Genomic DNA, 55,748 nt, shown 5'->3' with positions numbered 1-55,748 from the left:
ATTGCCCGAGCGGAGCGCGCGCAGCCGATACCGGCCGGAAAGCACCCGCGGAAGGGATCCCCCGGCGGCGGCCCCGTGCCAGAGTGGTCGGCATGGATGACCCGTCCCCGGTCCCGGCCGTCGCCGAGGACGCTCTGCTCGGCCTCCTGCTGCCGTTCTGGCAGTTGGTGATCGGGGCCGTCGTGCTCGCCGTACTGGTGCTGTCGATCAGACGCCTGGCCCGGCGCGGCCCCTCCCGGATGACCACCGCCCTGCTGGTCACTGCGGCGGCGATCGCCGGAATCGCCGCCCTGGGCCTGCTGTTCGGAGGCTGACCGCGGTCAGAGCCGGCGGTTGGCCAGGCTGGGCAGCTCGGCGCGGATCGTCCGCAGCCGCTCCAGGTCGATCTCGGTGACAGCCAGTCCCGGACCGTCGGCGACCTGGCTCAGCACCGTCCCCCACGGGTCCACCACCATGCTCCGGCCGAAGCACGTCCGGCCCGGGTCGTGATCACCCGTCTGGCCCGCCGCCGCCACGAAGCACTGATTCTCGATCGCCCGGGCCCGCAGCAGCACCTCCCAGTGGTCCCGCCCGGTGTGCATCATGAACGCGGCCGGCACGACGAGCAGTTCGGCGCCGCCGCCGGTCGCGAGCTGCCGGTACAACTCGGGGAACCGCAGGTCGTAACAGATGGACAGGCCCACCCGCAGGCCCTCGACGTCGACCACCACCGGCTTCTCCCCGGGCGCGACGGTTGCCGACTCCCGGTAGGAGACGCGGCCGGGGATCTCCACGTCGTACAGATGGATCTTGCGGTAGGTGGCGGCGAGCGCGCCCTCGCGGTCGAAGACCAGCGAGGTGTTCCAGGTGTGCGCGGGGTCCGGCCCGGCCTCGTGGAACGAGCCGGCGATCACCCACATGCCGAGCCGCCGGGCGACCGCCGCGAAGAACCGCCCCACCTCGCCGTCGACCGGCTCCGCCGGGGGCATCTGGTCATCGGGGCCGAGGTAGTCGACGTACTCCGGAAGGAGGGCGAGGTCGGCGCCGGCCGCCGCGGCCCTGACCAGCAGGGCCTCGGCGGCGGCGAGGTTCGCCGCCCGGTCGTCGCGGGCGTTGAGCTGGCAGACGGCGACGCGCATGACCCGAGGGTACGGGCGCAGGCGGGCGCGCGACAGGGCTCAGACGCTGGACAGCACGAGCGCGGCGGCGGCGAAGCCGAGTCCGGCCAGTTGCACCGGACGGAGCCGTTCCCGGTCGACGGCGAGCGCGAGCAGGACGGTGCTCGCCGGGTAGAGCGAGGCGACGGCGGCCACCACGCTCAGGTGGCCGCGTCCGGCGGCGGCGAGGAAGAGCGCGTTCGCTGCCGAGTCGAGCAGGCCGGCGGCCGCGGCCCAGCCGAGCACCCGCCGCCCAAGGCGCAGGCGAGTGCCGGTACGCGCGGCGAGCGCGAGGCCGAACGCGACGGAGCTGACGCGTACCGCCAGAACCGGCCACATGCCCGCGCTCTCGTCGGCCTGGCCGAGCAGCGCGAAGAAGACGCCGAAGAGCAGTCCCGCGGCGAGTGCCATGGCCAGGACGCGGCCGGAGACGCGGCGTGCGGCGCCGCGCTCCCCCAGGCTGACCAGCCCGATGGCGACCACGGCGAGCCCGGCGCCGCCCAGCGCCACGGCGCCCGGGGAATGGGCGAGGACCAGGCCGGCGACGATCGGCACGATCGCCGCCGTGATCGCGGTGACCGGCGCGACGACGGCCATGACGCCGGTGGCCAGCGCGCGGTAGAGCAGCATGACGCCGCCCGCGCCCGCCACCCCGGCCAGCAGTCCCCAGCCCAGGTCGAGGGCGCTCGGGATGCCGGGCACGACGAGTACAAGCACGACCAGCAGCGGAAGGCTGAGCATCTGCGACACGACGGTGACAGCGATGGGGTCGGCCCATCGCGACGCCTTGCCGCCGGAGAAGTCGGCCGTGCCGAAGGCGAGCGCCGAGACGGCGGCGAGGACAATGGGGAGCACATCGCAGTCGTACCATAATAGTGACCGTGAAGGACAGTGTGATGACCGACGCAAGCGGACGGGTCGGCGCGGTGACCTCAGCGGTCGCCCGGCAGGTACATGAGTTGCGAGCCGCCCGCGGCTGGTCCTTCGAGGAACTGGCCGGCCGGTCCGGCGTCAGCAAGGGCATGCTCGTGCAGATCGAGGGTGCCCGCACCAACCCGAGCATCGGCACGCTCTGCCGGGTCGCCGACGCGTTCGGCGTCAGCATCGCCCGGCTGCTGGAGCCGGCCGAGGAGAGCACGGTACGGGTCAGCGCTGCCGATGACGCGCCGGTGCTGTGGCGCGGCCCGCACGGCGGCCTGGCACGTCTGCTCAGTGGGCTCGGCGAACCCGACCTGGTCGAGCTGTGGGACTGGCGGATGGAACCCGGAGAGACGTTGCGCTCCCCCGACCACGCCCACGGCACCCGGGAGATCCTGCACGTGCTCGACGGCGCCGCGACGGTCACCGTCGACGGCGTCGACCACGAGGTACGCGCCGGCGAGACGGTCGAGTTCCACGCCGACCGGGAGCACGGCTACCGGACGGCCGGCGACGAGCCGGTGCGCCTGATGATGGTGGTGGTCACCCCGTCGGGCGAGTGGGACCGGCGGACCCGTTCACGCGGACCGCGCCCGAGCTGACCCGGGCGCGGTCGCGACGGCGGTCAGGCCGACTTCTCCTCGCGGTCCCGCCGGCGCCGGCCGGTGAACTCGCGGGGCACGATCGTCGGGTTGACGTTCTCCAGCACGACCTCGCGGGTGATCAGCACCCGGGCCGCGTCGGGGTTGCTCGGCACCTCGTACATCACGGAGAGGAGCACCTCTTCCATGATCGCCCGCAGGCCGCGGGCGCCGGTGCCGCGGAGCATGGCCTGATCGGCGATGGCCTCCAGCGCGGGCTGCTCGAACTCCAGCTCGACGCCGTCCAGCTCGAACAGGCGCTGGTACTGCCGGACCAGCGCGTTGCGCGGCTCGGTCAGGATCCGCACCAGCGCGGTGCGGTCGAGGCTGCGCACGTTGGTGATCACCGGAAGCCGGCCGATGAACTCGGGGATCAGCCCGAACTTCAGCATGTCCTCCGGCATGACCTGGCTGAAGATGTCGTCGGTCGACCGCTCGGACACCGACCGGAGCCGGGCGCCGAAGCCGGTGCCGCCGGAGCCGGTGCGGGCCTCGATGATCTGGTCGAGCCCGGCGAACGCGCCACCGCAGATGAACAGCACGTTAGTGGTGTCGATCTGGATGAACTCCTGGTGCGGGTGCTTGCGCCCGCCCTGCGGCGGCACGTTGGCGACAGTGCCTTCGAGCATCTTCAGCAGCGCCTGCTGCACGCCCTCGCCGGAGACGTCACGGGTGATCGAGGGGTTCTCCGACTTGCGGGCGATCTTGTCGACCTCGTCGATGTAGATGATGCCCGTCTCGGCGCGCTTGATGTCGTAGTCGGCGGCCTGGATCAGCTTCAGCAGGATGTTCTCGACGTCCTCGCCGACGTAGCCCGCCTCGGTGAGCGCTGTGGCGTCCGCGATGGCGAACGGGACGTTGAGCATCCGGGCGAGCGTCTGCGCCAGGTGGGTCTTGCCGCAGCCGGTCGGGCCGAGCAGCAGGATGTTGGACTTGGCCAGCTCTACGCCGTCGGTGCCGGAGCCCGGGGCGCCGGCGGCCTCGGCCTGGATCCGCTTGTAGTGGTTGTAGACCGCGACGGCGAGCGCCTTCTTGGCCTGCTCCTGACCCACCACGTAGTTGTCGAGGAACTGGCAGATCTCCATCGGCTTGGGAAGCTCTTCCCACTTCACCTCGCCGGACTCGGCCAGCTCCTCTTCGATGATCTCGTTGCAGAGATCGATGCACTCGTCGCAGATGTAGACGCCAGGGCCCGCGATGAGCTTCTTGACCTGCTTCTGCGACTTGCCGCAGAACGAGCATTTCAGTAGGTCGCCGCCGTCACCGATCCGTGCCACCTACGTTCTCCCTGCACTCATCGGCCGGAACGCCGGCCCTGACCTGCGAGCGCCGGAGCGCCCGTCCGTCCTGTCGTTCCACCATGCTGTCGGCTCCACCGATCCGACCGGCGGAGCGGTACAGACCCGACGTTACCCGGTGGCCGGGTTTTCTCCGACCCCCAAAACCGGTGTGTCAGAGGTCGACCGGGAACGATACCCCGGCCGACCTCCGACCACACGTGGCTCAGCCCGCGGCGTGCGACGCCAGCAGACCCTTCTTGCGGCTGGTCAGGATCGTGTCGACCAGCCCGTACTCCTTGGACTCCTCGGCCGTCATGATCTTGTCACGGTCGATGTCCTTGCGAACCTGCTCGATCGGGCGGTTGCAGTGCCGGGACAGCATGTCCTCCAGCTGCGTCCGCATCCGCAGGATCTCCCGCGCCTGGATCTCGATGTCCGAGCCCTGGCCGTAGCCGCCCTCGGTGGCCGGCTGGTGGATGATGATCCGGGAGTTGGGCAGCGCCATCCGCTTACCCGGGGTGCCCGCGGAGAGCAGCACCGCCGCCGCGCTCGCCGCCTGCCCGAGGCAGACGGTCTGGATGTCCGGGCGGACGTACTGCATGGTGTCGTAGATCGCCGTCATGGCGGTGAAGGAGCCACCGGGCGAGTTGATGTACATGATGATGTCGCGGTCCGGGTCGGTGCCCTCCAGCGTCAGCAGCTGGGCCATCACGTCGTTGGCCGACGCGTCGTCCACCTGCACGCCGAGGAAGATGATCCGGTCCTCGAAGAGCTTGTTGTACGGGTTGGACTCCTTCATCCCGTACGACGTGCGCTCGACGAACGACGGCAGGACGTAGCGGTTGTGCACGGCCGCGAACTGGGGCGGCAGGCTCAGGTCGGTCATCGTCAGCTCCTCGGTCAGCTCAGGGTCCCGGCGCCATCCGGAACCTGCGCGGCCCCGATGATCACCTTGTCGATGAAGCCGTAGTCCATGGCCTCCTGGGCGGTGAACCAACGGTCACGGTCCGAGTCCGCCTCGATCTGCGCCTGGGACTGGCCGGTGTGGAACGCGACCCGCTCCTGGAACATCCGCTTGGTGTAGAGCATCTGCTCGGCCTGGATCGCGATGTCCGACGCGGTGCCGCCGAGGCCACCCGACGGCTGGTGCATCATGATCCGCGCGTGCGGCAGGGCGTAGCGCTTGCCCTTGGTGCCGGCGCAGAGCAGCAGCTGGCCCATCGAGGCCGCCATGCCCATCGCCACTGTCGAGACGTCGTTGTCGATGTACTGCATGGTGTCGTAGATCGCCATGCCGGAGTAGACCGAGCCACCCGGCGAGTTGATCCAGAGGAAGATGTCGCGGTCCGGGTCCTCCGCGGCGAGCAGCAGGAGCTGCGCGCAGATGCGGTTGGCCACCTGGTCGTTCACCTCGCTGCCCAGGAAGATGATCCGTTCCTTGAGCAACCGGTTGTAGACCGAGTCGTCGAGGTTGCCAATGGAGTCGCCACCGCGGGCCTCGTTCACCCGGAGCGACTTCTTGGGGATGTGCATGTCGGTCATGGCAGCCCTTCGCTCTCCGTACCGTCCTACCCGACACTAACCGCTCAGCCGGGAGGCGTACTCCCGGTCGGGGCACTGTTCGCTCTCAGCGCAGTCACCCGCACGGCGTACCCCGGAAAGGGTTTCGGCCGCCTCCCGGCGCACAGCGCGGGACGGCGGCCGACACCCCCGACGGTCAGTGCTGGTGGTCGTGCTCGGCCTCGTTCTGGGCCCGCAGCGCGTCGAGGGAGACCTCGTTGCCCGCCGAGTCCTTGATCTTGATCTTCTCCATCACCGCGGCGAGCGCCTTGCCCCGGCGGACGTCGCCGAAGACGGCCGCGGCGGCGCCGGAGCGGACCAGCTGGTCGTAGTACTGCTGCGGGGCCATGCCGGCGCGCTGCGCCCGGTGCACGATCTCGTGGCCGAACTCGTCGTCGGAGACCTGCACGTCCTCGGCGTCGGCCAGCGTGTCCAGCAGGAGCTGGATCTTGACGCCGTCGGTCGCCGCCTCGGTCAGCTCGGCGTCGATCTGCTCCTCGGTCTTCTCCTCCGCCGCGAGGTACTCCTCCAGGGAGGCGCCGATGCGCTCGAGCTGGTCGACCATCGCGGCCTTGCGGCTCTCGACCTCCTCCTTGACGACGCCCTCGGGCGCCGGCACCTCGGCGGCGGCCACCATCTGCTCCAGGGCCTTGTCGCGGGCGGCGTAGATCTGCTCGACCTGCTTGCCCCGGGTGATCCGCTCCCGCAGGTCGCCGCGCAGCTCGTCGATGGTGTCGAACTCGCTGGCCATCTGCGCGAAGTCGTCGTTGAGCTCGGGGAGCTCCTTCTCCTTGACCGTGCGGACGGTCACCGCCACGTCGGCGTCGCGGCCGGCGTAGTCGCCACCGACGAGCTGCGTGGTGAAGGTGGTGCTGTCGCCGGCGGCCAGGCCGACCAGCGCCTCGTCCAGACCCGGCAGGAGCTGCTTGCTGCCCACCTCGTGCGAGATGTTGCTCGCCGAACCGCCCGGGACCTCCTCGCCGTCAACAGTGGCGTTCAGGTCGATCTGCACGAAGTCGCCCTCCTGGGCGGCCCGCTCGACGGTCTTCAGCGTGGCGAAGCGCTCGCGCAGGCTGTTGATCTGCTCGTCGATCTCGCTGTCGGCGATCTCGATCTCGTCGACGGTCACCTCGATGGTGGCCGGGTCCGGCAGGGTGATCTCCGGCCGGACGTCCACCTCGGCGGTGAAGTTGAGCGAGTCGCCGTCGTTGAACTCCGTGATGTCGACCTCGGGACGGCCCAGCGTCTTCAGGTCGTGCTCCCGGACCGCGGCGAGGATGTTCTGCGGGATGGCCTCCTGGATCGCCTCGTTGAGGACGGTCCCCCGGCCCACCCGCTGGTCGATCACCGCGCTGGGAACCTTGCCCCGGCGGAAGCCGGGAACCTGGACCTGCTGGCCGATCTCCCGGTACGCCTTCTTGAGGCTCGGCTCGAGCTCGACGAACGGCACCTCGATGGCGAGCCGCACGCGCGTCGGGCTCAGAGTCTCGACGGTGCTCTTCACAGGCGTACTCCTTGACGGATCTGGGTGTTGATTCTGGGGCGTGATTGCGCGCATCGAGTGTAGGCGAGCCGGCCGACGGCATCGGCAGGGCCCGGGCACCGCGCGGAAAAAACCGGCGGTTCCCGGGGCGATCCGGTCGCGAACGACAGTCGGGGTGGCGGGATTTGAACCCACGGCCCCTCGCTCCCAAAGCGAGTGCGCTACCAAGCTGCGCCACACCCCGTGGCGACGAAGAGTGTATGCCGTCCGGTCCCCCGCGCGGGTGACCGGGGCGCGGCGCGGCGGTCGGCGGGCCGCCGCCGGCCCGCCGCCGCGCCGCCGCCGAGCCGCCAGTTCGGGGAAGTGGCTGGGTCCGAGGGCCCGGGAAGGCGCCACCTCGCCGAGGTGGTGTGGATCTTGACGGTCCGCGGCGAGCGCGGGGTATGCGCTTCGCGGCGCCAACCCGGATTGGGTACGCTGTCGGCGCGCCCTGCTGTGGTGGGGCGCTCGCGGGCGTAGCTCAATGGCAGAGCTTCAGTCTTCCAAACTGACGGTGCGGGTTCGATTCCCGTCGCCCGCTCCACCCACGAAGGCCCAGGCAGACCGCATGATTGCGGCACCTGGGCCTTTCGCTTCCGTGGGGCGGATCTTGCGACCATCCGCAGCCCCCGGTCGACAGCGACGGGTTCGTTACCGCGTCCGGTCAGCATTCCTGCGCACCCATCTCCGGACACCGGGCAGAGCGTCATGACCGCTACGCGCAGGAGGCCGCTGGGCGTACTCGAACTGTCAGCACTACCGAGCATCGGCGAGGAGCACTGGGTCCACCGGATGCGGCAGTCCGGGCTGGCGGACCTCATGCCGTCGCTGCGGGACACCGTCTGGGTGGGGCTGAGCGCCGTCGAGGTCGTCTCCGAGGGGCAGTGGAGGTGGTTCCCCGCGTGAGCACCCGCCCATGCCGCGATCAGCGCGCCGCGTACCCCAGGTCGGTCGCCGGCAGGCGGCGCCGCAGCCAGGTGACGACGAGTTCGTCGAAGCCCGGCGCCCGCTCGGCAGGGGTGTAGCGACCCTCCTTCACCTGCGCGGGTCCGTCGCCCGTGTAGACGCGGATGCTGTGGTCGGCGCCGGGGAAGACCACAGTCGTGTGGTCGGCGTGGCCCGCGTCGTCGAGGGCGCTGCTGATCGCGCGCACGCTCGCCTCCACCGGCACGAGCAGGTCGTCCGCGCCGAAGATCGCCAGCAGCGGGCAGCGCAGGGCCGCCAGTGCCGGGGCGGGGTCGTAGTCCGCGATGCCCGCGATGAACGCGATGGACTCGGGTGTCGTCCCGGCGAGCATCGGATACCAGGAAGCGCCGTGCCAGTGCGCCTGCGCGGCGTGCACGCGCGCCGGGTCGTCGCCCGACCGGACCCGCCGGATCTGGTCGCGTAGCAGGAGAAGCGCCTGCTGGATGTCCGTGTCGCTGAAGCCCTCCGCCGCGAGTTGGTGGCGGAGCCGGTACTCCTCCTGGACCCGTACGCTCACGCCCGGACCCGACACCGTCACCACCGCCGCGATCCCGTCGTCAGCGGCCGCCGCGAGGTGAGCCACCCAGCCGCCCTGGCTGCCGCCGATCAGCGCGACCGCGCCGGACAGCACGTCCGCGCGGCTCCGCACGGCCCGGACCGCTGCCACGGTCTCGTCGGCGCGGTCGGTCATGGTCTGACGGGTCCAGTCACCCGTTGACGCTCCGGAACCGGGCTTGTCGTAGGCCAGGCTCGCGAAGCCGGCTGCGGCCAGCCTCGTCTGCCACGACCCCTGGTCGCGGCCGCCGGGACCGGAACCCTCGACGAAGACCACCGCCGGGTACGGCCCCGGCCAGGGCGGCCGGACGAAGTCGCCGACCAGCTCGTTCCCGTCGTCGAGGAACGAGAACTCCGCGGTCACCGGCTCGAACAACACCCCGCCGACCGTACGGGGTGCCTGCCACCCGCCCGCGTCCTCAGGCGACGGTGACGGGCCAGCCGTACGGCCGGCGGGTCTCCCGCCATCTCGTGCCCGTTCCGAACGCCTGGCTGTGAAGCAGCTCAGTCGCGTCGACCTTGGTCAGCAGCGCCGGAGCGAGTCCCCGGTCAGATGGGCCACACCGGCTCGGCGAGCCGCCATCTCCACCCGATCGGCGCCGATGGCCTAGTAGTGGTCCTCGATCGGCCGGCGCGCCTCGTCGAACAGCGCCGGTCCGTCGTACCGCACCGGGCGCGGTGCCGGGGTGGCCGGTTTGACCTGCTCGAACTGCTCGGTGGACAGCGCGTACACGACCCGGCCGAGGCCTGATGCGTTGATCGCCACGGTGCACATCGGGCAGGGCTGGCAGCTGGTGTACATGGTGGTGGCGACCGCCGCGTCGGGGGCGAGCTGCCGGGCGGCCCAGCGGGCCAGCTTCAGCTCCGGGTGCGCGGTGACGTCCCGTTCGGAGACCACCGTGTTGTGGTCCTCGATCAGGACGGCACCGTCCGCGCCGACCAGCAGCGACGCGAACGGCCGCTCGCCGGACGCGCCGGCCCGGTCGGCGAGTTCCACGGCGCGGCGCAGGAACGCTTCGTCGTCGGGGGTCATCGGCTCTCCTGGTGGTCAGTCGGCGGCGATCTGCTCGACGGATCGGGCGGCGACGGCGCGCAGGACCGGGTCACCGCTGCGGGCGTACGCATCGCTCAGGGTGTCGATGAATTTGATCGCGTGCGCGTCCCCGGTGTCCAGCGCCCGCGCCATGGCCTCGCCGAGTTCCGGCCCGGCGGCCGGTGGGAGGGCACGAGCCTCGACCGGGGCGTAGGCGGCGGTGACGGCGGCGGTCGCCGCCCAGGCGGCGGCCAGGCTCGGCCGCCAGAGCGCCGGCGGCAGGGCCGGGAGCGTCCGCAGCACGGCGTTCGGCGCGGTCGCCGCGTGTACGAGCATGACGGGGGCGGCGTACCCGTGGGTGCCGTGCCGGAGCACGGCGGCGTCGACGACCGCCGCGAGCCGGGTGGGCGCGTCGTCGGCCGCGTCGCCGGGCACCGCCGCCGCCACCGCCGGCCACCGGGTCAGGTCGGCCAGTTGCGCCAGGCGGGACCGGATGCCGAACCGCTGGTCGGGTACGCGGGGCACCGCGTCGAGCGCGGACCGCGCGTCTGTCACCGGGTACGGTCCGGTGCCTGGCGGCGCGAGTGGCTGCCAGCGGGCGGCCCAGTAGGCGAGCCCGTGGCCGAGTTCGGTGACCCGCGGTCCGGTCTCGGCGTCGATCAGGGCTCGTACGGCGTGGCCGACGCGGATGACACCGTGGGTGGCGCCGGCGGCGATGCCCGGCAACAGGCGAGGCCACCAGCGGGCCAGCACGTCGCGCCACGGCTCGCCGGCCAGCTCGCGGTCGAAGAGGTCGAGCCAGTCGCCGGTACGCACCGGGTCGCCGAGCGGGTCGCGCCACTCGTCGGCGGCGATGCGCCGGATGCCGCGCGGGCGTTCCTCCAGCCGGTCGGCGTACGCGTCGATCCAGCGGTGCACCGCCCGCCCGTGGCCGTGGCGCACCAGCGCCTCCCCGGCCATCGGCACGTGGTTGGACAGCCACCCGTCGCGCTCGGGACCGGTGTGGCGTACGCGCTCGTACGCCTCGTCGAGTACGGAGTTCAGCACGTCGGCAAGCGTCCGACCTGAAGTCCGGTTGACGTCAAGCGGCGCGGAACCGGCGGGGATCGGACGACGTCGAAGCGGCCATGAGACTTCGTGCTCTGCTTGTCGTCGCCCTGGCAGCTCTCGGCCTCGTCGTCGTCATGTCACCCCCGAAACCCGCGTGGGCGTGCTCGTGCGTCGGGTCCACCACCGAACAGGACGCCAACGCCGACAGCACCGTCGTCGGCACCGTCTCGCAGGTGACCGACAGGGCGATCCGGCTCACCGTCGAGTCCGTCGAGAAGGGCGGCGCCCAGGTCGGGAACAGCCTCACGCTGCGCGTCTCGCCCGGCGAGGCCGCCTGCGGCTACGCCTTCCGCCTCGGCACCCGGTACCGGGTGAACTCGTATGGTGGCGCCACCGGCGTGTGCGCCGGAATCCGCGAGCTGTCGAGCCCGGCGGCGGCCACCACGCCGTCCGTCGCCACGGCTGAGCGGACGCGGGCCGCGGGACCGCCTGCCTGGTGGATCGTCGGCGGCGTGACGGTGGCGGCGCTCGCCGCCGCCGGGCTGGTGGTGGCGGCCAGGCGGCGGACCGGACGCGGACAGCCCTGACGGCCGGTCAGGACAGGCGGCGGCGGATCCGTGCCATGTCCTCCTCGGGCAGCGCGTCGGCCGCCAGCAGCCGGGGCAGCAGCTCCGTGTCCAGCGTCGTGGCCCGGAACACCAGCGCCACCGTCACGTCGTGGCCGGGCCGGTGCACGACCTCGACCGGGTCTCCGGCCCCGACGCTGCCCGGCGTGATCACCCGCAGGTACGCCCCGGGCCGTACCTCCTCGGTGAACCGCTTGATCCAGCCGCGTTCGCCCAGCCACCCCTGGAACGTCCCGCAGGGGATGCGCGGGCAGGTGACCTCCAGCACCAGGTCCGGGCCGATCCGCCACCGCTCGCCGATCAGCGCGCCGTTGACGTCCAGCCCGCTGGTGGTCAGGTTCTCGCCGAAGCTGCCGTCGGCGAGCGGCCGGTCCAGCTCGGCCTCCCAGTGGTCGAGGTCCTCCCGCGCGTACGCGTAGACCGCCTGGTCGGTGCCGCCGTGGTGGGCCACGTCGTAGACCCGGTCGCCGGCCAGCCCGACATCGCCGGTGCCCTTCGGTCCGGGCGCGGTGACGGCGACCCGGCCGTCCACGGGCCGCTTGTCGATGCCGGTGGCCCCGATGCCCTTCCACGGGTTCGGTTGCGGTCGGCCCACGTTGACGGAGATCACCCTCATGACGGCGACGGTATGCGGCGCAGGGCCGGACCGGCCAGTCCATTCCCCCGGGCCGGGTGAACGGCGAGGCGGCGTGGCCTGCGTACGATGCGGGCCGGACATCCTCGTCGGGTGGTGGAGGTAGCCGCGGATGGCAGGCCAGCAGGACGGTTTCGCCCTCGGCGTGGACCTCGGCACCTCGAACACCGTGGCGGTGCTGCGCTGGCCGGACGGGCGGACCCGGCCGGTGCTCGTCGACGGCCATCCGATCCTGCCGTCCGGCGTGTACGCCGACGCGGACGGTCACCTGCACGTCGGGCGGGACGCGCAGCGCCTGGCGCAGGCCGACCCGGCCGGCTACGAGCCGAACCCGAAGCGCCGGGTCGACGAGGAGACCGTCGAGCTGGGCGGGCGGGCGTACCGGCCGGCGGAGCTGCTGGCCGCGACGCTGCGCGCGGTCGCGGACGCGGCGGTGGCTGCGGTCGGGATGCTGCCCCCGGCGGTGGTCACCCACCCGGCGGCCTGGACGCCGGCCCGCCGTCAGGTGCTGCACGACGCGCTGGAGCTCGCCGGCTGGCCGGCTGCGGCCGAGCACACGCTGGCCGGGCCGATCGCGCCCGGCACCCGCCTGCTGCGCGAGCCGGTGGCCGCGGCCCGCTACTTCACGCAGGTGCTGCGCCGGCCGGTGCCGGTGGGCGGTTCGGTGGCGGTGTTCGACTTCGGCGGCGGCACGCTCGACGTGGCGGTGCTGCGCAACGAGGGCGCCGACCCGTGGGGCGACTCCGGCTTCCAGCTGGTCGCCACCGGCGGGATTCCCGACCTCGGCGGCCTGGACCTGGACGCGGCCCTGCTCGGGCGGCTCGGCGAGCTGGTCGGCCCGGCCCACCCGCGTGAGTGGGCCCGGCTGACCGAGGCGACGACGACCGCCGAGCGGAGGGACCGCCAGCAGCTCTGGGACAACGTGCGCGGCGCGAAGGAGATGCTGTCCCGGGCCATGGTGGCGCCGGTGGCCGTACCGGGGGTGGAGGCGGCGGTGCCGCTGCCCCGGGAGGACTTCGAACGCCTCGCCGCGCCGCTGCTGGCCCGGGCGGTGACGGAGACCCGGGAGGTGACCGCCGCCGCCGGGCTGCGACCGGAGCAGCTCAGCGGCCTGTTCCTGGTCGGCGGGTCGACCCGGGTGCCGCTGGTGGCCCGGCTGCTGCACGCCGAGCTGGGCATCGCGCCGACGGTGCTGGAGCAGCCGGAGATGCCGGTCGCCGAGGGCGCGCTCACCGACCTGCCGCTGCCCCGCCGGTCCGGCCGCCCGGCCGCGCCGGTCCAGCTGGCGTCCGCCCAGCCCGCGCCCACGCAGCCCGAACCGACAGGGCCCGCGCCGGGCGGGACCGACGCCGGCACGGCGAGCGCCGCCACGGTCCCCGCCGGTGCGACCAGGACGAACCCGACCGCGCCGCTCGGCGGTACGGACGCGGCCTCCGCCGGACCGCACGGCACGCTGGTCGCCGACGGGCCCGTCCCGCAGACCCCCGCCACCAGGTACGACGGCACGCCGCTCGCCGGAGGTCCGGTCCCGCACCCGAGGTACGACGGCACTCCGGGCGCCCCCGGTTTCGTGCCGCCGGGGGCAGCGCCCGCCGCGCACCACGCCGGACCCGGCGTCCCCGGGATGCCACCGCCCGGCGGTGGATGGCAGCCGGCGGGGCCCGGTCCCGGCGTACCCGGGGCACCTTTCTCCCCCGCTCCGGGCGGTGTCCGGCCCGGCGGCGGCCGGCCCCGGCGCGGCCGGTGGATCGCGCTCGGCGCGGGTCTCGTGGTCGTCGCCGTGGCGGCGTCGGTGCTGCTCTGGGTGTTCCGGGACCGGCACCCGGCGCTGGACTTCCACACCGCCGAGCTGGTGAGGACGGTGGCCGCCGGTGACACGCGGCCGGGCCAGATGTTCACCGCGACGCTCGGGGAGCGCGCCTACCTGGCCCGTTCGCTGCCCGACGACCACCTCCACGTGACGGCCGTCGAGGCGGCCACCGGCAGGACGGTCTGGGAGAAGCGGACCGACGCGGCCACGCAGCGCTGGGCGGGGATCCGGGCGCTGCCCGACGGGCTGCTCGTCCTCGGCGACGCCACCGGCAGCGGCACTCCGCGCGTGCTCGCGGTGCTCGATGGCGATTCCGGCGAGCAGCGCTGGCAGACGGACGTGGGCCGCGACGACGCGCTGTTCTTCGGGGCCGACACGGTGGTCCGGGTGGACCGGGCCGGCGAGCGCCTGGTCGGGCTGCGGTTGGACGACGGCCGGCAGCGGTGGGAGCGGCGCAACCCGCGCACCGAGTACGGCGACGCCCGTACGAAGGTGCTGCCGGTCGGCACCGGCGCGGCGCTGGACGGGCCCGGTGACGCCGAGGGCTCGCCGCTCGCCCCGTGGGCGGGGAAGGCGGACCGGCTGGTGCAGGTCGGCGCGGACCGCTCGGTCCGGGTCCTGGACCTGCGCAGCGGAAAGGTCCTCAAGGACCGGGGCAACGTGGCCGGCCTCGACGACCCGATGGCCGCCCGCGACGACCGGCTGTACGTGGCGGAGGACGACCGTGGCCTGCGGCTGCTCTCCTACGACCTGGGCAGCCTCGGCACGCCCGGCGTGCTGTACGAGGCGCCGGAGCAGGGCGGCCGGGTGAAGGATCTGGTCACCTGCGGGGAACGTCGCGTGTGCCTGCTGGAGACGCCCGCCGGCGGCGCTGACGCCACCCGGGTGGTGGCGGCGGCCGAGGGTGAGGGCAACCGGCAGTGGGCGGCGCCGCGCGCCGAGTCGCTGGTGCCGGTCGGTGAGCACGTGCTGGCCGTGCAGGGCTCGCCGGACGCGGTGACGCTGTTCGCGCCGGACGGCACGGCGAAGGTGCTGCGGGACCGGGACGGGTTCGCGGTCCGGCTGGACGCCGGCAACCTGCTGATCTTCTCCGAGGCGCCGAGCGCGTACGAGGACGACCGGGTCCTCGCCGGCACGGCGGTGGACGGCAAGCCGGTCGAGATGGGGCAGCTCAAGCAGATCCGCAGCGAGTCCTGCTCGTGGAACACCGAGATGCTTGTTTGCGGCGCGGAGAAGGAGTTCCGGTTGTACCGGTTCGCCGGCTGACCGGAAGTGAGCTTGACAGCGATCGATGCCTCGACTGGTGTGAACGGCAGAGAGATCGACGTTCGTCAGGAGGCCCCGTGTTCGTCCGACGACGGTGGACCGCACTCGCCACCACCAGCATCCTGATCGCCGCTGTCCTGTCCCATCCCGGCCCCGGCGCCGCCGCGCCGGCCGCCCCCGCGCTCACCCTCGCCCCCACCGAGACCGCGCTGGTCCGCGTGCAGCTCGCCGACCGGGCCCAGCTCGACCGCCTGGTCGCCGGCGGCGCGGACCTGGCCAACCGTCCCCGCTCGCGGGACGGCAAGCTGATCGCCGACCTGGTCCTCACCGGCCGGCAGCTCGCCGACCTCACCCGGCAGGGCGCCACCGCCCTGCAGGTCGTACAGCGGGCCGACGACGGCACCCGGCGGATCGCCGAGAGCCGCCGCGCCGCCCAGGAGCGCACCCGCACCGGGCTGCGCGCGAGCGGCGCCGCCGCTGTCGACACGCTCCAGTTCCTCCAGGCGTACTGGTGGACCACCGGCGGGCGGACGTTCGTCCAGGCGCAGGTCGCCACCACCGCCAGCGACGACCCCGACGTGGAGATCACCGTCACCTGGCGTACCGCCGACGGCGCCACCGGCTCGTTCCCGCTGTACCGCTTCGAGGACTCGGGCGAATACCAGTACCACTACGCGCTGCCGCAGCCGGCGCCCGGCCGGCCCGTGCAGTTCACCGCCACGTCCAGCCTGGGCGGAACGAGCCGGCCGGTCACGCCGTCGCTCTGGCCGAACGCCTCCCCGCCGCCGCAGCCGGCCGGCTACCAGAAGGACTTCATCGACGCGTACCTGACGCCGGTGGACATCAAGGCCCGCATCGCCCGGCTCGGCCGCCAGTACCGCGACCTGGTCGACGTGATCGACCTGCCGAACAAGACGCAGGGCTACCGGCGCAACGCCGCCGCCTACCTGGGTGACCCGGCGGCCGCCGCCGTGGTGGTGGAGTCGGTCCGCTTCGGCGACCAGGGCATGAACGGCGTGCAGGTACGCACCGTCGACCCGGGCCGGCCGAGCCGGCCGCTGAGCATGCGCTACCGGGACCGGGTGCTCACGATTTCGCTGGCCACCGACCGGGCGGGCAAGGTGACGAGCACCACCGACGACGTGGCCGCCCTGATCAACGCGCCGCGCGGCGCCCGCTTCCGGGCCACTGTGGAGGAGGGCTCGGCCGGGCTGCCGATGCCGGTCACCGGGCCGGTACGCCTCGACGACGGGCTGCTGGGCACCGAGGTGCCGGCCCGGCCGTGGACCGTGCAGGCACTGCGCATCGGCAAACACCGTGACGGCTCCCGGATCGGCGTGCTGGCGTACTCGCAGGAGCACGCCCGCGAGTGGGCCACCCCGCTCGTCACGCTGGAGTTCGCCGAGCGGCTGCTCGCCAACGCCCGCACCGACGCGGCGACCCGCAAGCTGCTGGAGCAGGTGGACGTGTTCGTCATCCCGACGGTCAACCCGGACGGCGCGAACTACTCGTTCCACGACTACAACTTCCAGCGCAAGAACCTGGTCAACCACTGCGCCGGTGAAGCGCGGGACCCGAAGTACCGGAACATGTGGGGCGTCGACGTCAACCGGAACTACACGGTCGGATCCCTGTTCGACGGGTACGTGGGCGCGAGCACGAACTGCCTGGCCGGCAACTACGCGGGCACGGCGGAGCTGTCCGAGCCGGAGAGCCGCAACGTGATCGACCTGGCCAAGGCGCACCCGAACATCAAGTTCGCGATGAACGTGCACTCGTACGGCGGTTACTTCATGTGGCCGCCCGGGGCGTACAAGGCCGACGGGCGGGTGACGCTGCCGCGCCCGTCGATCGACGAGTCGACGCTGTTCCTGGCCAGCGCCCGGCGCATCGTCGGGGCCATCGCGGCCGAGCGCGGCACCGTCACCTGGCCGTCGCAGACCGGCCCGGTCGCCGACGTGCTCTACTCGGCGGCCGGCAACTCGGCCGACCAGCTCTACTACGAGCTGGGCATCTTCGCCTGGGACTTCGAGGTCGGCAACGACAGGTGGAACGAGGCCACCGGCCAGTGGGAGGGCGTCGGTTTCCAGCCGCCGTTCGACGAGGCGCACGGCGAGGCGCAGGAGTACGCCGGCGGCCTGGTGGAGCTGGTCCGCGTCGCCCGCGACTACGCGGCGAGCAACCCGGTCCGGCGCTGAGGGCAGGCGGTCCCCGGCCGGTGGAAGTCCGGCCGGGGACCGCGTCAGCCCTGCCCGTCCCGGTCCGCGGCGCCGAGGTCGCGGAAGACGGTGAGCGCGCCCGGGTCGTCGATGGTCGCCGGGACCGGCTCGTCGCGCCCCTCGACCAGGCCCCGCATGGTGCGCCGCAGGATCTTCCCGGAGCGGGTCTTGGGCAGCGCCGGCACCACAGTCACCCGGCGGAACGCGGCCACCGGGCCGATCCGCTGCCGGACCAGCGCGACCAGTTCGGCGGCGAGCGCGTCCGGGTCCACGTCGGCGCCGGCCTTGAGCACCACGTACCCGCTGGGCACCTGCCCCTTCAGCGCGTCGGCCACGCCGATCACCGCGCACTCGGCCACCGCCGGGTGCGTCGCCAGGACCTCCTCCATCGCGCCGGTGGACAGGCGGTGCCCGGCCACGTTTATGACGTCGTCGGTGCGGCCCATCACGTACAGGTAGCCGTCCTCGTCGAACCGGCCGCCGTCGCCGGTCAGGTAGTGGCCGGGAAACGTCGACAGGTAGGAGCGGACGAACCGCTCGTCGTCACCCCAGAGCGTGGGCAGGCAGCCGGGCGGCAGCGGCAGCCGGATCACGATCGAGCCGTCCGTGCCGGGCGGCACGTCCCGGCCCGCGCCGTCGACCACGCGCACGTCGTAGCCGGGCACCGGCACCGTCGGCGACCCTGGCTTGATCGGCAGCGGCTCCAGGCCGCGCGGGTTGGCCGCCACCGGCCAGCCGGTCTCCGTCTGCCACCAGTTGTCGACCACGGGTACGCCGAGCCGCTGCCCCGCCCAGGCCCAGGTGTCCGGGTCCAGCCGCTCACCGGCGAGGAAGAGGGTACGCAGCGCGCTCAGGTCGTACCGGTCGATGTGCGCGCCGTCCGGGTCCTGGCGGCGGATCGCCCGGATCGCGGTGGGCGCGGTGAACAGGGCCGCCACCCGGTGCTCGGCGGCGACCCGCCAGAACGCCCCGGCGTCGGGGGTGCCGACCGGCTTGCCCTCGTAGAGCACGGTGGTCGCGCCGGTGAGCAGCGGCGCGTACACGATGTAGGAGTGGCCGACCACCCAGCCCACGTCGGAGGCGGCCCAGAAGACCTCGCCCGGCTCGATGCCGTAGACGTTGCGCATCGACCAGCGCAACGCCACCGCGTGCCCGCCGTTGTCCCGCACCACGCCCTTGGGCCGGCCGGTGGTGCCGGAGGTGTAGAGGACGTAGAGCGGGTCCGTGGCGGCCACCGGCTCGCACGGCGCCGGTTCCGCGTCCGCCATCACCTCGGCCCAGGTCAGGTCGCGGCCCGGCACCAGCGGCGCCGGTTCCTGCGGGCGCTGCACCACCACGCACCGCTCCGGCGCGTGCCCGGCCTCGTCCAGCGCGGCGGCCAGGATCGGGTGGTACGGCACCACCCGGTCGGCCTCGATGCCGCAGGAGGTCGCCACCACCACCTTCGGCCGCGCGTCGTCGATCCGGACGGCCAGCTCGTGCGCGGCGAAGCCGCCGAATACCACCGAGTGCACCGCGCCGATCCGGGCGCAGGCCAGCATGGCGATCACCGCCTCCGGGACCATCGCCAGGTAGAGCAGCACCCGGTCGCCCCGGCCGACGCCGAGCCGGCGCAGCGCACCGGCGAACCGGGCGGTCTCGGCGAGCAGTTCGGCGTAGGTGAGCGTGCGGACCGTGCCGGTCACCGGGCTGTCGTGGATCAACGCGGGCTGGTCGCCACGCCCGGCGGCGACGTGCCGGTCCAGCGCGTTGTGACAGGTGTTCAGCACCCCGTCGGGGAACCAGCGGTACAGCGGCGCCGCCTCCTCGTCGAGGATGTGCTCCGGCGGGATGACCCAGTCGATGTCGGCCGCCGCGTCCCGCCAGAAAACGGCCGGGTCGGCGATGCTCCGCTCGTACGCTGATCGATACGCGCCCATGCCGTCATGCTGCGCCGCGGCGCACCGCCGGCACGACGGCCGGACGGGTCCGGTGCGCCGGAAGCACGGCCCGGCTCGCTGAACGGCCGCTCACGGCGGTGGGCGGTGGCCGCTCAGCCCAACGGGCGACGGATGAAGCCCGTGGGGCGGGGTAACCCAGCACGGTCCTGGTGGAGAGACGACCGGTGTCGCGGCGTACCGCGGCCGGGCACGCGGGCGGGCGGCGCGAAAGCCGCCCGCCCGCGCATCCCGGGGCAAACCGAGTTTGATCGACGACGGCTGTCGACTAGCGTGCGCAGGCGTGAAAACCAATCGGATCTTGCCGATCCTCCTGACCTGTGCCGTGCTGGGGCTCGCCGCGTGCGGCGACGAGAAGCCCTCGACCACGGCCGGGCCGGCGGCCACCTCGGCCTCCGCCGCCCCCTCGTCGGCTGCCCCCTCGCCGTCGGCGGCCGCCGTGAGCGACAAGGAACTCTGCACCGCCGCAGAGAAGATCAACAAGGACATGCGGGCGAAGCTCATGACCGCCGTGCAGTCGGGCGGCGACCTGACGAAGCAGACCGGCGCGATCCTGACCGAGCTCGGTGACCGGGTGACCCAGCTCGCCGGGACCGCCGGCGACGGCAAGGCGGCCACCGCCCTGAAGGAGTTCGCCGCGGAGGCCGCCAAGGCGGGCTCAGCCGCCGACCCGGGCACCGCCGCCGACAACCCCGCCATGGAGAAGGCCAGCAAGGACATCAACGCCGCCTGCAAGACGGCCGGCGCACCGACCACCTTCTGACGCCGACGCCCCTGTCGTCCGTCCGGCGCGCGCCGGACGGACGACAGTCACCTAGACGCCGGTCACCCAGTTCCAGGCGGAGACCACCCACTCGGTCTGCTGCAGGTACGCCACCCCCACGCCGACCAGGAACAACGCGGTGACCAGGTGAGCACCCTTGGCACTGCGGCGCACCCGGCCGAACTGCCGTTCCAGGATCAGCCGGCCGAGCAGCCGGGCCAGCGCGAACAGGCCGACCGCGGTGAGCAGGCTGAGCACGAACGTGAGCAGCGGCGCGATCAGGTTGCCCCTCCCGGAGATCGCCCAGATGCCCCAGCAGACGAACGCGAACAGGGCCCCGGCGGCGCTCAGCTCCCCGCCCTTGCGGGCCTGGGCGAGATGCCAGCTCATCGGCCGGCGCGGCGCCGGCTCACCGGCCCAGTCGCCGTGCTGCTCGACGGTGGGGAACTGCTCGGTGCGGGGCGTACGCCGCGTGCGCGGCTGACCGACCGCCGCCACCCCGCGCTGGAACGCGTCCCGCTGCGGGGGCACCACCCCCGGCTGGGGCGGCACCTCCACGGTGCGCTCGGCCCACGGCTGTGTCTGGTCCGCCATCCTCGTCCTCCCCCTCGGCCGATCCCGGCCTCGCTTCCGAGGGTAGCCAGCCCGCAAATAGGGTGCCGACCCCCATCGCGGTGCGATACACACGTGCCGTGACTGACGTGCTGGTATCCCGGGCTGAGGACTTCGACGACATCGCGGCGCTGCTGGCGCTGGCCTTCCACGGCGATCTCGACCCCGACGTGCAGGCGCTCGAACGCCCGATCTTCGAGCCGGACCGGTCGTTACTGGTCCGCGACGGCGGGACGGTCGTGGCAAACGCCGCCGCGTTCAGCCGCGAGCTCGCGGTGCCCGGCGCGAACGTGCCGGCCGCGCACGTGACGATGGTCGCTGTCGCGCCGACGCACCGGCGGCGCGGCCTGCTCACCGCGCTGATGCACCGCCAACTGCGGGACGTCCGCGACGCCGGCCGGGAACCGATCGCGGTGCTCTGGGCCAGCGAGGGCCGCATCTATCCCCGCTTCGGCTACGGGTCGGCGGCACCGCGGTACATGCTGTCCGTGGACACCACGGGGCTGCGCCTGCCCGCCCCGGCGCCCGCCGAGGGCAGGCTGCGTCTGGACCGTCCGGAGGCGCGCCGGGACGAGCTGGCCCGGCTGTACGAGCAGGCGCGCGCCGACCGCCCCGGCTGGTCCCGCCGCGACGAGCGCTGGTGGTCGTACCTGCTGGCGGACCTGAAGGCGCACCGGGGCGGCGCCACCGAACGCCGGGTGCTGCTGCACGAGGGCCCCGGCGGGCTCGACGGATATGCGCTCTACCGGACGAAGGACAGCTCGACGGCCACCGGCCCGCAGGCCGAGACGCAGGTCGGCGAGGTGGTGGCGCTGACGCCGGAGGCGTACACGGCGTTGTGGCGGCTGCTGCTCTCGGTCGACCTGACCCGGCGGCTGTCGTTCCCGATCGCGGCCCTGGACGAGCCGCTGCTGCGGCTGGTGGACGAACCCCGCCAGCTCTCCCCGCATCTCGCCGACGCGCTCTGGGTGCGGGTGGTGGACGTGCCGGCCGCGCTCGCCGCCCGGCGCTACGCCGCTGACGTGGACGTGGTGATCGAGGTCACCGACGAGCTGCTGAAGGAGAACACCGGCCGCTGGCGGCTGGTCGGCGGCCCGGACGGGGCGGAGTGCACGCCCACCACCGCACCGGCCGGGCTGGCGTGTGACGTACGCGCGCTCGGTGAGCTGTACCTCGGCGGCGCGAACCCGTACGCGCTGGCCGCCGCCGGCCGCGTCCGGGAGTTGCTCCCGGACACGCTGACCGCGCTGACGCCCGCCTTCACCTGGTACCGCGCCCCCTCCCCCATGGAGGTCTTCTGACCGCCCGCCCCGCCCGTTTTCCCCGTCGATCATGAAGTTGGCGGCGCGAACCGTCCGTTTCGTCCCGGCCAACTTCATGATCGCGCGGGCGCGGGCGCGACCCCGGCCGCGGGTGGGTCGGGGGCGGTACGGTCGGGGGATGGGTGAGGCGGAGCGACGGCGACGACGGCTACGGCATCACGGCGAGGCCGGCGCCCCGGCCGACAGCGCCGACGGCACCACGGCCAGCACCGCCCCCGTACACGACGACGTGACGCCCCGGGCCCCGCGCGGCGGCCGGCCGGGCGAGCCGGAGCCCCGCGGACGCCGCGCCGCCCCGACCGCCGAGGAGGGCGAGCGCGGGCTGCGCGGGCTGGTCGGCTCCGGCTCGTCGCAGGTGAGCGTCACCGCCGCGCTGCGGGCACGGGACGCCGCCCGCCCCACCGACGACGATCTCGCCGCGGCGGAGGAGCGGGTGGTGCTGATCCGGCGCAACTGGGTGCCCCGCGAGGAGCTGCCCCGCAACGGGCGGTGAGCCCGGCGGCGTCCGGTCAGGCGGGCAGCTCGGGCAGCTTGCGGCTCTGCTCGTAGGCGGCCACCTGCTCGATGCGCCGGCTGTGCCGGGGGTTGCCGGAGAACGGCGTGGTCAGGAACGCCTCGACCAGCGCGGTCGCCTCGTCCAGCGTGTGCTGCCGGGCGCCGATCGCGACGACGTTGGCGTCGTTGTGCTCGCGGGCCAGCTGGGCGGTCTCCACGTTCCAGGCCAGCGCCGCCCGGACGCCGGCGACCTTGTTCGCGGCGATCTGCTCGCCGTTGCCGGAGCCGCCGATGACCACGCCGAGGCTGCCCGGGTCACCGACCACCCGGTCGCCGGTGTGCAGGCAGAACGCCGGGTAGTCGTCGTCCGGGTCGAAGGCGTGCGGACCCACGTCCACCACCTCGTAGCCCTGCTTGGCCAGGTGGTTGGCGAGGTGCACCTTCAACTCGAAACCGGCGTGGTCGGATCCCAGGTAGACGCGCATACCGCGCAGTCTGACAGGCCCGCCTCCGGGCCGGCGAACCGGCGGCGACCCGGAGGCGGTACGTCACACGGTCAGTGCGGCAGCTCGGCCACGACCAGGCCGGCCCGCGCCTTCGGGGTGAACCAGGTGCTCTTGCGGGGCATCTTCTCCCTGGCCAGGTTCACCGCGACGAAGTCGTCGACGGTCACCGGCGCGACGAGCACCGCCAGCTCGGCCCGGCCGGCGTCGACCTCACCGACGAGCCAGCTTGCCGGATAGTCGCCGCCCACGTACGTGATCCGCTTGTCGCCCGGGTCGAGGCCCAACGCGTCGCGCAGCAGCAGACGCTCGACGAGCGCGTGGTCGAGGTTCTCCAGCCGGCCCGCGCCGACGTGCGGCAGCGTCACCGCGTACCCCCGGCCGCCGAGGTAGAGGCGCACGACGCCGCCGGTGGCCGGCACGTCGACCGGCCCGTCCACCGGGGTGATCTCCGCGCCCGCCGCGCGCAGCCGGTCGAGCAGCTCCTCCGGCGTGGTGGTCAGCTCGCTGACCAGCCGGTTGTAGGGCTGGATCGCGACCGACGCGGGCGTGGTGACCACCGCGAGGAAGCGCGGGAACCCGCCGGTCTGCGCGGCCAGGCTGCGGTGGTTGCCGTCCGCGACCACTAGCTCCCCGCCGCCCGCGAGCGTGGTCAGCTCGTCCTGCGCCGGGCCCGGGCCGAGCAGCCAGATGGCGTGCGTGCGACCGGACTGGTCGACGTCGGTCGCGGCGGGGGCCCCGGCCGCCTCGGTCGCCGCCGCGAGCGCGGCGTGCAGCTCGTCGCCCCTACCGGTCTGGAGCAGGAGTACGGGCGAGAGCAGGTGACCGAGCGCCTCGGCCAGGGCGACGCGCTCGCGCACCTTGGCGATGAACACGTCCTCGTTGCGGATCACCAGGCCCGGCTCGTCGGCGCGGGTGGAGATCTGGTCGGTGTCGACCATGGCCCACAGCCCGTACGCGCTCTCCTCGCCCGGCGCGCTGATCCGGTAGAGCACCACCACCTGCTCGGCCGGCGTGTAGCTGCCGTCCGCCTTCGCCTCGGCCAGGCGCGCCACCGCGTCCGGCAGCGCGTCGAGGAAGGACTTCCCGAGGCTGCCCGGCGCCCGGTGGGGCATCTCGATGCCCAGCGCGCTGTGCGGATTCGCCTCGACGATGGAGGTGATCTCCGCGTCGTCGGCGAACTCGTCGTAGTTCTGCGCGCCGGTGCCGCCAGTGGTGATCCAGGCCCGGTTGATCGGATGCACGACCGTCATGTCCGCTGACGCTACCCGGGCCCCGATCGCCCCCGCCGCCGGACTCACCCCCTTACCACCAGGTGAAAGGAAGGGCCCCCTGTTAACGCCTCCGGTAGAGGAAGGGCCCCTTCTTAACACCGGGAGGGCGGCTCAGGCGGTGGGGTTACGGTGCCGGCCCGGAACCGGACGGCGAGCCGGGGCGGCGGGGCGGGAGCCGGCGTTGAGGCGTACCGTCGTCGCGCCCGCGGCGGCGCCGGTACGCGACGGCGCCCGCCCGGGCCGGACGGTCTCGGCCGGCGGCGTCATCCGCGACGTGGCCACCACCCGGGCCACGCCGACCACGATCGGCGGGGCCAGCAGGTCGGCCACCTCGGCCGGGCCGGCCGGCCAGGCGCTCTCGGTCACCGACCAGTACGTCGCACCGGAGTCCTCGGTCGCCGGCTGCGGCGCGTCGTCGGACATGCGGCGGTGCTTAGCCATGGGAACGCCTCCAGGAGCTGCCGTGGTGCGGCCCCGCGTGGGCCGTCGGCTGGGACATCCGGTGAAACGAGCCCCGCACCGGCCCGGTGACGGGCGGGTGCGGGGCTCGGGGCGCTGCGGGTGTTAACAAGGGGCCCTTCCGCTACCGGAGGCGTTAAGAAGGGGCCCTTCCTTACCCCTCAGTCGAAGATGGGGCCCTGCTCGCGGGTGCGCTTCAGCTCGTAGAACCCGGGGGTGGCGGAGACCAGCAGCACACCGTCCCAGAGCCGGCCGGCCGCCTCGCCCTTGGGCGCCGGGGTGATCACCGGGCCGAAGAAGGCGACCTGCCCGCCGTCCGGGCCCGGCGCGTGGATCACCGGCGTGCCCACCTCGGTGCCGACCGGCCGCATGCCCGCCTCGTGGCTGGCCCGCAGCGCGTCGTCGTACTGGGTGGACTCGGCGGCGTCGGCGAGCGCCGGGTCCAGACCGACGTCGGTGAGCGCGCCGACCAGCATGTCGCGGCCCAGTTCCTCCTTGCCGAGGTGGATCCGGGTGCCCATCGCGGTGTAGAGCTTCGCCAGCGTCTCGGCGCCGTGCGCCTGCTCGACGGCGATGCACACCCGCACCGGACCCCAGCCCTTGACCATCAGGTCCTGGTACTCCTCCGGCAGGTCCCGGCCCTCGTTGAGCACGGACAGGCTCATCACATGGAACCGGATGTCCACGTCCCGGACCTGCTCGACCTCGAGCAGCCAGCGGGAGGTGATCCAGGCCCACGGGCACAGCGGGTCGAACCACATGTCCGCGGTGACACGTTCGGTCACGGTGTCATCCCTTCACGACAACGTCGCGCCGGGGATCCGGCGCGGTCACTCCCGATCCTCCACCCACGGCCGTATCGACCGGTACCGGAATGAGAGCGTGACCTCGACCACCGGGAGCGGTCCGTGCATGGAAGACTCGGTTCTCAGCGGGCCGTCACGAGCGGGCCGGGAAAGACCGGTGCCGCGGGGCGCGGCGAGACGAGTGGGATGGAGACGAACAGTGCCGGGAGTGCGCAACCTGACCCAGGTCGAGGCGACCGAGCGGGCCCGCCTGCTCGAGGTGACCGGGTACGACATCAGCCTTGACCTGTCGACCGCGGTGCAGCCCACCGGTCGCACGTTCCGCTCGGTGACCGAGGTCCGGTTCCGCTGCGCCGAGCCGGGGGCCACCACCTTCATCGAGGCGGCCGCCGAGTCGGTGCGTTCCGCCACGCTCAACGGCGAGCCGGTCGACCTGTCCGGCTGGTCCGCCGAGAAGGGCCTCACGCTGACCGGCCTGGCCGCCGAGAACGTGCTCGTGGTCGACGCCGACTTCGGCTACTCGAACAGCGGGCAGGGCCTGCACCGCACCGTCGACCCGGTGGACGGCGAGACCTACCTGTACAGCCAGTTCGAGACCGCCGACGCGCAGAAGGTCTACGCCTGCTTCGACCAGCCCGACCTGAAGAGCGTCTACACCTGGCACGCCACGGTGCCGGACCACTGGCGGGTCGTGTCGAACATGCCGGTGGCCCGCGAGGAGGCGGCCGGTGAGGGGCTGAAGACCGTGCACTTCGCGCTCTCGGAGCGGATGAGCACCTACATCACCGCGCTCTGCGCCGGGCCGTACCACGAGGTGCGCCGCAGCCACGACGGCATCGACATGGGCTACTTCTGCCGGGCCAGCATGGCCCCGCACATGGACGCCGACGACCTGCACCTGATCACCACGCAGGGCTTCGACTTCTTCCAGGAGAAGTTCGGCGTGCGTTACCCGCTGCCCAAGTACGACCAGCTCTGGGTGCCGGACTTCAACGCCGGCGCGATGGAGAACTTCGGCTGCGTCACGCACGCCGAGTCGCACTACATCTTCCGCTCGCAGGTCACCGACTTCGAGTACGAGCAGCGCGCCAACACGATCCTGCACGAGCTGGCGCACATGTGGTTCGGTGACCTGGTCACCATGCGCTGGTGGAACGACCTGTGGCTGAACGAGTCGTTCGCCGAGTGGGCCAGCCACTGGTGCAACACGCACGCCACCCGGTTCACCGACGCCTGGACCACGTTCCTGTCGATCCGCAAGAACTGGGGTTACCGGCAGGACCAGCTCTCCTCCACCCACCCGGTCTACTGCGAGATGCCGGACCTGGAGGCGGTCGAGGTCAACTTCGACGGCATCACGTACGCCAAGGGCGCGAGCGTGCTCAAGCAGCTCGTCGCGTACGTGGGCGAGGAGCCGTTCCTGGCCGGCCTGCGCGCCTACTTCGGCAAGTACGCGTGGGGCAACGCCACCTTCGACGACCTGCTGTCCGAGCTGGAGACGGCCTCGGGCCGGGAGCTGCGCAAGTTCGCCGCCCAGTGGCTGGAGACCGCGCAGGTCAACACGTTGCGCCCGGAGGTGACCATCGGCGCCGACGGCACGTACGAGCGGGTGGTGGTCCGGCAGGAGGCGCCGTCGGGGTACCCGACGCTGCGTACGCACCGCATCGGCGTGGGCCTGTACGACCTGACCGACGGCCGGCTGGTGCGCCGGGAGCTGATCGAGACGGACGTGACCGGCGAGCTGACCGAGCTGTCCGAGCTGCACGGCAAGCCCGCCGCGGACGTGCTGCTGCTCAACGACGAGGACCTCACGTACGCCAAGCTGCGGCTGGACGAGCGGTCGATGGCCACCGTGGTGCAGCACATCGCCGGCTTCGACTCGTCGCTGGCCCGGGCGCTGTGCTGGACGGCCGCCTGGGACATGACCCGTGATGCCGAGCTGTCGGCCCGCGACTACGTGGCGCTGGTGCTGGCCGGGCTGACCGCCGAGACGGACATCAACCTGGTCACGGCCACGCTGCGGCAGGCGAACACCGCGCTCACCTTCTACGCCGACCCGGAGTGGGCGCCGACCGGCTGGGCGGACCTGGCCCGTACCGCCCGGACCGCGCTGGCCGCCGCCGAGCCGGGCAGCGGTTTCCAGCTCGCCTGGGCCCGCGCGTACGCCTCGTCGGCCCGTTCCGGGGAGGACCTGGCGACGCTGCGCGGCTGGCTGGACGGCAACGGGGTGCCGGAGGGGCTGACCGTCGACACCGAGCTGCGCTGGACCGTGCTGCAGTCGCTCGTGGCCAACGGCGCGGCCGGTGCCGCCGACGTGGACGCGGAACTGGCCGCCGACCGTACCGCCAGCGGCGAGCGGGAGGCCGCGTACGCGTACGCGCTGGTGCCGACCGAGGAGAACAAGGCGGCGGTGTGGGCGCTGCTCACCGGCCCGGACGCGCTGCCCAACTGGCGCAACCGGGCGCTGCTGCAGGGCTTCACCCACGCGGCGCAGGTCGAGCTGACCGCGCCGTACCGGGAGAGGTACTTCGCCACCGTGGACCAGGTGTGGGCGCAGCGTGACAGCGAGCCGGCGCAGGAGTTCGTCCAGCTCGCCTACCCGGCGCACCTGGTCGAGGAGGACACGGTCGCGGCCACCGACGAGTGGCTGGCCCAGGACGGGCGGCCGGCGTCGCTGCGGCGGCTGGTGGCGGAGGGTCGCGACGGTGTGGTCCGCGCGCTGAGGGCCCGCGAGCGGGACGCCCGCAGCGCCTGAAATCAGGGGCGCGGCGGCCGGGGGCCGGCGTGGGTGGGAGCCCGTGCCGACCCCCGGCCGTTATCGTGTGCGGAGGAGGTGGACGTGATGGCACAACCGACCCACGAGTGGCGCCCGCCGGAGCGGCCGTGGCAGGAGCAGGACCTGTCCGACCTCCCCGAGGACGGAAGCCGCTACGAGATCATCGACGGGAGCCTGCACGTGACCCCACCCCCCGGGTACGGGCACCAACTTCTGGCCGACGAGATCCGATCGGCGCTCCAGGCCACTGCGCCGACCGGTTGGTGGGTCATTCGGGAGGCCGGACTCCGGGCACCTGTCGCCAATCTCATTCCGGACATCTCCGTGCTGAGGCCGAGCGCTCCCCCGGACGGCTTGTGGACGCACCCCTCGGATGTCGCGCTCGTCGTCGAGATCGAGTCATCCAGCAGCCGCCGGTATGACCGGCTGATCAAGCCTCCGCTCTATGCCGAGGCCGGCATCCCGCACTACTGGCGGGTGGAGCGAGGCGACTTCGGCCCGGTGATCTACCGCTACCAACTGGTCAAGGGTGTCCACTACAACCTGATGGGTACGGTCGGGCCGGATGACGCCGCCCAGCTCGACGAGCCGTGGCCCATGCGCCTGGATCCTTCTGCCTGGCCCCGCTGAGACGACGAGAAAGCCCGGCCCGCGCGGTGCGCGGGCCGGGCTTCGTCGTGTGCGGGGCGGGTCAGCCCTTGCCGGCGTGGCTGGCGAGCTGGTCGAGGCCCTGGATGATGCCGCCGGCCAGGTCGCCGCCACCGAAGGCGGCCACCATGGAGAGCGCGGCCAGCTTCGCGTACGTGTCCGGGATGCGCTTGCGCGCGTACCGGCCGGTGACGACCTCCAGCTGCCGCTGGTTGGGCGACACCGCGATCAGCACCGAGCGGTCGGGCTCGGCGAGCTGGCGGTGCAGCCGCTCGGCGTGCTCCCGGATCGGCTCGTCCAGCCCGCCGACGTAGACCGAGAAGACCAGGCCGGTGCCCTGGTCGGCGAGGCGCAGCGCCTCGTCGATGCGGAGCAGCTGACGGGTCGAGAACGGTCCGTCCAGCACGTCGGGCGGAGTGTCCGTCCCCGTCGTGGGCCGCGCTTCACCAACGGTCACTTGCGCCTCCGGTTCCACCGGCCGGCGCCTCCCGGCCGGCCTGCTCCTGCTTGCGGCTGGTCAACGCCGGCGCCTGCGCTCCGGCGGACAGCGCCGTGCCGGCCGAGTCGGCCAGCTGCTCCGGACGGCTCAGGAACCAGACCGGAGTGAAGTCGAAGGGCCGGCCCGGCCGGTAGCGCTTGGCGCCGCCACCGTTGCCACGGCTGCCCCCGACGGCCGCCAGGCCGGCGATCAGCAGCACCGCGGCGGCCGGGATGCCGACGAAGACCACCAACGTCTCGGTAACAGACAATCCCAACGCCCCCAGGCGGAAAGAGAGACCAGGAATGATTCGGGTCGGGTGACCGGTCAGGACCGGCCGCGCCGCACCTCACTTGTGATGTTCACGTTAGCGGAGTCGGTGGCCAGCCAGATTGCGGGGTGCTGATCCCATCCGCCACTCGAGTGCTCAAGCTGCGCGGCAGTGGCGACCAATGTCGCGTCGTCGCCGTACCGGCCGCTGAGCAGCACCCCGACCGGCAGGCCGTCGGGGGTGCGTCCGACCGGCAGGGAAACGGACGGATCGCCGGTGACGTTGAAGACCGCGCAGTACGGCGAGAAGCGCCGCTGCCTGTCGAAATCCTCTGCCGGTTCGAGGGCGGCGAGCGCGCCGACCGGCATCCGCGGGGCCGCGAGCGTCGGGCAGAGCAGCAGGTCACAACCGGCGGTACGGCGTACGCCGAGGCGTACCTGCGCCTGCAGCTCGCCGAGCGCGGCCATCAGCGTGGGGACGCCGAGGGCCGCGCCGCGCTCCCGCAGGTACCGGGTCAGCGGCAGCAGCTCGCCTTCCCGGTCGGGCGGGACCGGTGTGACCGCCAGCGCATACCAGAGGGTCTCGAACAGCGGCCACGCCTCGGGGCCGAGCGGCGCGGGGACGTCGACCACCTCGTGCCCGGCGTCGGTGAGCAGCGCGGCGGCCCGGTCGACGGCGTCGACGCAGTCGGGGTGGACCGGCTCGTCGGCGAGCATCGGCGTGGTGAAGCGGCCGACGCGCAGCCGGCCGGGGCCGGTGGCGCGGGCGGAGCGGGCGACGCCGAGGTAGCCGCCGGCGGGCGCGGCCGGCGGCAGGTACGGCTCGCCGGGCACGGGTCGCGCCAGCACGTCGAGCAGCGCGGCCACGTCGGCGACGGTGCGGCCGATCGGCCCGTTCACCGGCAGCCCGAAGCCGCCGAAGCCGAGTGGCCCGCCGGAGACCATGCCCCGGCTGGGTTTGTAGCCGATCAGGCCGCAGAGCGCGGCCGGGATGCGCAGCGAGCCGCCGCCGTCGGAGCCCTGGGCCACCGGCACCAGTCCGGCGGCCACCGCTGCGGCCGCCCCGCCGCTGGACCCGCCGGCTGTGCCCGCGAGGTCCCACGGGTTGCGGGCCGGCGGCGCCACCAGCCCCTCGGAGTACAGCGAGCAGCCCAGCTCGGAGGTGGTGGTCTTGCCGACGCTGACCAGGCCGGCGTCGGTCATGAGGCGGACCACGTCGGCGTCGACCGGCGGGACGAAGTCGGCGAAGGCGGCCGAGCCGAAGGTGGTGCGTACCCCGGCGGTGAGGGTCAGGTCCTTGATCGCGGTCGGCACGCCGTGCAGGGGATGCCGGTCCGCCGCCGGGACCGCGTCGGCCGCCCGGGCCGCCGCCCGCGCGTGTTCGGCGGTGACGGTGACGAACGCGCCGACGGTGTCGCCGAGCGCCTCGACCCGGCGCAGGTGGTGCTCGACCAGTTCCAGGCTGGACAGCTCGCCCCGGCGGACCGCGGCGGCCTGTTCCAGCGCGGTCAGGTCGTGCGGCTCGGCCATGCCGTCCATCCTGCCGGTCCGGCGGCCGGGAGGCCGGGCGACACGTCCGGCGGGTCCTGCGCAGCGCCGGGTGCGTCCGTCGACTCTAGGGCGACGACGGACGCACCCGCGCCGGTCTCAGCGGCCGAGGAACCGCAGCGCGTTGCCGCCGAGCAGCGCGGCCCGCTGATCGTCGGTGAGGAAGTCCGCCCGGTGCACCACCTGGCCCACCGGCCGCTCCCCCAGCGGGTACGGGTAGTCGCTGCCGAGCAGCACCCGCTCGGCGCCCATGGTGTCCACGAGCAGCCGCAGCGCGGCCGGCTCGAAGACCACCGAGTCGACGTGGAACCGGTCCACGTACGAGCTGGGCGGCGCGCTCGACGCGCCGCGTACCAGGTCGCCGCGGCGGTGCCAGGCGTTGTCGGCGCGGCCCAGCCAGAACGGGAAGCTGCCGCCACCGTGCGCGAAGCAGATCCGCAGCGTCTCCGGCACCCGGTCGAACACGCCGCCGAGGATCAGCGCCAGCACCGACAGGTGCGTCTCGGCCGGCATCCCGGTCAGCCACCGGGCCATCCACCGGTCCAGGCGGGGGCCGCCGGGCATGTCCCACGGGTGCACGAAGACCGGCGCGCCGACCTCGGCGCAGTGGGTGAGGAACTGCACGATGCCCGCGTCGTCCAGGTCCCGGTCGCCGACGTGGTTGCCGATCTCCACCCCGGCGTGCCCGGCCGCCAGGCAGCGGTCCAGCTCGGCGCAGGCCGCGTCCGCGTCCTGCAACGGCACCTGGCAGAACGGCACCAGCCGGTCGCCGCCGGCCGCGGTGACCTCCAGCGTGAGGTCGTTGAAGATCCGGGCCACCTTGACCGCCTGGTCGGCCGGACGGTCGTAGCTGAAGAAGACCGGGGTGGGCGAGACGACCTGCACGTCCACGCCGTCGGCGGCCATGTCGGCGAGCCGGGTCGGCGCGTCCCAGCACTGCGCGCCGATCGGGCGGAACTCCGTCTCCCCCACCATGATCATGGCGGCGCGCTCGGAGTCCACCCGCAGCCAGGGCCAGCCGGACCCGCCGCACGCCGCGGCGAGGTCCGGCCACCCCTTCGGTACGACGTGCGTGTGCACGTCCACGACCGGCATCGACACCGGCGTCAGCCCTTGCCCGGGTGCAGCGCGCCGCAGTTGTCGCAGGTGCGGGCCTTCTCGTCGGCGTAGAACGCGGCGAAGACCGGGGGCAGGTCGGCGGCGATGTCGCGGACCTGCAACTCCACCTCGTGCACCTTGTGGTGGCACTCGGCGCAGTACCACTGGAACTTCTCCAGCGTGCCCTCCTCGCGGACCCGCTCGATCACCATGCCGATCGAGCCGGCCTCGGGACGCTGCGGCGAGTGCGGGGTGTTGCGCGGCAGCATCCACATCTGGCCCTCGCGCACGTGCACCGTACGCGGCCCCTCGGGCAGCATCAGGTTGACGTGCATGTTGCCCTTGACCTGGTAGAAGAACTCCTCGTACGGGTCGACGTGGAAGTCCGTGCGCTGGTTCGGGCCGCCCACCACCATGACGATGAAGTCGTCGCTGCCGGGCAGCATCTCCTTGTTGCCCACCGGGGGCTTGAGCAGGTGCTGGTTGTCGCCGATCCAGCCGGAGAAGCTGAACGGCTCGGCGATCTCACTCATGGGAACCTCCCGACGGAAGAAGGGCGACGGCCTGCATCTCGATCAGCAGATGCGGGTGCGGAAGCTGGTGCACGGCGACTGTGGTCCGGGTCGGGCCGGTGGCGTCGAAGAACTCGGCCCACACCTGGTTGTAGCCACCGAAGTCGTTCATGTTGACCAGGTAGCTGGTGACCTGCACCAGGTCGCCGAGGTCGGCGCCGACCGAGCGCAGCAGGTCCCGGATGTTCTCGATCACGGCCCGGGTCTGCTCCCGGATGTCCAGGTCGGTGGTGCCGAGATCGTCCACCGACACCCCGGCGAACGTGTTGTCCGGTCGGCGCGACGACGTACCGGACACGTAGACGAATCCGCCGGCCACCTTGACGTGCGGGAACGCGCCCCGCGGCACGGCCTTCCCGGCGACCACGCGGGCGGTCATGGGAGAGCCTTCAGGGAGGCGGAACCGAGCTTCTCCACAGTGGCGCGGACGTGCGCCCCGGGGCGCAGCGGCACCGCGGCGGTGGCCGCGCCGGCCAGGAACACCCAGCCCTTGCGCAGCCGGACGCCGTGCCGGCCGGCCAGCCGCAGGCCCTCGTCCAGCGCGCGGCGCGGGTCGCCGAGGATGGCCGCGGTCGAGCCGACCTGCGCCACCCGCCCGTCGATCTCCAGCAGCACGCCGAGGTTGTCCAGCCCGTCCGGCACCGGCGCCCACGGGCCGACCACGAACGCGGCGGCCGAGGTGTTGTCGGCGACCACGTCCGGCAGGGAGAAGGTGAAGTTCGCGTACCGGGAGTCGATCAGCTCGATCGCCGGGGCGACAGCGCGTACCGCCCGGGTGAACGAGCCGACCGGTTCGCCCGGGTCGGGCAGCCGGTCCAGCAGGAACGCCACCTCCGGCTCGACGCGCGGGTGGATGAAGTCACCGACGTCGACGGCGCCGCCGTCGGGCACCCGCATCACGTCGGTCAGCCGGCCCCAGATCACCTCGTCCACGCCGACCTGCGCCATCTTCGCCTTGCTGGTGAGGCCCATCTTCAGGCCAACCAGCCGCTCGCCCCGGTCGAGGCGGCGCTTCACCAGCGCGGTCTGCACCGCGTACGCGGCGTCGACGTCGAGGCCGGTCTCGGCGGCGAGCTGCGGGATCGCGGTGGCGGTGTCGGCCGCCGCGCCCAGCTTCTCCGCGACGCCGGCGATGTCCGGCCCGATCATGAGGTCTCCTTGCTCGCCAGGTCCAGTGCCACGTCCACGATCATGTCCTCCTGGCCGCCGACCATCCGGCGACGGCCCAGCTCGACCAGGATCGAGCGGACGTCCACGCCGTACTTGGCCGAGGCCCGCTCGGCGTGCCGCAGGAAGCTGGAGTAGACGCCCGCGTACCCCAGGGAGAGCGTCTCCCGGTCCACCTGGACCGGCCGGTCCTGCAACGGGCGGACGAGGTCGTCGGCGGCGTCCATCAGCGCGAACACGTCACAGCCGTGCTTCCAGCCGTGCAGCTCGGCGACCGCGACGAAGACCTCCAGCGGCGCGTTGCCCGCGCCCGCGCCCATGCCGGCCAGCGACGCGTCCACCCGGACGGTCCGCCCGGACGGCGAACCCAGCGGGCCGTCGCCGAGGATCCGGCCGTGCTCGACCGCCAGCACGCTGTTCGCCACACCCAGGGACAGGTTGTGGTGCGCGTGGATGCCGATCTGCGTCTCCGGCTCCAGCACCTGCCGGTACGCGTCGACGCGCTGCGCCACGTCCGACATCAGCAGCCGCCCGCCGGAGTCGGTGACATAGACGCAGTGCGCGCCGTACGACTCCATCAGCTTGGCCTGCGCGGCCAGCCCGGCCGGGTCGTTGAGGTGCGACATCATCAGGAACCCGGAGACGTCCATGTCGTTCTCGCGGGCCCAGGCGATGTGCTGGGCGGAGATGTCCGCCTCGGTGCAGTGCGTGGCGATCCGGACGCTCGTCACGCCGAGCGCCTTCGCCGCCTTCAGGTCGGCGATGGTGCCGATGCCCGGCAGCAGCAGCGTGGTCAGCCGCGCGGTGGTCAGCACCTCGGCCGCGGCGGCGATCCAGTCCGCGTCGGCGGCGGCGCCGTGCCCGTAGTTGACGCTGGAGCCGGCCAGGCCGTCGCCGTGCGCCACCTCGACAGCGGCCACACCGGCCGCGTCGAGCGCGGCCGCGATGGTACGCACCTGGTCGACCGTGTAGCGGTGCCCGATGGCGTGCATGCCGTCGCGCAGCGTCACGTCCTGGATGTAGAGGTCGGTCATCGGGGTGCCCCCTCCGGGGAACGCAGCGCCACCAGCCGCTCCGCGGTGCGCAGCGCGGCCGACGTCATGATGTCGAGGTTCCCGGCGTACGCGGGCAGGTAGTGCCCGGCGCCGGAGACCTCCAGGAACACCGACACCTGCAGGCCGGTGAAGTGCCGGCCGAGCACCGGCGCGTACGTGTCGACGGCGTCGAACTGCACGTCCTGCTTGAGCCGGTAGCCGGGCACGTACTCCTGCACGGCGGCCACCATGTCGGCCACCGAGGCGGCGATCTTCACCCGGTCGGCGTCGGCGTCCGGGCACAGGCAGTAGACCGTGTCGCGCATCAGCAGCGGCGGGTCGGCCGGGTTCAGCACGATGATGGCCTTGCCGCGCTCGGCGCCGCCGACCACCTCGATCGCCCGGGCGGTGGTCTCGGTGAACTCGTCGATGTTGGCCCGGGTGCCCGGACCGGCCGACTTCGAGGCGATCGAGGCGACGATCTCGCCGTACGCGACCGGGGTGACCCGGCCGACCGCGTGCACGATCGGCACCGTCGCCTGCCCGCCGCAGGTCACCATGTTGACGTTGGGCTCGGCCAGGTGCTCGTCGAGGTTCACCGGCGGCACCACGTACGGGCCGATCGCGGCCGGGGTCAGGTCGACGACCGTGCGCCCGTGTGCCCGCAGCACCTCGTCGTGCCGCTTGTGCGCGCCGGCCGAGGTGGCGTCGAAGACGAGCTGGACGTCGGCGAACTCGGGCAGCGCGACCAGGCCGTCGACGCCCTCGGCGGTGGTGGTCACGCCGAGCCGGCGGGCCCGGGCCAGACCGTCCGAGGCCGGGTCGATGCCGGCCATCGCCACCATGCGCAGGCTCTCACTGAGCCGCAGCACCTTGATCATCAGGTCGGTGCCGATGTTGCCCGACCCGAGCACCGCCACTCCGACAGTCATGACGTTCCCTCCGTCGAGAAACAGGTACGCACCGAACCGAGCCCGGAGATGCGCGCCTCGTACGCGGCGCCGGGCGTGACCGGCACCATCGGGCCGAGTGCGCCGGAGAGCACCACGTCACCGGCCTTGAGCGGGTCGCCCGCCCGGGCCATGGTCGCGGCCAGCCACTGCAGCGCGTGCAGCGGGTTGCCGAGGCAGGCCGCGCCCGCGCCGACCGAGACCGGCTCACCGGCGTGCTCCAGCACCATGCCGCACAACCGCAGGTCCACGTCGGCGAGCCGCCGGGGCGCGGTGCCGAGCACGAACAGCCCGCTGGAGGCGTTGTCCGCCACCGTGTCCACGATGGAGATGTCCCAGTCGGCGACCCGCGAGTCGACGATCTCGATGGCCGGCAGCACGTGGTCCACCGCCCGGATCAGGTCGACAGTGGTGACCCGCTCGTCCGGCAGGTCCGCGCCGAGCACGAAGGCGATCTCCGCCTCCACCCGCGGCTGGAGCAGCCGGTCGATCGGCACCTCGACGCCGTCGCCGACGGCCATGTCGTCGAAGAGCACCCCGAAGTCGGGCTGGAAGACGCCGAAGCTCTCCTGCACGGTCCGCGACGTCAGGCCGATCTTCGCGCCGACGCGGCGGTGCCCCTTGCCCAGCCGTTGCCGGGTGTAGACCTGCTGCACCTGGTACGCGGCCTCGACGTCGCCCTCGGGCAGCAGCCGGCCGCGCAGCGGCGGGCAGGGTTTGCCCTCCTGCCGGGCCACCGCGAGTTCCCGGTTGGCGGCCTCGATGTCCACGGTCATGGCGGTTCCTCGCTTACGTCGCTGGGGATTCCGGCCATTCTGCCCACCACGCGCGCTCATGACAGATCCACACAGACGTTTGTCAGTTCGGAATAGAAGTCGAGCGAGTGCACGCCGCCCTCGCGGCCGACACCCGACGCCTTCACCCCGCCGAACGGGGTGCGCAGGTCGCGCAGGAACCAGGTGTTCACCCAGACGATGCCGGCGTCGAGCCGGGCGCCGGCCCGGTGCGCCCGGCCCACGTCCCGCGTCCACACCGTCGCGGCCAGGCCGTAGTCGGTACCGTTGGCCAGCGCGAACGCCTCGTCCTCGTCGTCGAACGGCGCGACGTGCACCACCGGGCCGAAGATCTCCTCCTGGTTGGTGCGGGCGTCCGCGCCGAGGCCGGTGAGCACTGTCGGCTGCACGTACGCCCCGCCGTCGCGGCCGTCGCCGAAGCGCGGCGTGCCGCCGCCCGCGCGGACCTCGGCGCCCTCGGTGCGCGCCAGCGCGTAGTGGCCGAGCACCTTGTCCCGGTGCCCGTGCGAGATCAGCGGCATGTTCGCCGTCGCCTCGTCGTCCGGCCAGCCGTACGCCAGCCCGTCGGCACGCTTGGCCAGCCGCGCGGTGAACTCCTCGAACACCGGCCGCTGCACGTAGATGCGCTCGGTACACAGGCACACCTGGCCGCCGTTTGTGAAACTGGACCGCACCGAGCCGGCCACCGCCGCGTCCAGGTCGGCGTCGGCGAACACCAGGCCGGCGTTCTTGCCGCCAAGCTCGAAGCTGACCGCCTTCACCCCGTCGGCGGCGGCGCGCATGATCGCGCTGCCGGTGGCCGACTCGCCGGTGAACGTGATCGCGTCCACACCCGGGTGGCGGGTCAGGTGCTCGCCGGCCGAGCCCGGGCCGAAGCCGTGCACCAGGTTGAACACGCCGTCCGGCACGCCCGCCGCGGCCATCACCTCGGCCAGCAGCGTGGCCGAGGCCGGGGTCTCCTCGCTGGGCTTGACCACCACGGCGTTGCCGCAGGCCAGGGCCGGCGCGACCTTCCAGGTGAGCAGCAGCAGCGGCAGGTTCCACGGCACGATCACCGCGACCACGCCGACCGGCTTGCGGACCGCGTAGTTCAGCGCCCGGCCACCGGTCGGGGTGACAGTGGTGAACGACTCGGTGGGCGCGGTCGCGACGATCTCGGCGAACGCGCGGAAGTTGGCCGCGCCGCGCGGGATGTCGAGCGTCCGGGCCTGCGAGATGGCCTTGCCGGTGTCCGCCACCTCGGCGGCAACCAGGTCGTCGAAGCGCCGCTCCAGCTCGTCGGCGACCCGGCGCAGCACCTCGGCGCGTTCCCGCTCCCCCATCCGGCCCCACGGGCCGCGCAGCGCCGCCCGGGCGGCGGCCACCGCGTCGTCCACCGTGGACTGGGACGCCTCGACCACCTCGAACACCGGCTCGCCGGTGACCGGGCTGCGCTTGGTGAACCGGGCGCCGACGTCGACGAACTCGCCGCCGACGAAGTTGCGCAGCAGGCCGGGGCCGTCCGGCGCGTGCCCGGCCATCAGCCGGGGATCCCAGAGCGTCATCGCCGCCGCCCCAGCGCCGCGCGGACCCCACCGGCCAGCAGCGCCACCGCGCCGGCCGCCACCGCGCCGACCACCGCGTACTGCGCGCGCACCCGGCGGCGCACCTGCGCGTACGGGGTGGTGGAGAACGAGACCAGCTCGTACTGGGAGACGTAGCGGCCGGGCAGCGCGCGCTCCAGCGCGTGCTCGACCTGCTTGCGGGTCCGGAACACCGGCGAGGCGACCTTGTCCCGCATCTCCACGAAGTTCGCCAGCGCCATCCGGGCGATCGCCTCCGCGTTGTCCTGGCGGCGGTGCTGGAACAGCGGCAGCGCGGCGGCCCACTCGTCGTCGCACTCGTCGAGGCAGCGGTCCAGCTCGACCACGTCCTCGAACGCGCAGTTCGCGCCCTGGCCGTAGAACGGCACGATGGCGTGCGCGGCGTCGCCGATCAGGCCGACCTTCCCGGCCACCTGCCACGGCGTGCAGCGCACCGTGCCGAGCAGGCCGATCGGGTTGTGCTGGTAGTCGTCGACCAGGTTCGGGGCCAGCGGGACCAGGTCCGGGTAGTGGGTGGCGAAGAACCGCTCGATCGCGGCCGGGCTGCTCAGCGACGCGAAGCTGCGCGTGCCGTGGGTCGGCCAGAAGAGCGTGCAGGTGAAGGAGCGGTCCGGGTTCGGCAGCGCGATCATCATCGAGGTGCCGCGCGGCCAGATGTGCAGCGCGCCCGGGTCGAGCGCGAACTCCCCGCCCAGCGGCGGGATGGTCAGCTCCTTGTAGCCGTAGTCGAGGAAGTCGAGGCTCTCGGTCAGGCCCCCGTACGCGAGCAGTTGCCCGCGCACCGCGGAGCCGGCGCCGTCGGCGCCGAGGATGACCGAGGCGGTGGCGGTGACCTTGCCCTGCGGGGTCTCGAACGTCATCTCGCCGCCGAGCGGGTCGAGGCCGACCAGCCGGTGGTCGAACGCGACGCGCACGTTCGGCAGCGCGGCGGCGGCGTCCAGCAGCGCGTTGTTCAGCGCGCCCCGGCTGATCGAGTTGATCGCCAGGTCGCCGGTGCCGCTGTAGGACTGGAACTCCGGCTCACCCTCGACCGGGTGGATCATGCGGCCGCGCATCGGCAGCGCGTCCGCCATCACCTCGTCCTCCAGGCCGATGCGGCGCAGCGCGTCCAGGCCGCGCTCGGACAGCGCCAGGTTGATCGAGCGGCCCCGCTCGACGGTGCCGGTACGCGGGTCGGGCCGCCGCTCGTAGAGGGCCACCGGGTAGCCGCGCCGGGCCAGGTAGCAGGCCAGCAGGCAGCCGGCCAGCCCGGCGCCGACGACAGCGATCTCGTCGCGCTCCGTCATGACCCCTCCTTCTCAACAGTTGCCGCCAGGGCCTCGGCGACCCGCCAGCAGTCGTGGTACGTCGAGTAGAGCGGCACCGGGGCGAACCGGACGATGTCCGGCTCCCGGGCGTCGGCGACGACGCCGTGCTCGTGCCGCAGCCGCTTGGTCAGCTCGTTCGCGCTGCCCACCCCGATCCGCACCGAGAGCTGGCAGCCGCGCCGGGCCGGGTCGCGCGGGGTGACCACGCTCAGCGGGCGGCCCGGCGTGACCTCGTCGAGCAGCTGCTCCAGGAAGGCGGTGAGCCGCAGGCTGCGCTCGCGCAGCGCCGGCATGCCGACGGAGTCGAACAGCTCCAGCGAGGTACGCACCGGGCCCATCGCGAAGATCGGCGGGTTGGAGATCTGCCACGCCTCGACGGTGGCCGGCGGCCGGGACACCGGGGTCATCTCGAACCGGGTGGCCGCCTCGGTGCTCCACCAGCCCTCGAAGCGCTGGATCGACGGGTCGCCGAGGTGCCGCTCGTGGACGAAGACGCCGCCCAGCGCGCCCGGGCCGGAGTTGAGGTACTTGTAGGAGCACCAGGCCGCGAAGTCGACGTCCCAGTCGTGCAGCGCCAGTGGCACGTTGCCGGCGGCGTGCGCCAGGTCCCAGCCGACCACCGCGCCCGCGGCCCGCCCGGCGGCGGTGATGGCGGGGATGTCCATCAGCTCGCCGGTCAGGTAGTTCACGCCGCCGAGCATCAGCAGCGCCACCGTGTGGCCCTCGCGGGCCAGGAAGTCCAGCACGTCCTCGGTGCCCAGCGTGTCGGAGCCGGGGCGCGGCTTGAGGCGTACGACAGTGGTGTCCGGGTCCAGGCCGTGGAAGCGGGCCTGGCTGCGCACCGCGTAGCTGTCCGACGGGAACGCGCTGTCCTCGATCACGATGCGGGTGCGCTCGCCGGCCGGCCGGTAGAAGCTCACCATCAGCAGGTGCAGGTTGACGGTGAGGGAGTTCATCACCACCGTCTCCGCGGGCAGCGCGCCGACCAGGCGGGCGGCCGGCGCGGTCAGCAGCTCGTGGTACGGCAGCCAGGGCCGCTCCGACTCCAGGTGCCCCTCCACGCCCAGGCGCTGCCAGGCGTCCAGGTCGGCGAGGAGCTCGTCCCGGGTGGCGCGGGGCTGCAGGCCGAGCGAGTTACCGGCCAGGTACGCGGTGTCCGGGTAGCGACCGCCGTCAGCCGGCGGGATGTGGAACAGGTGCCGGTGACCGGGGTCGTCGGCGTCGCGGCGGAGGGCTTCGTTCTCGGGGGTGTGCATGCTGTTCTCTCTCGTCACATCGCGGTGCGGGCCGACCACAGCTCCGGGAAGACCACCCGGGCCATGCTGCGCTGCAACCATGCCAGTCCGGCGGAACCGCCGCTGCCGACCTTGGCGCCCATGGTGCGCTGCACGGCCTTGACGTGGTTCCAGCGCCAGTCGCCGAACTCCTCGGCGATCTCGGTCAGCGCGTCGCCGAGCAGGCGCAGGTGGTTGTCCGGGCCGCTGTCGCCGTAGATCCGGACCCAGGCCGCCTCGATCGCCGGGTGCGCCTCGTGCTCGGTGTTGACGTCCCGGGACAGCAGCTCGGCCGGCACGTCGAAGCCCTTGCGGGCCAGCAGCGCCACCACCTCGTCCCAGAGGCTCGGCGTGGCCAGCGCGGCGGTCAGCTCGTCGTACACGTCGGTCTGCCGGCGGAACGGGCGGATCAGCGCCCGGTCGCGCAGGCCGAGCAGGAACTCCAGCTGCCGGTACATCGCGGACTGGAAGCCGGAGCCCTCGCCGAGCCGGTCGCGGAAGCGGTTGAAGTCGGCCGGGCTCATCCAGCGCAGGCCGTGCCAGGCCGCGTTGAGGCCCTCCAGGTGCAGGGCGGCCCGGCGCAGCGGGGCCAGCGCCTCCCAGATCCGGTCCTCGCGCAGCTCACGCTTGGCGTGCCGCAGCTCGTGGCAGGTCAGCCCGAAGTACAGCTCCATGATCTGGCTGACCATCAGGAAGGACATCTCGCCCGGGTCGTCGCTGAGCGGCTCCTGGAGCCGGTGCAGGGTGCTGGCCCGTACGTAGGCGTCGTACGGCACGCGCTCGGCGAATTCCAGCGTCGGCTCGCCGCCGTTGCGTGCCGCCCGAGCCGCCCGTTCCTGGGGGGTTACCGGGCGCACCGCCGTCGTCTGTTCCACAGTCGTTCTCCGTCCGTGCGCGGGGTAGACGTCATGATCCCGCTGGTGGGCGGCCGAATGGAATGCCTGTTCAACGGCGGTATGGTGGTCTCACCTCGCGAACCGAAACCATCTCGCGTCGCTCCCTTTACGGAAGGAAGGTCCCCGCGTGGACGACATGGACTGGGCGTTGCTGCGTGAGCTCCAGGCCGACGCCCGGCTCTCGTACAGCGAGTTGTCCCGCCGGGTCCACCTGTCCCCGCCCGCGGTGGCCGAACGGGTGCGGCGGCTGGAGGAGTCCGGCGTGATCACCGGCTACCACGCCCATGTCGACCTCACCCGGGCCGGACGCACGGTGCTCGCCCTGATCCGGATGTCCTGCTACGGCGCGCGCTGCATCCTCAACGACCCCGAGGTGGCCGGCTGGCCGGAGATCATGGAGATCCACCGGATCACCGGGGACGCCTGCAGCATGCTCAAGGTCGCCGCCACCAACATGGGCGAGTTCGAGGAGGTCATCGACCGGCTCGCCCCGTACGGCCAGCCGTCCAGCACGATGGTGCTCTCCACGCCGCTGGCCTGGCATCCCGTGGTGAAGGCGCCTCGTTAGCTTCCCCCGCCCGCCGGGAAAGCAGCCGCCGCTGCCCGTCAGTGGGTCCGGCGCACCGTCGCGCCGGGAGGGGGGAACCATGCGAGGGCTCCTGTCACACCGCGTGCTGTCGTCCGTACTGGGCCTGTTCGGCCTGGTCGCGACGTTCGTCCTGGCGACCGCGCCACCGGCGCGGGCCGGCGAGAGCGTGTTCATCGAGGTGACGCCGAACAGCGTCCAGGCCGGTTCCCGGGTGAGCCTGCGGGCCGGCTGCGACAACAGCAACAACCGTCAGGCCCAGGTCACCTCGGACGCCTTCGGGCGGGTGACGCTGCGACCCGACAACGGCTTCCTCACCGGCTCGGTCACCGTGCCCGGCAACAAGGCGCCCGGCGACTACCCGGTGAACCTGGACTGCTCCAACGGCAACACCGCCTCGACCATGCTCACCGTGCTGAACATGGCGCAGCCGAGCAAGGGACCGGCGACCGGCGGTGGGGGCGCCGCGGGCGGCCGGGGCACCGGCTCGCTGCTGCTGGTCGGCGGGCTGGTGGCGGTGGCAGTGGTGGCCGGTGTGAGCGCCCGCCGCAAGACCGGTAACCGCGTCTGACGAGGCGCCGACATGGCCCGCAAATCGCGCCGCCGGGACCGCGCCGGCCCGGCGGCGGACCGCACCCGCCGTCGCGCCGCCGGCCGCCGGCCGCCGGAGCGCGCGAAACGGCTCCGGGCCGCGCTGCGGCTGACGTCCCGGGCCGCGCGCCGGTTCGCCCATGTCGCCGGGCACGCCTTCACGGCCAGCGTCACCACCGCCGACCCGCGGCCGGTCCCGGCCCGCGCCGCACCGGCCACCACCCGCCGGTACGCCCCGAGCCGCAACCCCGGCGTCCCGGTGCTCGTGGTGGCGAGCGTGATGGCGCTGATCGTGGCCATGCTCGGGCTGGAACGGGTGACCGGGGTCAGCGTGCTGCCGGACCGGATCGTCGCCGGCCTGCGCCCGCCGCCGAAGAAGTTCCCGGTGCTGCCGGCCAGCCCGCCGACCGACCTGAGCATCGGCAAGCTCGACCTGCGCGCGCCGGTGCACCGCGTCGGAATCGCGCCGGACGGCAGCATCGACGTGCCGGACGTGGACCGGGCCGGCGAGGTCGGCTGGTACGACCAGGGCCCCACCCCCGGCCAGTACGGCCCGGCGGTGCTCGTCGGGCACGTCGACACCACCACCGGGCCGGCCGTCTTCCACGGGCTGAAGAACCTCGACGACGGCGACCGGATCGAGGTGACCCGCGAGGACCGCTCGGTGGCGGTGTTCGAGGTGACCTCGATCGAGCGGTACGGCAAGGAGAAACTGCCGGTGGAGGACGTCTACGGCGACTTCAGCCGGCCCAACCTGCGGCTGATCACCTGCGGTGGGCGCTGGGTGGGCGGCGAGACCGGGTACGCGGACAACCTGGTCGTCTACGCCTCGCTGGTCAAGGCGCGCTGAGCGCTCCGGTCAGGCCGCCTCGGACTCGGGCTCGCGCAGGTCGAGCCAGTCCGCCCAGCGCGGGTCAGGCGCGCGGTGCCCGAGAACCCGCCAGGCCGCCCCTTTCGGGGCGGCCGGCAGGTGGTGCAGCCGCCAGCCCAGCTCGGCCGGCGTCTTGTCGCCTTTGGTGTGGTTGCACCGCGCGCACGCGGCGACCACGTTCTCCCAGGCGTGCCGGCCACCCCGGCTGCGCGGGAACACGTGGTCGATGGTCTCCGCCGGCCCCCGGCAGTACGCGCACCGCCACCCGTCGCGGGCGAACACGGCCCGCCGGGACAGCCCGACGTGGGTGCGGTAGGGCACCCGGACGTAGCGGGTCAGGCGTACCACTGAGGGCACCGGTAACGCGTTGCGCGCGCTGTGCAGGATGCCCTCACCGTCGGCGACGCAGATCGCCTTGGCGGAGAGCACGAGGATCGCGGCACGACGCACCGACACGACGCACAGGGGTTCGTAGGTGGCGTTGAGAACGAGCGCACCGGAGCCCGCCGTGGGTCGTATGTCAGGCATCGCGCTCACCCTCCCGGTCCAGCCGCTCCCGCCGTCTGCGCGCCGGAACCGCCCGCGAACAGCGCGGAACGAATTCCGACGCCGGCCGGATCACCGACGTCCGTTGCGCCAATAGTCCCTGATCGCGCCCTCGATTGCACGCACGAATCTGCAAGCGGCCCGCCGGATCACCCGCACCGGGGCGGTCCGGCGCGCTCGCGCTACGCCGTGCCGACGCTACGCAGGGTGCCCAGCCGGACCCACTGGCCCTCGTGCGGGCCGGCGGCCAGGCGGTAGTGCTGGACGCCGTCGATGGCGGCGCGCAGATCCACTGTCACGGTGTCACCGACGGCGAGGCCGGCGGTCACCGCCGTCACCTTCCCGGCGTCGTCCAGGGAGTACGCCCTGCCGGGCGCGGCGACGACCACCGCCGAGCGCGGGATGCGGTAGCCGATCGGCGCCGCTCTCCCGATCTGGTACGACCGGCCGGGGATCTCCTGGACCAGGTAGCCGCTCAGGCTCCCCTCGCTGATGTCGTACCAGATGCCGGTCTGCCGCATCACCTTGTGCCGTTCCGTGGAGGCCGCCTCGGTCGGCCTGGTCAGGGAGATCCGCTTGCGGTCCAGGACCGTGCCGGACGCGTCGAACTTGTAGCCGACGTGGTCCCCGGGGGCGAGCCGGATCGTTCCGGACACCCCGTAGGTGGGGTGGTCGGAGTAGAACAGGTCCATGATCCCGGCGAAGGTCGGGTCGCCGGTGATCGCGTGCAGCACGGCGTGCTGGATGATGTGCGTCGAGTGGTACATGCCCGCGTCCTTGCGGTGGGTGAGGCAGTACCGGCTCCGCCACTGGCGGGTGCGGACGAGGTGGTGGGCGTCCCGGGCGGTGGTGATCGCGCCCTGGAGCATCTGGCGGGCCCGGGCGTCGCGGCTCAGGCTCCAGTAGTCCCAGAGCCCGAAGGCCGAGAAGACGTGCCCGTTGTAGGTCTGGTCGCCGCGCACCCGCGTCGGGTGGGCGTACTCCTCAAGCCAGAGCAGCCCGTCCTTGACGTACACCCCCCACGGCAGGCCGCCCACCGGCGGGAGCAGGTAGGACGCGAAAGTCGAGTCGGCCGCCTGCCGCCAGTGGGTGCGCTCGCCGACGATCTGCGCCAGCCGGACGAAGAGGCTCATCGCCTGTCCCTGGGCCATCATCGAGTACCACGGCGTCTCGTAGACGTCGGTGCCGCGGTGCATGGCGTGCCGGAACCGGTACGGGTAGAACCAGGCGTCCCGCCGCACGACCCGCCTGTCGATCAGGCGCTGCGCCTGCGCCATCGCCCGATTGAGGTACACCTGATCGCCGGTGACCCGGTAACTCTCCAGCAGGTTGATGCCGTACTGGGCCTGGGCCACCGGATGGTCGTAGAGCTTCCCGGTGAGCAGCGCCATGCGTACGCCGTGCTCGTCGTGCGTGCCCGTGTCGACGAGCGGCAGCCGCACCCCGCTGTAGTAGGGCCGCTGCCCCTGCGGCAGATCGCGGATCTCGAACGGGTCGCTGCGGAACTTGACAGGCGATTCGGCAGACAGTTTCGCTGCCCCGGTCGCCACCAGCGGCGCGGCACCGGCCGCCGCCGCCACCACCGTCAGCACCTGACGACGGGACCAGGATCGGCGCGCGCCTAAGAGTTCCTCCGTCATGTCGCTTTTCCCCTTGCTCCGCCCAGCTGCGCGCTGGACGGCCAGTCGCGGGGCCCCCGTGCGGGCCGGGGCGTTTTTGCCGCCCCCCGGTACAACGGAGCAGGAAGCAGGGCGGGTTGCCCGGCCGGCGGTGGGTCCGCGCCGGACGGGCGACGCGGGTGCGGTACGAAAGCACTGTGAATCTCTCCGACCTGATCTCCGCCCTGCTGTCCGCCGTCTCCGACCGGCGGCCGGACTGCCAGGGCAGCAGCTCCTGCGAGTGGGTGTACCGGGTCACCGACTCCGCCTGGTTCGCCGAGAGCAGCTACTGGATCCTGTTCAAGCCGCTGCGGGTGGCGCTGATCCTGCTGCTCGCGGTGGCCGCCCGCTGGGCGCTGCACCGGACCATCAACCGGCTGGTGCGGACCACCACCGACGGCGCGGTGCCGACCATGCTCCGCCCGCTGCGGGAGCGGATTCCCAGCGCCACGCCCGACCCGGACCAGTTCGTGCCGGAGCGGCGGCGGCAGCGGGCCGAGGCGATCGGGTCGGTGCTGCGCAGCATGGTCACCGCGTTCGTGTTCGGCATCGCGTTGCTGATGGTGCTCAAGGAGTTCAGCTTCGACCTGGCCCCGCTGCTGGCCAGCGCGGGCATCGCCGGCGTGGCGCTCGGTTTCGGCGCGCAGAGCCTGGTCAAGGACCTGATCGCCGGCCTGTTCATGTTGATCGAGGACCAGTACGGCGTCGGTGACACGGTCGACCTCGGCGAGGCGACGGGCGTGGTGGAGGCGGTGGGCCTGCGGGTGACCACGGTCCGTGACGGCCGCGGGGTGCTCTGGTACATCCGCAACGGGGAGATCGTCCGCGTCGGCAACAAGAGTCAGGGTTGGGCCCTGGTCGTGGTCGACCTGCCGATCGGCTTCGCCGGCACCGAGGAGGCCACGGCGGTGCTGCGTACCGCGGCGGCGTCGGTGGCGCTGGACCCGGAGCTGGCGCCGAAGATCGTCGAGGCGCCGGAGGTCCTCGGCGTCGAGCAGATCACCGTGGACGGCACGGTGATCCGTACCGTCGTCAAGACCACCGCGGACGGGCAGTTCGCGGTGGGCCGGGAGCTGCGCCGCCGCCTCGCCGAGGCGCTGGAGAACTCCGGGATCACGGCGCAGATCGCGGCGGCCCGGCTCTTCCCCGGGCTGCCGCCCCAGACGCCGGCGACGCCCACGGCCGAGGGCACGGGGACCAGCGGACCCACCTGAGTCGCCGGACAAGCCGGACTATTTTCCGGGGGTCGCGCTCCGCGCGGCCCCTCGGGTATCGTCCGTTCGGTTCAGTCGGAGATGCGACGATCAATCCGTTCACCCTAGCCAGTTGTCAGACGATCGGGCAGAATCCGGTGAACACGCTCCACCGGGGAGCGTGCTCGTGTCCTCGCTGATCGGTTGATCTGACGACGGTTCCCGGTCGGGCCATCACAAGTGGTCGACCAGGAACGATGGAGGCGACGGTGTCCGACGAGCGACCCGCCCAGGAGGGCCCGGCCACCTTCCGCGACGTGTTCGGTCAGCCGGAGTTCCGGGCGCTCTTCGCCGCCAACATCCTCTCCTGGGTCGGCGACTATCTCGCCAAGGCCGCGGTCACCGTGCTCGTGCTGCGCGAGACCGAATCGGTCGCGCTCTCCGCCGCCGCGTTCGCGGTCAGCTATCTGCCCTGGCTGCTCGGTGGCCCGTTGCTCTCCGCGCTCGCCGAGCGGCACCGCTACCGCCGGGTCATGGTGATCTGCGACCTGATCCGGATGGCGCTGATGGTGCTCGTCGCCATGCCGTTCATGCCGGCCTGGTCGGTCCTCGCGCTGATCTTCCTGGCCACGCTCGCGAATCCGCCGAGCCAGGCGGCGCGCTCGGCGGTGATGCCGCAGATCCTCACCGGCGACCGGCTGGTGGTGGGCCTGTCCGCGTTCACCAGCGCGTCCCAGGCCGCCCAGGTCGTCGGCTACCTGATCGGCGCGACCATCGCCGCGCTGAACCCGAACGCCGCGCTGCTCGTCAACGCGGCGACCTTCGCCCTGTCGGCCCTGCTGGTCCGCGTCGGCGTACACGACCGGCCGTCGACGATGACCGCGAAGCACCGCAGCCACCTGCTGCGGGAGACCGGCCAGGGCTTCCGCATCGTCTTCGAACGGCCGGTGCTGCGGGCCATCGCGATGCTGGTGTTCAGCGCGATGCTGTTCTCGATCGTCCCCGAAGGGCTGGCCGCCGGCTGGGCCGCCGAGCGCACCGACGGCACGATGGACGCCGGCACCGCCCAGGCGGTCATCATGGCCGCCGGTCCGGTCGGATACGTCCTCGGCGGGGTGATCATCGGGCGGCTGATCGCCCCGGCGCGCCGGTTGGCGCTGATGCGGCCGCTGATGGTGATCGCGCCGGCGGTGCTCGTGCCCGCGCTCCTCGACCCGGCCCCGTCCGTGGTGGCGTTGCTCGCCGCGGCGTGCGGCTTCGCCGTCGCCGGGCTGGTGCCGGTCGCCAACGGGCTGTTCGTGCAGGCCCTGCCGGACGGCTACCGGGCCCGGGCGTTCGGGGTGATGGCCACCGGCACCCAGGTCATCCAGGGCGCCGCGGTGCTCGCCACCGGCGCCCTCGCCGAGCGGTTCTCCGTCCCGTCGGTGGTCGGCGCGTGGAGTGCGGCGGGCGTGCTGCTGATGCTCGTCGCGGCGTTCGCCTGGCCTCGGCCGCGCACCATCGACGCGGCGATCGCGGCCGCCCGCGCCGAGTCGGCCCCGGACGCCGCCGCACCCACGCACGCCGCGCGTGGCCCGGCGGCGGGCGACCGGGGCCGGGAGCACGGCCGGCGCCGGCACGCGGTGACGTGATCCGCGCCGCCCCGCGGGCGGGCGCGACCGCGGGGGCGCACCTGGCAGGATGGAAGCGTGACTTCCCCAGGCGAGTCGATGACCCTCTTCGAGGCGATCGGCGGTGAACCGGCCTTCCGCAAGCTGGTGGACGAGTTCTACGCCGGCGTCGCCGAGGACCCGCTGCTGCGGCCGATGTATCCGGAGGAGGATCTGGGCCCGGCGGCGGACCGGCTGACCCTCTTCCTCATCCAGTACTGGGGTGGGCCGCACACCTACTCCGAGCAGCGCGGGCACCCCCGGCTGCGGATGCGGCACGCCCCGTTCCGGATCGGCGCCGCGGAGCGCGACGCCTGGTTGCTGCACATGCGCCGGGCGGTGGACGCGCTGGACCTGCCGCCGCAGCTCGCCGGCGCGCTCTGGGACTACCTGGAGCGGGCCGCCTACTTCATGGTGAACGTGATGGAGGACCCGGCGGCCGGCTGAGCCGCCCGGCTCTCAGAGCAGCGCGCCCTCGTCGTGCAGCCAGTCGACGAACGTGGTGGCGACCGCGGCGCCGCAGTCGAGCATCTCGACGAGCAGCGCGTCGTGGGCCCCGGCGCCGAGCGGGACCTGGAGTTCGGCGTAGATCGGGAGCTGGCCGCGCTCGGTCGGGTCGCCGATGTACGCCTTGCAGAAGCGGCGGGTGTGGTTCCACTCGTTGACCACCCGGTACGCCCGGTCGGCCCAGTCCGGCGGGACGGTGGCGTGCGGGCGGGCCCGCATCACCAGGATCTCGTCCTCCGGGCCCTCCAGCGCGACGAGCACGGCGTGCCGCTCCCACATGGCCAGCAGGTTGCCGCCGCCGTCGGCCAGGTAGCGCACGTCCAGCAGGTCGAGCGCGTCGCAGACCCGGCTCAGGGTGACCGGGGCGACAGTGGCCGGCATGTCCGCCAGGGCCGGGCGCTCGGGTGCCGGCGCGTCGTCTTCCGGCTGGCGCGGGGTAGGTGGCCCCACCCGGATGGTGTCATCCACTGTGACTCCGCTTCGAGTCTCCGGTTCGCCGCCAGCGGCGGGACCAGGGCGCCATGACCACCACGGCATCGCTCGCGCACCTCACTCCCCAGCGGATCCAATCGCCTACGGTGCGTTGGATCCGAGGAAGGACGGTACCCGGACAGGCGGCATGAGGCATCCCCCCAACGGCCGCCCCAAACCGGAAGGCCGATGATGGGTCATACTTTCGGCTGACCCGGCATCGGCCTGAGTGCAAGATCGGCGACGGTACGCGACCACACCGCCCCGAACGGACCGACGAGCCCGACCCACCGGCCGGCGACCCGCACCTGAACGTCGTCCTCGCCGCTACCGGCGAAGCCCATCCGGACCAGACCCTGCACCAGCCGCTGCGACACCTCCACCGGCATGCGCGGGTCCTCGTCCGGCGTCACCACCACGGCGACGTGGTCCAGCAGCGCGTCCCGCAGCACCCGCTGACCCACCGCGCGGCCGGCCACCCCGTGCGTGGCCGCCTCGCGCAGCGTCCCGGCCGCCGCCTCCGCGATCCGGCGCAACTCCGCGCCGGGCAGCGTCTCCACCACGCGGCTGGCAGCCGGTGGGAGCTGCCAGCGCCAGCCGTCGTCCCGCCGTACCGGCAGCGCCGCGCCCCCGGCGGAGAGTTCGGCCAGCAGCTCCCCCGCGGCCACAGTGACGTCACCGGGGGCGGCGCCGGGCACGGTACGGACCACGAGCACCCCCCAGGGCAGCCGCGCCCAGAGCGCCGTACGCCCGGCGCCGGGCACCGGCCGCAGGCGGACCACCGTGGCCGGGTCGAACCGGACCAGCCGGGCCAGGAAGGCCCCCGCGTCGGCCACCCCGGTCAGCCCGTGCCCGGTCTTCATCCGCTCAGCCCCGGCGCGTAGCGGAGCAGGAACGCGCGCTCGTCCGGCGAGATCCGGCGTGGCCGCTGGGCGGCGAGGTCGAACGGCACCAGCACCGACCGGGCGGTGCTGGCCAGCGTGTCGCCGTCGTACAGCTCGTAGGCGACCGAGAACGAGGCGTTGCGGATCTGGTCCACCCACAGCTCGATCCGCACGGTCGGGGCCGCCTCCGCGCTGGCCCGGCCGAGCGCGTAGTCGACCGGGCGCAGATAGTCGACCTCGTGCCGGCGGATGACCACCCCGTCGGCGAACGAGCCCACTCCCCACGCCCGGCCACCGGCGAACATCATCGCCACCCGGGCCTCCTCGTAGAGCGTGAGGAAGCGGGCGTTGTTGACGTGGCCGTACGCGTCCAGGTCGGACCAGCGCAACGCGCAGTGGTAGACGAAGCGGTCAGTCACGGGTGAGCTTGCGGTAGGTCACCCGGTGCGGCCGGGCCGCCTCGGCGCCGAGCCGGTCGATCTTGTTCTTCTCGTACGCCTCGAAGTTGCCCTCGAACCAGAACCACTTCGCCGGGTTCTGGTCGTCGCCCTCCCAGGCCAGGATGTGCGTGGCGACCCGGTCCAGGAACATCCGGTCGTGGGAGATGACCACGGCGCAGCCGGGGAACTCCAGCAGCGCGTTCTCCAGGCTGGACAGCGTCTCCACGTCCAGGTCGTTCGTCGGCTCGTCGAGCAGGATCACGTTGCCGCCGATCTTCAGCGTCAGCGCCAGGTTGAGCCGGTTGCGCTCGCCGCCGGAGAGCACCTTCGTCGGCTTCTGCTGGTCCGGCCCCTTGAAGCCGAACGCCGCGATGTACGCCCGGGACGGCATCTCGACCTTGCCCACCATGAGGTGGTCCAGCCCGTCGGAGACGACCTCCCAGACCGTCTTGTCGCCGTCCAGGCCCTGCCGGTTCTGGTCGACGTACGACAGCGAGACCGTCTCGCCGACCCGGACCGAGCCGCTGGTCGGCTGCTCCAGCCCGACGATGGTCTTGAACAGCGTGGTCTTGCCGACGCCGTTCGGGCCGATGATGCCGACGATGCCGTTGCGGGGCAGCGAGAACGACAGGTCGTCGATCAGCACCCGGTCGCCGAACGCCTTCGTCAGGTTCTGCGCCTCGATGACCGTGTTGCCCAGTCGCGGGCCCGGCGGGATCTGGATCTCCTCGAAGTCCAGCTTCCGGGTCTTCTCCGCCTCGGCGGCCATCTCGTCGTAGCGGTCCAGGCGGGCCTTGGACTTGGTCTGCCGAGCCTTGGCGTTCGAGCGGACCCACTCCAGTTCCTCGGACAGCCGCTTCTTCATCTTGGCGTCGCGGCGTCCCTCGACGGAGAGCCGGGCGGCCTTCTTCTCCAGGTAGGTGGAGTAGTTGCCCTCGTACGGGTAGGCCCGGCCGCGGTCCAGCTCCAGGATCCAGTTGGCCACGTTGTCCAGGAAGTACCGGTCGTGGGTGATCGCCAGGACGGTGCCGGCGTACTTGGCCAGGTGCTGCTCCAGCCACTGCACGCTCTCCGCGTCCAGGTGGTTGGTGGGCTCGTCGAGCAGCAGCAGGTCCGGCGCCTCCAGCAGCAGCTTGCACAGCGCGACCCGGCGGCGCTCTCCACCGGAGAGCTTGGTGACGTCGGCGTCCGGCGGCGGGCAGCGCAGCGCGTCCATCGCGAGTTCGAGCTTGGAGTCGATGTCCCACGCGTCGGCGGCGTCCAGCTCCTCCTGGAGCTTGCCCATCTCCTCCATCAGCTCGTCGGAGTAGTCGGTGGCCATCTGCTCGGCGATGGCGTTGAACCGCTCCAACTTGGCCTTGGTCTCGGCGACCGCCTCCTCGACGTTGCCGAGGACCGTCTTCTCCTCGTTGAGCGGCGGCTCCTGCGCGAGCATGCCGACGGAGTAGCCGGGCATGAGCCGGGCCTCGCCGTTGCTCGGCCGGTCCAGCCCTGCCATGATTTTGAGGAGGCTGGACTTACCGGCGCCGTTCGGACCGACCACCCCGATCTTGACACCCGGCAGGAAGTTCAGCGTCACGTTGTCGAGCACGACCTTGTCGCCGTGCGCCTTGCGCGCCTTGTCCAGGACGTAGATGAACTGGGCCACGGTGCGGGCTACCTCCGTCGGTTGCGTTCGCGGGCTTGTCGGGTGCGGGGCGCGGGCGTCGATCTCCGCCCGCCGCCGCCGGCCGGGAGCCGGCCGCACGCACGCCGCCGTCAATCCTGACAGGTACGGACCGCCACGCCCACATCACCCCACCCCAGGGGTACGGTGGCGCGCCTCCTTGCCGGCGCGGGTATGACTGAATAGCCTTGGCGTATGACCAAGAAGATCGCCGTGAGCCTGCCGGACGACGTCGCGGAGCGGCTGGCCAAGGAGCCGAACGTGTCCGCCTTCGTAGCGCGCGCCGTGCGTCGGCAGATGGCCGGCGAGCAGACGCGGGTGCTGCTCGCTCGCGCCGGTGTCACGATCACCGACGAGGACGTGGCCCGGGCCCACGCGGAGATGCAGCAGCTCACCGCGAGTATCACGCCCGAGCTTCGTGAGCGGGCCAGCCGGCTCCAGTCGGAGGTCCTTGCGGCCAGGGCGAAGGCGCGGCGGTGACGCAGTTCGGCCTGGCGCTCGACACGGCCGCGCTGCTGGCCTATGCCTCGGGCGCCAAGGACGTCGGTGCGAGGATCGCCGAGGCCGCCGACTACGCGCGTGACGTGCTGGTGCCCGCCCTCTGCCTGGCGCATGCCCATCAGCAGGCCACGGCTCCGCAGTGGGAGCTTCTGGAACTGCTGGCCGCCCTGCCGCAGGTGCAGATCACCCCCGTGGAACCTGACATGTGCGCCTACCTCGGAGGCTGGTCGCGGCGGATGACCGGGCGGATGGATCTCGCGCAGCTGGCCATGGAGGCCGCCGCCAATCCGCTCGTGCCGATCGTGACGGACCGGCGGGAGCTGCTCGGGGAGGTGCTGCCGAAGGAGTGGCCGATCATCGACCTCTGAGCCACCGGTGTCGACAAGATCACGCGGTGGGTTCGGCGGTTCTGGGACGGGTAGGTAACTCCGGCACGGGGGAACAGAGGCCGCAGCTACGCTCAGTACGCTCATCGCGGTGGACCCGTCAGTACCCGGAGGTGGCCGATCGTGACCGTCCGTAGCTCCTTTGTCGTAGTGGCCAACCGCCTGCCGGTCGACGAGGTGAGCACACCCGAGGGGCGGCAGTGGCGGCGCAGCCCGGGCGGGCTGGTGACCGCGCTGCACCCGGTGCTCGCCGAGCACCAGGGCACCTGGGTGGGGTGGGCCGGCGGCACCGGCGCCGCGCCCGAGCCGTTCGACCTGGAGGGCATCCGCCTGCACCCGGTGCCGTTGAGCGCCGAGGAGCTGGAGCGCTACTACGAGGGCCAGTCGAACGCGACGATCTGGCCGCTCTACCACGACGCCGTGGAGACACCCGCATACAAGCGGCGCTGGCGCGAGGCGTACCGGTTGGTGAACGCCCGGTTCGCGGAGGCCGCGGCCGACGTGGCGGCCGAGGGCGCCACGGTCTGGGTCCAGGACTACCAGCTCCAGCTGGTGCCGGCGATGCTCCGCGAGCTGCGGCCGGACCTGCGGATCGGCTTCTTCCTGCACATCCCGTTCCCGCCGATCGAGCTGTTCATGCAGATGCCGTTCCGCACCGAGATCCTGCGCGGCCTGCTCGGCGCGGACCTTGTCGGTTTCCAGCAGCGGCTGGCGGCGCAGAACTTCGTCCGGCTGGCCCGGCACCTGCTCGGCCTGCGCTACGAGGGCCAGATGATCCAGGTCGACGGCCGGCAGGTGAAGGCGGGCGCGTTCCCCATCTCGATCGACACCAAGGAGATGGAGCGGCTGGCCGAGGACCCGGCGATCCAGGCCCGCGCCAAGCAGATCCGCGAGGAGCTGGGCAACCCGAAGACGATCATCCTGGGCGTCGACCGGCTCGACTACACCAAGGGCATCGAACTCCGCCTGAAGGCCTTCCGCGAACTCCTCGCTGACGGAAAGTTGACAGTTCCGGACGCGGTTATGGTGCAGGTCGCCACGCCCAGCCGCGAGCGTGTGGAGCACTACCAGGCACTTCGGGTGAAGGTGGAACGCGAGGTTGGCCGGATCAATGGTGAATTCGGCCGGGTCGGCGTGCCTGCAGTGCATTATCTGCATCAGTCGTACAGTCGCTCCGAACTGGCTGCGATGTACGTCGCGGCCGACGTCATGATGGTGACCCCGCTGCGAGACGGAATGAATCTGGTGGCCAAGGAGTACGTCGCATCGCGCGCCGACCAGGGCGGCGCGCTCGTGCTCAGTGAGTTCGCCGGCGCTGCCACCGAGCTGCGCCAGGCGTTCCTGTGTAATCCCCACGACCCGGACGCGGTGAAGGACGCGTTGCTGCGGGCCGTGCATGTCGAAAAGCCCGAAGCCCGCCGCCGGATGCGCGTCATGCAACGCCATCTGCGCAGCCACGACGTGGGCCACTGGGCCAAGTCGTTCCTCAGCGAGCTCGGCGTCGGAGATACGGAGGCTGCGTGACCTCGCCCGCCCTCGCCGCCGCACACGGCGGCGTGCTGGATCCCGAACTGCGTGCCGCGATCGGCCGCATCGCCCGGGTTCCGCAGCTTCTGGTCGCCTGCGACTACGACGGCACGCTCGCGCCGATCGTCGAGGACCCGAGCAAGGCCGTTCCGCTGCCGGAGTCGGTGGCCGCGGTACGCGCTCTGGCCTCGCTGCCGCAGACCAGCGTCGCGGTGGTCTCCGGCCGCGCGCTGCGCGACCTGGCCACGCTCTCCCGGCTGCCCAGCGAGGTGCACCTCGTCGGCAGCCACGGCTCGGAGTTCGACATCGGCTTCGTCGAGCGCCTCACCCCCGAGCTGATCGCGGTCCGGCACCGGCTCCGCGAGGCGCTGCGGGAGATCGCCGCCGAGCATCCGGGCATCCGCCTGGAACGCAAGCCCGCCAGCGTCGCCGTGCACACCCGCGGCGTCGACCCGCACACCGCCGCCCGGGCCGTCGAGGCGGTCCGCAA

General features: G+C 72.8%; 56 protein-coding genes, 2 tRNA genes and 1 pseudogene (1 of these 59 only partly in view). 22 read left to right on the top strand and 37 right to left on the bottom strand.

The window, feature by feature from the left end; all coding sequences use genetic code 11:
• Positions 1-92: 92 nt before the first annotated feature.
• On the top strand, positions 93-314 hold the full coding sequence (locus HA073_RS20490; RefSeq protein WP_013288029.1) for a hypothetical protein: 222 nt from the start codon (positions 93-95) through the stop codon (positions 312-314).
• A 6-nt stretch (positions 315-320) separates the two neighbouring features.
• Here the strand turns inward: HA073_RS20490 and HA073_RS20485 are convergent, their stop codons facing one another.
• Both HA073_RS20485 and HA073_RS20480 read right to left on the bottom strand, forming a co-directional pair.
• The gene (locus HA073_RS20485; protein WP_166457070.1) at positions 321-1,118 is read right to left on the bottom strand and encodes a carbon-nitrogen hydrolase family protein; all 798 of its coding nucleotides are present in this window, start codon (positions 1,116-1,118) and stop codon (positions 321-323) included.
• A gap of 39 nt (positions 1,119-1,157) precedes the next feature.
• On the bottom strand, positions 1,158-1,991 hold the full coding sequence (locus HA073_RS20480) for an EamA family transporter (protein WP_113974827.1): 834 nt from the start codon (positions 1,989-1,991) through the stop codon (positions 1,158-1,160).
• 41 nt (positions 1,992-2,032) lie between these two features.
• Here HA073_RS20480 and HA073_RS20475 point away from each other — a divergent pair, with 41 nt between their 5' ends.
• Entirely contained in the window at positions 2,033-2,656 is a 624-nt protein-coding gene (locus HA073_RS20475; protein WP_069087324.1) for a helix-turn-helix domain-containing protein, read from the top strand.
• 23 nt (positions 2,657-2,679) lie between these two features.
• Here the strand turns inward: HA073_RS20475 and clpX are convergent, their stop codons facing one another.
• The 5 genes from clpX to HA073_RS20450 form a co-directional block, all read right to left on the bottom strand.
• On the bottom strand, positions 2,680-3,972 hold the full coding sequence (clpX, locus tag HA073_RS20470; RefSeq protein ID WP_018786885.1) for an ATP-dependent Clp protease ATP-binding subunit ClpX: 1,293 nt from the start codon (positions 3,970-3,972) through the stop codon (positions 2,680-2,682).
• Positions 3,973-4,198: 226 nt separating this feature from the next.
• Positions 4,199-4,861 (bottom strand): ATP-dependent Clp protease proteolytic subunit, encoded by a 663-nt coding sequence (locus HA073_RS20465; protein WP_013288034.1) that lies wholly within the window; start codon positions 4,859-4,861, stop codon positions 4,199-4,201.
• A 14-nt stretch (positions 4,862-4,875) separates the two neighbouring features.
• Positions 4,876-5,517 carry an ATP-dependent Clp protease proteolytic subunit gene (locus HA073_RS20460; RefSeq protein ID WP_013288035.1) on the bottom strand — a complete coding sequence of 214 codons (642 nt, stop codon included), beginning with the start codon at positions 5,515-5,517 and terminating at the stop codon, positions 4,876-4,878.
• Between the two features lie 175 nt (positions 5,518-5,692).
• Positions 5,693-7,039, bottom strand: coding sequence for a trigger factor (gene tig / locus HA073_RS20455; RefSeq protein ID WP_043328957.1), 1,347 nt, complete (start codon positions 7,037-7,039; stop codon positions 5,693-5,695).
• 149 nt (positions 7,040-7,188) lie between these two features.
• Positions 7,189-7,262, bottom strand: a tRNA-Pro gene (locus HA073_RS20450).
• Between the two features lie 265 nt (positions 7,263-7,527).
• On the opposite strand from HA073_RS20450, the gene HA073_RS20445 reads away from it, so the two are divergent.
• Together HA073_RS20445 and HA073_RS20440 are read left to right on the top strand one after the other, a co-directional pair.
• Positions 7,528-7,601: transfer RNA gene (locus tag HA073_RS20445), tRNA-Gly, on the top strand.
• A gap of 164 nt (positions 7,602-7,765) precedes the next feature.
• On the top strand, positions 7,766-7,963 hold the full coding sequence (locus HA073_RS20440) for a hypothetical protein (RefSeq protein ID WP_309228046.1): 198 nt from the start codon (positions 7,766-7,768) through the stop codon (positions 7,961-7,963).
• Positions 7,964-7,982: 19 nt separating this feature from the next.
• On the opposite strand, the gene HA073_RS20435 is transcribed toward HA073_RS20440, so the two are convergent.
• From HA073_RS20435 to HA073_RS20425, 3 genes are all read right to left on the bottom strand, one after another.
• Positions 7,983-8,957 (bottom strand): S9 family peptidase, encoded by a 975-nt coding sequence (locus HA073_RS20435; protein ID WP_166457069.1) that lies wholly within the window; start codon positions 8,955-8,957, stop codon positions 7,983-7,985.
• A 228-nt stretch (positions 8,958-9,185) separates the two neighbouring features.
• The gene (locus HA073_RS20430; RefSeq protein ID WP_166457068.1) at positions 9,186-9,611 is read right to left on the bottom strand and encodes a nucleoside deaminase; all 426 of its coding nucleotides are present in this window, start codon (positions 9,609-9,611) and stop codon (positions 9,186-9,188) included.
• A gap of 15 nt (positions 9,612-9,626) precedes the next feature.
• Positions 9,627-10,655 carry a questin oxidase family protein gene (locus HA073_RS20425; protein WP_240925865.1) on the bottom strand — a complete coding sequence of 343 codons (1,029 nt, stop codon included), beginning with the start codon at positions 10,653-10,655 and terminating at the stop codon, positions 9,627-9,629.
• Between the two features lie 83 nt (positions 10,656-10,738).
• Here HA073_RS20425 and HA073_RS20420 point away from each other — a divergent pair, with 83 nt between their 5' ends.
• Positions 10,739-11,248 (top strand): hypothetical protein, encoded by a 510-nt coding sequence (locus tag HA073_RS20420; protein WP_064448634.1) that lies wholly within the window; start codon positions 10,739-10,741, stop codon positions 11,246-11,248.
• 7 nt (positions 11,249-11,255) lie between these two features.
• Here HA073_RS20420 and HA073_RS20415 read toward each other — a convergent pair whose 3' ends face one another.
• Entirely contained in the window at positions 11,256-11,903 is a 648-nt protein-coding gene (locus HA073_RS20415) for an MOSC domain-containing protein (RefSeq protein ID WP_166457066.1), read from the bottom strand.
• Between the two features lie 130 nt (positions 11,904-12,033).
• Here HA073_RS20415 and HA073_RS20410 point away from each other — a divergent pair, with 130 nt between their 5' ends.
• Together HA073_RS20410 and HA073_RS20405 are read left to right on the top strand one after the other, a co-directional pair.
• Positions 12,034-14,997 (top strand): Hsp70 family protein, encoded by a 2,964-nt coding sequence (locus tag HA073_RS20410; protein WP_166457065.1) that lies wholly within the window; start codon positions 12,034-12,036, stop codon positions 14,995-14,997.
• Positions 14,998-15,074: 77 nt separating this feature from the next.
• Positions 15,075-17,195, top strand: a complete 2,121-nt coding sequence (locus tag HA073_RS20405; RefSeq protein WP_166457064.1) for a zinc carboxypeptidase — start codon at positions 15,075-15,077, stop codon at positions 17,193-17,195.
• 44 nt (positions 17,196-17,239) lie between these two features.
• Here HA073_RS20405 and HA073_RS20400 read toward each other — a convergent pair.
• A pseudogene (locus HA073_RS20400) lies at positions 17,240-19,201 on the bottom strand (propionyl-CoA synthetase); the annotation flags it as partial.
• 235 nt (positions 19,202-19,436) lie between these two features.
• On the opposite strand from HA073_RS20400, the gene HA073_RS20395 reads away from it, so the two are divergent.
• A complete protein-coding gene (locus HA073_RS20395; RefSeq protein ID WP_104115239.1) occupies positions 19,437-19,916 on the top strand; it encodes a hypothetical protein in 480 nt (159 codons plus the stop codon).
• 51 nt (positions 19,917-19,967) lie between these two features.
• Here the strand turns inward: HA073_RS20395 and HA073_RS20390 are convergent, their stop codons facing one another.
• A complete protein-coding gene (locus HA073_RS20390) occupies positions 19,968-20,510 on the bottom strand; it encodes a hypothetical protein (RefSeq protein WP_069087304.1) in 543 nt (180 codons plus the stop codon).
• Between the two features lie 98 nt (positions 20,511-20,608).
• Here HA073_RS20390 and HA073_RS20385 point away from each other — a divergent pair, with 98 nt between their 5' ends.
• Together HA073_RS20385 and HA073_RS20380 are read left to right on the top strand one after the other, a co-directional pair.
• Positions 20,609-21,829 carry a GNAT family N-acetyltransferase gene (locus HA073_RS20385; RefSeq protein WP_274476633.1) on the top strand — a complete coding sequence of 407 codons (1,221 nt, stop codon included), beginning with the start codon at positions 20,609-20,611 and terminating at the stop codon, positions 21,827-21,829.
• A 139-nt stretch (positions 21,830-21,968) separates the two neighbouring features.
• Positions 21,969-22,343, top strand: a complete 375-nt coding sequence (locus tag HA073_RS20380; RefSeq protein WP_043328934.1) for a hypothetical protein — start codon at positions 21,969-21,971, stop codon at positions 22,341-22,343.
• Positions 22,344-22,359: 16 nt separating this feature from the next.
• Here the strand turns inward: HA073_RS20380 and HA073_RS20375 are convergent, their stop codons facing one another.
• From HA073_RS20375 to HA073_RS20360, 4 genes are all read right to left on the bottom strand, one after another.
• A complete protein-coding gene (locus tag HA073_RS20375) occupies positions 22,360-22,830 on the bottom strand; it encodes a ribose-5-phosphate isomerase (protein WP_043328932.1) in 471 nt (156 codons plus the stop codon).
• A 71-nt stretch (positions 22,831-22,901) separates the two neighbouring features.
• Positions 22,902-24,101, bottom strand: a complete 1,200-nt coding sequence (locus tag HA073_RS20370) for a DUF1015 family protein (RefSeq protein WP_043328930.1) — start codon at positions 24,099-24,101, stop codon at positions 22,902-22,904.
• Positions 24,102-24,233: 132 nt separating this feature from the next.
• Positions 24,234-24,563 carry a hypothetical protein gene (locus tag HA073_RS20365; RefSeq protein ID WP_064448642.1) on the bottom strand — a complete coding sequence of 110 codons (330 nt, stop codon included), beginning with the start codon at positions 24,561-24,563 and terminating at the stop codon, positions 24,234-24,236.
• 179 nt (positions 24,564-24,742) lie between these two features.
• Positions 24,743-25,366, bottom strand: a complete 624-nt coding sequence (locus tag HA073_RS20360) for a DSBA oxidoreductase (RefSeq protein ID WP_043328926.1) — start codon at positions 25,364-25,366, stop codon at positions 24,743-24,745.
• Positions 25,367-25,595: 229 nt separating this feature from the next.
• Between HA073_RS20360 and pepN the strand changes: the two genes are divergently transcribed.
• Together pepN and HA073_RS20350 are read left to right on the top strand one after the other, a co-directional pair.
• Entirely contained in the window at positions 25,596-28,142 is a 2,547-nt protein-coding gene (pepN, locus tag HA073_RS20355; protein ID WP_166457061.1) for an aminopeptidase N, read from the top strand.
• An 87-nt stretch (positions 28,143-28,229) separates the two neighbouring features.
• On the top strand, positions 28,230-28,793 hold the full coding sequence (locus tag HA073_RS20350; RefSeq protein ID WP_166457060.1) for a Uma2 family endonuclease: 564 nt from the start codon (positions 28,230-28,232) through the stop codon (positions 28,791-28,793).
• Positions 28,794-28,854: 61 nt separating this feature from the next.
• On the opposite strand, the gene HA073_RS20345 is transcribed toward HA073_RS20350, so the two are convergent.
• The 14 genes from HA073_RS20345 to HA073_RS20280 form a co-directional block, all read right to left on the bottom strand.
• A complete protein-coding gene (locus tag HA073_RS20345) occupies positions 28,855-29,268 on the bottom strand; it encodes a DUF5130 family protein (protein WP_030502180.1) in 414 nt (137 codons plus the stop codon).
• Positions 29,255-29,542 (bottom strand): hypothetical protein, encoded by a 288-nt coding sequence (locus HA073_RS20340; RefSeq protein WP_043328923.1) that lies wholly within the window; start codon positions 29,540-29,542, stop codon positions 29,255-29,257. The genes HA073_RS20345 and HA073_RS20340 overlap by 14 nt, the downstream gene beginning before the upstream one ends.
• A gap of 74 nt (positions 29,543-29,616) precedes the next feature.
• Positions 29,617-31,089, bottom strand: coding sequence for an amidase (locus HA073_RS20335; protein WP_166457059.1), 1,473 nt, complete (start codon positions 31,087-31,089; stop codon positions 29,617-29,619).
• 117 nt (positions 31,090-31,206) lie between these two features.
• Positions 31,207-32,208, bottom strand: a complete 1,002-nt coding sequence (locus HA073_RS20330) for an amidohydrolase family protein (protein WP_176722732.1) — start codon at positions 32,206-32,208, stop codon at positions 31,207-31,209.
• A 5-nt stretch (positions 32,209-32,213) separates the two neighbouring features.
• Entirely contained in the window at positions 32,214-32,738 is a 525-nt protein-coding gene (locus tag HA073_RS20325) for a 3-hydroxyanthranilate 3,4-dioxygenase (protein WP_030502185.1), read from the bottom strand.
• Positions 32,731-33,156: a RidA family protein gene (locus HA073_RS20320; protein WP_043328920.1), complete on the bottom strand. Its 426-nt coding sequence runs from the start codon at positions 33,154-33,156 to the stop codon at positions 32,731-32,733. The genes HA073_RS20325 and HA073_RS20320 overlap by 8 nt, the downstream gene beginning before the upstream one ends.
• Complete coding sequence (locus HA073_RS20315) at positions 33,153-33,926, bottom strand: 2-keto-4-pentenoate hydratase (RefSeq protein WP_166457058.1); 774 nt, start codon at positions 33,924-33,926, stop codon at positions 33,153-33,155. Before HA073_RS20315 ends, HA073_RS20320 begins: the two co-directional genes overlap by 4 nt.
• The gene (dmpG, locus tag HA073_RS20310; protein ID WP_166457057.1) at positions 33,923-34,978 is read right to left on the bottom strand and encodes a 4-hydroxy-2-oxovalerate aldolase; all 1,056 of its coding nucleotides are present in this window, start codon (positions 34,976-34,978) and stop codon (positions 33,923-33,925) included. Before dmpG ends, HA073_RS20315 begins: the two co-directional genes overlap by 4 nt.
• Positions 34,975-35,910, bottom strand: coding sequence for an acetaldehyde dehydrogenase (acetylating) (locus HA073_RS20305; RefSeq protein WP_043328915.1), 936 nt, complete (start codon positions 35,908-35,910; stop codon positions 34,975-34,977). The genes dmpG and HA073_RS20305 overlap by 4 nt, the downstream gene beginning before the upstream one ends.
• A complete protein-coding gene (locus tag HA073_RS20300) occupies positions 35,907-36,704 on the bottom strand; it encodes a 2-keto-4-pentenoate hydratase (protein WP_043328913.1) in 798 nt (265 codons plus the stop codon). The genes HA073_RS20305 and HA073_RS20300 overlap by 4 nt, the downstream gene beginning before the upstream one ends.
• Positions 36,705-36,760: 56 nt before the next feature.
• Entirely contained in the window at positions 36,761-38,242 is a 1,482-nt protein-coding gene (locus tag HA073_RS20295) for a 2-hydroxymuconic semialdehyde dehydrogenase (protein ID WP_166457075.1), read from the bottom strand.
• A 20-nt stretch (positions 38,243-38,262) separates the two neighbouring features.
• A complete protein-coding gene (locus tag HA073_RS20290) occupies positions 38,263-39,591 on the bottom strand; it encodes an NAD(P)/FAD-dependent oxidoreductase (RefSeq protein ID WP_064448649.1) in 1,329 nt (442 codons plus the stop codon).
• Positions 39,588-40,868: a kynureninase gene (gene kynU / locus HA073_RS20285; protein ID WP_166457056.1), complete on the bottom strand. Its 1,281-nt coding sequence runs from the start codon at positions 40,866-40,868 to the stop codon at positions 39,588-39,590. Before kynU ends, HA073_RS20290 begins: the two co-directional genes overlap by 4 nt.
• Before the next feature lie 14 nt (positions 40,869-40,882).
• Positions 40,883-41,761 carry a tryptophan 2,3-dioxygenase gene (locus HA073_RS20280; RefSeq protein WP_043328908.1) on the bottom strand — a complete coding sequence of 293 codons (879 nt, stop codon included), beginning with the start codon at positions 41,759-41,761 and terminating at the stop codon, positions 40,883-40,885.
• Positions 41,762-41,909: 148 nt separating this feature from the next.
• On the opposite strand from HA073_RS20280, the gene HA073_RS20275 reads away from it, so the two are divergent.
• The 3 genes from HA073_RS20275 to HA073_RS20265 all read left to right on the top strand — a co-directional run bounded on the left by HA073_RS20275 (position 41,910) and on the right by HA073_RS20265 (position 43,809).
• The gene (locus HA073_RS20275; RefSeq protein ID WP_030502195.1) at positions 41,910-42,350 is read left to right on the top strand and encodes an Lrp/AsnC family transcriptional regulator; all 441 of its coding nucleotides are present in this window, start codon (positions 41,910-41,912) and stop codon (positions 42,348-42,350) included.
• Positions 42,351-42,429: 79 nt separating this feature from the next.
• Positions 42,430-42,939, top strand: a complete 510-nt coding sequence (locus tag HA073_RS20270; RefSeq protein ID WP_043328906.1) for a hypothetical protein — start codon at positions 42,430-42,432, stop codon at positions 42,937-42,939.
• A gap of 12 nt (positions 42,940-42,951) precedes the next feature.
• Positions 42,952-43,809 carry a class F sortase gene (locus HA073_RS20265; RefSeq protein ID WP_043328904.1) on the top strand — a complete coding sequence of 286 codons (858 nt, stop codon included), beginning with the start codon at positions 42,952-42,954 and terminating at the stop codon, positions 43,807-43,809.
• 9 nt (positions 43,810-43,818) lie between these two features.
• On the opposite strand, the gene HA073_RS20260 is transcribed toward HA073_RS20265, so the two are convergent.
• Both HA073_RS20260 and HA073_RS20255 read right to left on the bottom strand, forming a co-directional pair.
• Positions 43,819-44,358 carry an HNH endonuclease gene (locus HA073_RS20260; protein WP_030502198.1) on the bottom strand — a complete coding sequence of 180 codons (540 nt, stop codon included), beginning with the start codon at positions 44,356-44,358 and terminating at the stop codon, positions 43,819-43,821.
• Between the two features lie 200 nt (positions 44,359-44,558).
• On the bottom strand, positions 44,559-46,016 hold the full coding sequence (locus HA073_RS20255; RefSeq protein WP_166457055.1) for a D-glucuronyl C5-epimerase family protein: 1,458 nt from the start codon (positions 46,014-46,016) through the stop codon (positions 44,559-44,561).
• Between the two features lie 176 nt (positions 46,017-46,192).
• Here HA073_RS20255 and HA073_RS20250 point away from each other — a divergent pair, with 176 nt between their 5' ends.
• From HA073_RS20250 to HA073_RS20240, 3 genes are all read left to right on the top strand, one after another.
• Complete coding sequence (locus tag HA073_RS20250) at positions 46,193-47,248, top strand: mechanosensitive ion channel family protein (RefSeq protein ID WP_223201338.1); 1,056 nt, start codon at positions 46,193-46,195, stop codon at positions 47,246-47,248.
• 236 nt (positions 47,249-47,484) lie between these two features.
• Positions 47,485-48,858 (top strand): MFS transporter, encoded by a 1,374-nt coding sequence (locus HA073_RS20245; protein ID WP_043328901.1) that lies wholly within the window; start codon positions 47,485-47,487, stop codon positions 48,856-48,858.
• Positions 48,859-48,936: 78 nt separating this feature from the next.
• The gene (locus HA073_RS20240) at positions 48,937-49,323 is read left to right on the top strand and encodes a globin (protein WP_051611386.1); all 387 of its coding nucleotides are present in this window, start codon (positions 48,937-48,939) and stop codon (positions 49,321-49,323) included.
• Between the two features lie 12 nt (positions 49,324-49,335).
• Here the strand turns inward: HA073_RS20240 and HA073_RS20235 are convergent, their stop codons facing one another.
• The 4 genes from HA073_RS20235 to ettA form a co-directional block, all read right to left on the bottom strand.
• The gene (locus HA073_RS20235) at positions 49,336-49,920 is read right to left on the bottom strand and encodes a YbjN domain-containing protein (protein WP_166457054.1); all 585 of its coding nucleotides are present in this window, start codon (positions 49,918-49,920) and stop codon (positions 49,336-49,338) included.
• A 131-nt stretch (positions 49,921-50,051) separates the two neighbouring features.
• Entirely contained in the window at positions 50,052-50,717 is a 666-nt protein-coding gene (locus HA073_RS20230) for a hypothetical protein (protein WP_113974808.1), read from the bottom strand.
• On the bottom strand, positions 50,714-51,157 hold the full coding sequence (locus tag HA073_RS20225; RefSeq protein WP_043328894.1) for a thioesterase family protein: 444 nt from the start codon (positions 51,155-51,157) through the stop codon (positions 50,714-50,716). Before HA073_RS20225 ends, HA073_RS20230 begins: the two co-directional genes overlap by 4 nt.
• A complete protein-coding gene (gene ettA, locus HA073_RS20220; RefSeq protein ID WP_043328893.1) occupies positions 51,150-52,826 on the bottom strand; it encodes an energy-dependent translational throttle protein EttA in 1,677 nt (558 codons plus the stop codon). The genes HA073_RS20225 and ettA overlap by 8 nt, the downstream gene beginning before the upstream one ends.
• Positions 52,827-53,039: 213 nt before the next feature.
• On the opposite strand from ettA, the gene HA073_RS20215 reads away from it, so the two are divergent.
• From HA073_RS20215 to otsB, 4 genes are all read left to right on the top strand, one after another.
• Positions 53,040-53,324, top strand: a complete 285-nt coding sequence (locus tag HA073_RS20215) for a hypothetical protein (protein WP_043328891.1) — start codon at positions 53,040-53,042, stop codon at positions 53,322-53,324.
• Positions 53,321-53,713, top strand: a complete 393-nt coding sequence (locus HA073_RS20210) for a hypothetical protein (RefSeq protein WP_051611384.1) — start codon at positions 53,321-53,323, stop codon at positions 53,711-53,713. Before HA073_RS20215 ends, HA073_RS20210 begins: the two co-directional genes overlap by 4 nt.
• 141 nt (positions 53,714-53,854) lie before the next feature.
• Complete coding sequence (locus tag HA073_RS20205; RefSeq protein WP_043328887.1) at positions 53,855-55,255, top strand: trehalose-6-phosphate synthase; 1,401 nt, start codon at positions 53,855-53,857, stop codon at positions 55,253-55,255.
• A protein-coding gene (gene otsB, locus HA073_RS20200) for a trehalose-phosphatase (protein WP_043328885.1) crosses the window boundary here: on the top strand, positions 55,252-55,748 show its 5' end (the start). It continues 2,104 nt past the right edge of the window; only the first 497 of its 2,601 coding nucleotides appear in the window; it begins with the start codon at positions 55,252-55,254; its stop codon lies beyond the right edge, outside the window. The genes HA073_RS20205 and otsB overlap by 4 nt, the downstream gene beginning before the upstream one ends.

Origin of the sequence: Micromonospora sp. CMU55-4, from assembly GCF_011602315.1 — a bacterium.
Classification (GTDB): Bacteria; Actinomycetota; Actinomycetes; order Mycobacteriales; family Micromonosporaceae; genus Micromonospora; species Micromonospora chalcea.
This window is presented reverse-complemented; position numbering and strand designations above follow the sequence as displayed.

Coding starts and splice junctions, on each gene's coding strand:
- HA073_RS20260 (WP_030502198.1), bottom strand. CDS start 44,358: ATGCCTGACATACGACCCACGGCGGGCTCCGGTGCGCTCGTTCTCAAC.
- HA073_RS20335 (WP_166457059.1), bottom strand. CDS start 31,089: ATGGCCGAGCCGCACGACCTGACCGCGCTGGAACAGGCCGCCGCGGTC.
- HA073_RS20375 (WP_043328932.1), bottom strand. CDS start 22,830: ATGCGCGTCTACCTGGGATCCGACCACGCCGGTTTCGAGTTGAAGGTG.
- HA073_RS20230 (WP_113974808.1), bottom strand. CDS start 50,717: ATGAAGACCGGGCACGGGCTGACCGGGGTGGCCGACGCGGGGGCCTTC.
- HA073_RS20315 (WP_166457058.1), bottom strand. CDS start 33,926: ATGATCGGGCCGGACATCGCCGGCGTCGCGGAGAAGCTGGGCGCGGCG.
- HA073_RS20475 (WP_069087324.1), top strand. CDS start 2,033: ATGACCGACGCAAGCGGACGGGTCGGCGCGGTGACCTCAGCGGTCGCC.
- HA073_RS20460 (WP_013288035.1), bottom strand. CDS start 5,517: ATGACCGACATGCACATCCCCAAGAAGTCGCTCCGGGTGAACGAGGCC.
- HA073_RS20305 (WP_043328915.1), bottom strand. CDS start 35,910: ATGACTGTCGGAGTGGCGGTGCTCGGGTCGGGCAACATCGGCACCGAC.
- HA073_RS20440 (WP_309228046.1), top strand. CDS start 7,766: ATGACCGCTACGCGCAGGAGGCCGCTGGGCGTACTCGAACTGTCAGCA.
- HA073_RS20295 (WP_166457075.1), bottom strand. CDS start 38,242: ATGGCCGGGCACGCGCCGGACGGCCCCGGCCTGCTGCGCAACTTCGTC.
- HA073_RS20365 (WP_064448642.1), bottom strand. CDS start 24,563: ATGGCTAAGCACCGCCGCATGTCCGACGACGCGCCGCAGCCGGCGACC.
- dmpG (WP_166457057.1), bottom strand. CDS start 34,978: ATGACCGACCTCTACATCCAGGACGTGACGCTGCGCGACGGCATGCAC.
- HA073_RS20490 (WP_013288029.1), top strand. CDS start 93: ATGGATGACCCGTCCCCGGTCCCGGCCGTCGCCGAGGACGCTCTGCTC.
- HA073_RS20465 (WP_013288034.1), bottom strand. CDS start 4,861: ATGACCGACCTGAGCCTGCCGCCCCAGTTCGCGGCCGTGCACAACCGC.
- HA073_RS20245 (WP_043328901.1), top strand. CDS start 47,485: ATGGAGGCGACGGTGTCCGACGAGCGACCCGCCCAGGAGGGCCCGGCC.
- HA073_RS20325 (WP_030502185.1), bottom strand. CDS start 32,738: ATGAGTGAGATCGCCGAGCCGTTCAGCTTCTCCGGCTGGATCGGCGAC.
- HA073_RS20390 (WP_069087304.1), bottom strand. CDS start 20,510: ATGGCGGACCAGACACAGCCGTGGGCCGAGCGCACCGTGGAGGTGCCG.
- HA073_RS20290 (WP_064448649.1), bottom strand. CDS start 39,591: ATGACGGAGCGCGACGAGATCGCTGTCGTCGGCGCCGGGCTGGCCGGC.
- HA073_RS20350 (WP_166457060.1), top strand. CDS start 28,230: ATGGCACAACCGACCCACGAGTGGCGCCCGCCGGAGCGGCCGTGGCAG.
- HA073_RS20265 (WP_043328904.1), top strand. CDS start 42,952: ATGGCCCGCAAATCGCGCCGCCGGGACCGCGCCGGCCCGGCGGCGGAC.
- HA073_RS20215 (WP_043328891.1), top strand. CDS start 53,040: ATGACCAAGAAGATCGCCGTGAGCCTGCCGGACGACGTCGCGGAGCGG.
- HA073_RS20240 (WP_051611386.1), top strand. CDS start 48,937: ATGACCCTCTTCGAGGCGATCGGCGGTGAACCGGCCTTCCGCAAGCTG.
- HA073_RS20420 (WP_064448634.1), top strand. CDS start 10,739: ATGAGACTTCGTGCTCTGCTTGTCGTCGCCCTGGCAGCTCTCGGCCTC.
- HA073_RS20235 (WP_166457054.1), bottom strand. CDS start 49,920: ATGCCGTGGTGGTCATGGCGCCCTGGTCCCGCCGCTGGCGGCGAACCG.
- HA073_RS20430 (WP_166457068.1), bottom strand. CDS start 9,611: ATGACCCCCGACGACGAAGCGTTCCTGCGCCGCGCCGTGGAACTCGCC.
- HA073_RS20300 (WP_043328913.1), bottom strand. CDS start 36,704: ATGACCGTGGACATCGAGGCCGCCAACCGGGAACTCGCGGTGGCCCGG.
- HA073_RS20485 (WP_166457070.1), bottom strand. CDS start 1,118: ATGCGCGTCGCCGTCTGCCAGCTCAACGCCCGCGACGACCGGGCGGCG.
- HA073_RS20410 (WP_166457065.1), top strand. CDS start 12,034: ATGGCAGGCCAGCAGGACGGTTTCGCCCTCGGCGTGGACCTCGGCACC.
- HA073_RS20380 (WP_043328934.1), top strand. CDS start 21,969: ATGGGTGAGGCGGAGCGACGGCGACGACGGCTACGGCATCACGGCGAG.
- HA073_RS20370 (WP_043328930.1), bottom strand. CDS start 24,101: ATGACGGTCGTGCATCCGATCAACCGGGCCTGGATCACCACTGGCGGC.
- HA073_RS20320 (WP_043328920.1), bottom strand. CDS start 33,156: ATGACCGCCCGCGTGGTCGCCGGGAAGGCCGTGCCGCGGGGCGCGTTC.
- HA073_RS20255 (WP_166457055.1), bottom strand. CDS start 46,016: ATGACGGAGGAACTCTTAGGCGCGCGCCGATCCTGGTCCCGTCGTCAG.
- HA073_RS20270 (WP_043328906.1), top strand. CDS start 42,430: ATGCGAGGGCTCCTGTCACACCGCGTGCTGTCGTCCGTACTGGGCCTG.
- HA073_RS20415 (WP_166457066.1), bottom strand. CDS start 11,903: ATGAGGGTGATCTCCGTCAACGTGGGCCGACCGCAACCGAACCCGTGG.
- kynU (WP_166457056.1), bottom strand. CDS start 40,868: ATGCACACCCCCGAGAACGAAGCCCTCCGCCGCGACGCCGACGACCCC.